We start from the raw sequence: 57671 nt of genomic DNA on the forward strand, positions 1-57671 counted from the left end.
CCGCGCGGCTCCAGGATCGCCATCAGGGAGTCGGCGATCTGCGTGGTGAGGCGCTCCTGGACCTGCGGCCGGCGGGCGTAGACGTCGACCAGCCGTGCCAGCTTGGACAGACCCGTGATCTTGCCGCTCGTCGCCGGGATGTAGCCGACGTGCGCCACCCCGTGGAACGGGACCAGGTGGTGCTCGCAGGTGCTGAACACCTCGATGTCCTTGACCAGCACCATCTCGTCGTGGCCGAGGTCGAACGTCGTCGTCAGGACGTCCTCGGGCTCCTGGTGGAGGCCTGCGAATATCTCCTTGTACGCACGCGCCACCCGGGCCGGGGTCTCGCGCAGCCCCTCACGGTCCGGGTCCTCGCCCACGGCGAGGAGGAGCTCCCGTACGGCCGACTCCGCCCGCTTCTCGTCGAATACGCCGATCGAACCCTGTCCGTCCAGCGTCACCGGGTCGGTCATCTGTGCCTCGTTCCTCTGTGCAGTCACATGCGCGGACCCGCCCGGCCCTCACGGAGAATTCGGCAGGTACGACGCAGGCATACGGAAAAGCCGCGCCCCCACAGGCTAGAACCTGGGGGGCGCGGCATCCATTCCGGGCCTGGTGGAGCCCCCGTGACAGGGGACACACCGGGTCGGGCAGGGGCTAGCTCTCGGGCCGATCCTCGGGGAGCGACTCCGTGGAGCTGCCGGTGTTCTTCGTGATGTCCGTCGGACCGATCTCCGGAGTGCCCGAACCGTTGGCGGTGCCGGTGGTGAGGGCCAGCTCCTTCGGAGAGAGCACGGGCGGACGTGTCGACGGGGTACGCCGGGCGGAACCGGTCCACGCCGGGCGGGCCGGGCGCTTCACGATCGGGGCGAAGATCTCGGCGATCTGCTCCTTGTTGAGCGTCTCCTTCTCGAGGAGCTCAAGGACCAGGGCGTCGAGGATGTCGCGGTTCTCGACGAGGATTTCCCACGCGTCGTTGTGCGCGGTCTCGATGAGCTTCTTGACCTCTTCGTCGACGAGCGCCGCGACCTCTTCCGAGTAGTCGCGCTGATGGCCCATCTCCCGGCCCACGAACGGCTCGGTGTTGTCCCCACCGAACTTGATCGCGCCCAGGCGCTCGGTCATGCCGTACTGCGTGACCATCGCGCGGGCCGTTGCGGTGGCCTTCTCGATGTCGTTCGCAGCACCGGTCGTCGGGTCGTGGAAGACCAGTTCCTCGGCCGCGCGCCCGCCCAGCATGTACGCCAGCTGGTCGAGCATCTCGTTGCGCGTCGTGGAGTACTTGTCCTCCTCCGGGAGCACCATCGTGTAACCGAGGGCACGTCCACGGGAGAGGATCGTGATCTTGTGGACCGGGTCCGACTGGGGTGAGGCCGCCGCGACCAGGGCGTGTCCGCCCTCGTGGTACGCGGTGATCTTCTTTTCCTTCTCGGACATGATCCGGGTCCGCTTCTGCGGACCCGCCACGACGCGGTCGATGGCCTCGTCGAGCATCTGGTTGTCGATCAGCTTCTTGTTGCTGCGCGCCGTGAGGAGCGCCGCTTCGTTCAGCACGTTCGACAGGTCGGCACCGGTGAAGCCGGGCGTACGACGGGCGACCGCGTTGAGGTCGACGTCCTCCGCGACCGGCTTGCCCTTCTGGTGCACCTTGAGGATCTCCAGGCGGCCCTGCATGTCCGGGCGGTCGACGGCGATCTGCCGGTCGAAGCGTCCGGGACGCAGCAGCGCCGGGTCCAGGATGTCCGGCCGGTTCGTGGCGGCGATCAGGATGACGCCGCCCTTCACGTCGAAGCCGTCCATCTCGACGAGCAGCTGGTTGAGCGTCTGCTCGCGCTCGTCGTGACCGCCGCCCATGCCGGCACCGCGGTGCCGTCCGACGGCGTCGATCTCGTCGACGAAGACGATCGCCGGGGCGTTCGCCTTGGCCTGCTCGAAGAGGTCACGCACCCGGGAGGCACCGACACCGACGAACATCTCGACGAAGTCGGAACCGGAGATCGAGTAGAACGGGACGCCCGCTTCGCCGGCGACGGCGCGAGCGAGCAGCGTCTTACCCGTACCGGGCGGCCCGTAGAGCAGGACGCCCTTGGGGATCTTGGCGCCGACGGCCTGGAACTTCGCCGGCTCCTGGAGGAATTCCTTGATCTCGTACAGTTCCTCGACGGCCTCGTCCGACCCCGCCACATCGGCGAACGTCGTCTTCGGCGTGTCCTTGGTGATCAGCTTGGCCTTGGACTTGCCGAACTGCATGACCTTGGAGCCGCCGCCCTGCATCTGATTCATCAGAAACAGGAACACGACCACGATCAGGACGAAGGGCAGCAGGGAGAGAAGGATCGAGACGAACGGGGACTGCTTCGACGGCGAGACGGTGTAACCCTTCTCGATGTCACCGCTCTCGAACTTCTTCTGCAGCGTGTCGGCGAGCTCGACACCCTGGTTGCCGATGTAGCTCGCCTGGAACTTGCTGCCGGACTCGCCCTGGAGCTTTTCCTTGTCCTTCAGCTCGATCTTCAGGATCTGTTCGTCACCGGTGGTCAGCTTGGCCTGCTCCACCTGGTTCTTGCTGATCGCCTGGATCACCTTGCCGGTGTCCACCGTCTTGTAGCCGCCGGACGAGCCGACGACCTGCATCAACACGACCACGGCGAGGACGGCCAGCACGATCCACATGACCGGCCCACGGAAGTATCGCTTCACGTCCATCCATACGGAGCGAAGTCGCCCCGTCCCTCCTGCCCGTAGGTAAATGCTGCTGTGAGAAAAGACTGTTCTTCGGACGGTACCCCAGCATTGTCACCCGTGACCGCAGGGGAGGTCCGGTAAACCCGTCTTCGAAGGCTCCAACGGCCCGATCGCCACGAGGGTTCCCGGGAGTCCGGCCGGGTTCGGCCGTGTTCCCGCGATCCGTGGTCCCGCGGTTCCGCCGGGTCCACCGGGTCCGTCGGGGACGTCGCCTCAGCCGCCGTAGACGTGAGGGGCGAGCGTACCGACGAAGGGGAGGTTGCGGTACTTCTCCGCGTAGTCCAGTCCGTAGCCGACGACGAACTCGTTGGGGATGTCGAAGCCGACCCACTTCACGTCGATCGCGACCTTCGCGGCGTCCGGCTTGCGGAGCAGCGTGCAGACCTCCAGGCTCGCGGGTTCACGCGAGCCGAGGTTGGTCAGCAGCCAGGACAGCGTCAGGCCGGAGTCGATGATGTCCTCGACGATCAGGACGTGCTTGCCCTTGATGTCGGTGTCGAGGTCCTTGAGGATCCGGACGACGCCCGAGGACTGCGTGCCCGCCCCGTACGACGAGACGGCCATCCAGTCCATGGTGACGGGGGTGGACAGCGCGCGGGCCAGGTCCGCCATGACCATCACCGCGCCCTTGAGCACGCCGACGATGAGCAGGTCCTTGCCCGCGTACTCCGCGTCGATCTTCGCTGCCAGCTCGACGAGCTTCGCGTCGATCTCTTCCTTGGTGAGGAGCACCGACTGAAGGTCGGTGCCCATGTCCTTCTCGTTCACCCGCGTCTCTTTCTCTGCCCTGCCGACCGGACTGTTCCCCGGGCCGGACCGGCGTTTCGCCTGCACTTCAGCCGCTTGCGCTTCAGCTCTGCCGAATCACCAGTCTGCCACCCTGCCGCCGTACCTCGACGCGGCCCGGCAGGTTGATGGCGCCCTGGCCCCGCCAGCCGGTGATGAGCCGGTCGACTTCCTCGATGTGGCGGGCGAAGAGCGAACCGGCGGGGGAACCGGCGTCGATCACGGCGCGGCGCAGCACCCGGCGGCGTACGGCGGGCGGCAGGACCGAGAGCTTGACGCACTCCAGGCGTCCGTCGTCGTCGCGGACGGAACCGGCGGCCTCGGCGGCCCAGGTGTCGAGGGCGTCCGCGTCGTCGCGGGAGAGCTGCGCCGTGCGCGCGAGGGCTTCCACGACTCCTTTGCCCAGCGCCTTCTCCAGGGCGGGCAGGCCCTCGTGGCGCAGCCGGGAGCGGGTGTAGGCGGGGTCGATGTTGTGGGGGTCGTCCCAGACGGGGATCGACTGGACCAGACAGGCCTTGCGGGCGGTCTGCCGGTCGAGCTGGAGGAACGGGCGGCGGTAGCGGCCGGCGGGCCCGGAGGCGGCGGCCATCCCGGAGAGCGAGCGGATACCCGATCCGCGGGCGAGGCCCAGCAGGACGGTCTCGGCCTGGTCGTCACGGGTGTGGCCGAGGAGTACGGCGGCGGCGCCGTGGCGCTCGGCTGCGGCGTCCAGTGCGGCGTAGCGGGCGTCCCTGGCGGCGGCCTCGGGTCCGCCGTCCCTGCCGACCCGCACGGCGACGGCCTCGACCGGGTCGAGCCGCATCTCGGCGAGGCGGGCGACCACCTCGTCGGCGCGGAGTCCGGAGCCGGGCTGGAGGTTGTGGTCGACGGTGATGCCGCCCGCGCGGACGGGGAGCTTGCGCGACTCGAAGGCCAGGGCGGAGGCGAGGGCCATGGAGTCGGCGCCCCCGGAGCACGCGACGAGCACCAGCGGGGTGTCCGGCCGTTCGGGAAGGGCGGATCGCCGCCCGCCCGCCCCCGCTTCGGCGAATTCGGCGTGTCCGGCCTGTTCGGTGTGGCGGTGGTGCTCGGTGACGACGTCGTGGAGTACGCGGCGGACCGCCAGGCGTATCGCCGCGACCGCAGGATGGGGACCCATGTCCGGTGCCCTTCGGAGTGAGGTTTCGGGGGGTGCCTCCGAGCGCGCGGGAACGGAGTCCCGTCACTCAGAGTGCGTCGATGGTGACAGAGCCAAGCTGTTCATCGAGCATTGCACGCCTTCCCATGCCCCTATGGTCCCTCGGATGGGTGATTGGGGAGGCAATCTTCTGCCGCCGCACCCCTCAAGATCACGAGTCTGCTTTACGGTGCACCCTCGCCACCCAGTCCGCCGGGGCGGCGATCTCGGCCTTCGTGGGCAGGGTGTTGGGGGAGGTCCACACCCGGTTGAAGCCGTCCATACCGACCTCGTCCACCACGGCCCGGACGAACTTCTCGCCGTCGCGGTACTGCCGCAGCTTGGCGTCGAGGCCCAGGAGCTTGCGCAGGGCCAGGTCCAAGCGGCTCGCGCCGCGCGCCCTGCGCTGCTGGAACTTCTCCCGGATCTCGGCGACGGAGGCCACCACATCGGGGCCCACCCCGTCCATCACGAAGTCCGCGTGGCCTTCGAGCAGGGACATCACCGCGGTGAGGCGGCCCAGGATCTCGCGCTGGGCCGGCGTCTGGACGATCTCGACGAGGCTGTGCCCGCCGTCGTCGTCGCCCCGTTCGCCCTCGGGGCGGCTGCCTCCCGAGAAGGTCTGCGCGGCCTCACGGAGGCGTTCGAGCACGGTCATGGGGTCGACGTCGGTCTCGTCGAGGAACGACTGGATCTCGCCCCGCAGATGGTCGCGGAGCCAGGGAACACCGGTGAACTGGGTGCGGTGCGTCTCCTCGTGGAGGGCGACCCAGAGCCTGAAGTCGTGCGGGTCGACCTCCAGTTCGCGTTCGACGTGGACGATGTTCGGCGCGACCAGCAGCAGCCTGCCGCCTCCCTCGGGCGACGCGGGCAGCTCCCGGGTGGCGGGGGCGAAGGTCTCGTACTGGCCGAGGACCCGGGAGGCCAGGAACGACAGCAGCATGCCCAGTTCGACACCGGTCACCTTGCCGCCGACCGCGCCGATCACGGCGTTCCCGGGGCCGCTGCCACGGCGGTCCTGCATCTTCTCGAGCAGCGGACGCAGCAGCTCACGGAAACCGGCCACGTTGGCCCTGATCCAGCCGGCCCGGTCGACGACCAGGACCGGGGTGTCCTCGGGTTCGTGCCCCTCCGGGATCATCCGGGTGAACGAACGGACGTGCTCCTCCGAGGCCTTGGCATGCCGCCGGAGCTCCGCGACGACGGCGCGGGCCTCCTCACGGCTGATCTCGGGACCCGGCCGCACGAACCGGGTCGCGGTCGCGACCGCGAGATTCCAGTCGACCATCTCGGCACCACCGATGCTCGTCATGCGTCAACCGTACGTGAGGTGGTCGCTCCATGGTGGGGTGTCAGCCGCTCACCGTCTCCCCCGCGTGAGCGCGGTGGCCAGGGTGTCGAGTGATGCCTCCGCATCGGCCGGGGACGTGGTGCCCGAGGCCAGGAAGGCGAAGGCGAGCAGCCGGCCCTCCGCGTCGACCGCGGTCCCGGCGAGGCTGTTCACCCCGGTGAGGGTGCCCGTCTTGGCCCTGATCAGGCCCGTCGCCGGGGACGTCGCGGTGTAGCGGTCGCCGAGCGTGCCGCTGAATCCGGCGACCGGCAGGCCGGTGAGGACGGGGCGCAGCTCCGGGTGATCCGGTCCCGCGGCGAGCGCGAGCAGCCGGGCCAAGAGCCCCGCCGTCACCTTGTCGGCGCGGTCGAGACCGCTGCCGTCGGCGAGCCGGGCACCGGTCATCGGCAGGCCGAGGGCCTTCAGCCGGGCGGTGACGGCGCGGCGGCTCCCGGCGAAGGAGGCCGGCTCCCCGGCCTTCAGCGCCGTCTGCCGGGCCAGCGCCTCGGCGATGTCGTTGTCGCTGTTGGTCAGGGCCCGCTCGACCAGTGCGGAGAGCGGCTTCGACAGGTGCGTCGCCACCGTCCGCGACCCGGCGGGCGCCTTCCCGGACGCGGGGTCGGACCGGACGGCGACACCGGCCTCGTCGAGGAGCTCCGCGAACGTACCCGCCGCGTCGCCCGCCGGGTCGTCCGTACGGGGTGCCGGTCCCCGGTCGCTCGCGTCGAGGCGGCCCTCGCCGGCCATGAGGGCGCTGACGGGCGCGATGTTCTCGTTGGGGCCGATGGGGTGAAGCGCGGGCCCGGAGTAGCGCGAGGTGTCGTACGCCAGCCGTACGGACCCGGTGCCGCTGTCGTGCAGGGAGCGCGCCGTGTCGGCGGCCAGGGCGCGCAGGGCCGCCTCGTCCAGGGTGGGGTCGCCGCCGCCCACGAGGGTGAGCGTCCGGGAGTCCGGGGACAGCGTGACGGTCGTCGGGATCCGGTGGGCGGGGCCGAGCGCGGACAGCGCGGCGGTCACCGTGGCGATCTTCACGGTGGACGCGGGGGTCATGGGGGTCTTCACGCCCCGCGCGTACAGCTGTTCGCCGGTGGCCGCGTCGACGACCACCCCGGTGCGTACGGAGCCGAGGGCGGGCACGTCCAGCAGAGGGGTGAGGACGGCGTCCAGGCGGTTGGCGCCCGCCGGGGCCGTGCCGGACGCGGTGCCGAGGGCGCTCAGGACGGCGGGCGCGCTGGCGGCGGGCTCCGGCGCGCCCGGGACGGTCCCTTCGTGATGTGCGCCACCTGCGCGCTGCTGGACGGCCGCCCGGTCCCGCTCGGCCTTACGCTGACCGGAGTCCCAGGGACCTGCGGCCAGGACGGCACCGGCGGCGACCACCAGGCCGAGCACCGCGGAGCCTGCGGCAAGCCCGAGGCCGTCGGATCCGTTTCCGCGCTTCAGGTACTTCGGGACTTTCCACCCGCCCCACCCGCGCCACTTGTTTTTCAACGGCTCGTCCGTCGGTCTCTCCACCGGCTCGGCCACCGTTGACCAGCCCCTTTCGCGAGCACTCATCTGCGTGAGGGACACTTAACCACCAGTCGTATGTGTTGATCATGGAGGAGCCACCCGTGGAGTTCGACGTCACCATCGAGATCCCGAAGGGTTCGCGGAACAAGTACGAGGTGGACCACGAGACCGGTCGGATCCGCCTGGACCGTCGACTCTTCACCTCGACCAGCTACCCGGCCGACTACGGGTTCGTGGAGAACACCCTCGGCGAGGACGGTGACCCGCTCGACGCGCTGGTCATCCTGGACGAGCCGACCTTCCCCGGATGCCTCATCAAGTGCCGCGCCATCGGCATGTTCCGGATGACCGACGAGGCCGGCGGCGACGACAAGCTGCTGTGCGTCCCGGCGTCCGACCCCCGGGTGGAGCACCTGCGCGACATCCACCACGTGTCGGAGTTCGACCGCCTGGAGATCCAGCACTTCTTCGAGGTCTACAAGGACCTGGAGCCCGGCAAGTCCGTCGAGGGCGCCGACTGGGTCGGCCGCGCCGAGGCCGAGGCCGAGATCGAGGCCTCCTACAAGCGCCTCGAGGCGCAGGGCGGCGCGCACTGACGTAGTCCCGGGCCCCCGCCCACGAGCGGGGGCGCGCGGATCACGGCGCACGGGGCCCGACCGGCCCAGCACCGCGTACGCATGACGGGCGGCGCACCTTCACCGGTGCGCCGCCCGTTGCGTGTGGCGGCCCATGTCCGTGCACATACTGGGCAGAAGCGCTCCCGGAACGGCAACGGGCGTCGAGGAGGAACGAGGTCGAGTGGTGGCGGAACAGGGCGGTCCGGAGGACCAGAAGCCCCAGTCCGACGAGGCACGCAGCGCCTTCGTCCCGCCGGCCGGTGTGGAGCAGCCCACGGCTCCGTCCGAGGACGACCATCCGACGTCGGAATTCGCCCTTCCGGCCGGTCTGCACACCGATCCGTCGGCGTCGCCGGGCGCGGGTTCCGGTCCGGCCGGCGGTGCGGGGTCCGACACGCTCACGTCCGCCTTCGTCCCGCCGAGCGGGTACAGCGCGCAGCACCCGCCGCCCGCCTTCACCCCCGCGCACGGCATCCCGATGGTCCGGCTGACCAAGGAAGCCCCCTGGCAGGACCGGATGCGCACGATGCTGCGCATGCCGGTGACGGAGCGCCCGGCGCCCGAGAGCGTGCAGCAGACCGACGACTCGGGCCCCGCCGTACCGCGCGTGCTCGACCTGACGCTGCGTATCGGGGAGCTGCTCCTCGCGGGCGGTGAGGGCGCCGAGGACGTCGAGGCCGCCATGTTCGCGGTGACGCGCTCGTACGGCCTGGACCGCTCCGAGCCGACGGTCACCTTCACCCTGCTGTCCATCTCGTACCAGCCGTCACTGGTCGACGACCCCATCACGGCGAGCCGTACGGTACGCCGCCGGGGCACCGACTACACCCGGCTGGCGGCCGTGTTCGGGCTGATCGACGACATCACCTCGGCGGAACACGTCGAGGTGTCGCTGGAGGAGGCCTACCGGCGCCTGGCGGAGATCCGGCGTAACCGCCACCCGTATCCGGGCTGGGTGCTGACGGCCGCCGCCGGTCTGCTCGCGGGCTCGGCATCGGTGCTGGTCGGTGGTGGTGTGCTGGTCTTCCTCGTGGCGGCGGCGGGCGCGATGCTCGGCGACCGGCTGGCCTGGCTCTGCGCCGGGCGCGGGCTGCCCGAGTTCTACCAGTTCGCGGCGGCGGCCATGCCCCCCGCCGCGATGGGCATCGCCCTGACCCTCACCCATTCGACGGATGTACGGCCCTCGGCGGTGATCACCGGTGGGCTCTTCGCGCTGCTGCCCGGGCGAGCTCTCGTCGCCGGGGTGCAGGACGGCCTGACCGGCTACTACCTCACCGCGGGAGCCCGGCTCCTGGAGGTCATGTACTTCTTCATCGGCATCGTGGCGGGCGTGCTGCTGATGCTCTATCTGGGGGTCCAGCTCGGCGCCGAACTCAATCCGGAAGCGCGCTTCGAACCCAACGACCGGCCGGTGCTCCAGATCCTGGTCTCGATGACCCTGACGCTGGCCTTCGCCATCCTGCTCCAGCAGGAGCGCTCCACCGTACTCGCGGTGACCCTCAACGGGGGCGTGGCCTGGATCATCTACGGGGCGATGGCGAACACGGGCAAGATCTCGCCGGTCGCGGCGACGGCGGTCGCGGCCGGGCTCGTGGGGCTCTTCGGCCAGTTGTTCTCGCGCTACCGGTACACCTCGTCGCTGCCGTACATCACGGCCGCGATCGGCCCTCTGCTGCCGGGTTCGGCGACCTACTTCGGTCTGCTGGGTGTCGCGCAGAACGAGGTGGACACCGGGCTCACCTCGCTCTTCACCGCTGTCGCCACGGCGCTGGCGATCGCCATCGGGGTGAATCTGGGGAGCGAGATCTCCCGGCTGTTCATGCGGGTGCCGGGCGCGGTCGAGGGCGCCTCCCGCCGGGCGGCCAAGCGGACCCGCGGCTTCTGACACACGACGGCGCCCCGGTCCCTCCCGGGGCCGGGGCGCCGTCGTGCGCGCGCGGGGTCAGCGCCTGTTCTGCCAGCCGTACTGCCCCGGGTCCTCCTCCTGGCCGTCGCCCCGGCCGGCCGCGGGGCGCTCACCGTAGGCGCCACCGTCGGTGTACGGGCCGGGCTGCCCGCCGCCGTACCGGCCGTCGTGTCCGCCGGCGTACGGGGCTGCCTGACCGTTGCCGTAGGGGGCGCCGCCCTGGTCGCCGCCGTACTGGGCGCCGCCGTACTGGCCGGGCTGCTGGGCGCCGTACGGGCCGTTCTGAGCCGCGCCGCCGTACTGGCCGGGCTGGGCGCCGTACTGGCCGGCCTGGGCGCCGCCGTCGTACTGACCGCCGTACTGGCCGCCCTGAGCCGCGCCGTACTGGCCCTGGGCGCCGTACTGGCCTCCGTACTGACCGGGCTGTCCGTTGCCGTACGGGTCGCCGCCCTGCTGGGCGCCGTACCGGGCGTCCTGGCCGCCGTACGGGTCGCCACCCTGCTGGTCGTCCTGCGCGCCGCCGTACCGGCCGGGCTGTCCGGTGCCGTACGGGGCGCTCCGGTCGCCGTACTGACCCGCCCCGCCCGTGGCTCCGCCGTACCGGTTGTCGTAGCCGCCGCCGTACGGCGCGGCCTGGGTCCGGTCCGCGGTGTACCGGTAGGCGGCCGGGCCCTGGTCCTCGCCGTCCGCCCCGCCGTGCGGGCCGCCGTCCGAGGGGCCCTGGTCGTCGCCCTGCCGCGCGGCTTCCTTCTTCGACCTGCTGCGGGCCCGCAGGAACTCGATCGCGATCGGCACCACCGAGATCAGCACGATCAGGATGAGGATCATCTCGATGTTCTCGTGCACGAAGTCGATCTTGCCGAGGGCCGCGCCCAGCAGCGTCACCCCGACGCCCCAGAGCACGCCACCGATGATGTTGAACGTGATGAACGAGCGGTAGTTCATCCGGCTCACACCGGCGATGATCGGCGTGAACGTCCGCACGATGGGCACGAAGCGGGCCAGCACCAGCGACTTCGGGCCGTACTTCTCGAAGAACTCGTGGGCCTTCTCGACGTTCTCCTGCTTGAAGAGGCGGGAGTCCGGGCGCTTGAAGAGCGCGGGTCCCACCTTTCGGCCGAAGAGATAGCCGACCTGGTCACCGATGATCGCCGCCAGGGCCACCAGGACGCAGACCAGCCACAGCGGGTACTTCAGGTCGCCCGTCGTCACCAGCAGACCCGTGGTGAACAGCAGGGAGTCGCCGGGCAGGAAGAAGCCGATCAGCAGCCCGGACTCGGCGAACACGATGAGCAGGAGGCCGGGCAGCCCGAAGGTGTTGAGCAGATAATCCGGGTCCAGCCAGCTCGGGCCGAGCGCAAGCGTATTCAAGGGTCCGGGCTCCAGGGTTGGTCGGTGTGCGCGGCTGCGTGGCCGCCCCAAGCTATCAACGCTGCGGCGGACCCCAGGGTTCCACTGGCGTAAGCAAGGATGCGCGCGGCACGAACCGGGGCAAAGCTTTCCGCAGGAGGTGCCACAACATGGGCATTGAGGACTACGGCGGCGGACAGACCTCACAGGCGGACGTCCTGGTCGTCACCACGAACGACGTACCCGGCCATCAGGTGACGCAGGTCATCGGTGAGGTGTTCGGCCTCACGGTGCGCTCCCGCCACCTCGGCAGCCAGATCGGCGCCGGTCTGAAGTCGATGATCGGCGGCGAGCTCAAGGGGCTGACCAAGACGCTCGTCGAGACCCGCAACCAGGCGATGGAACGGCTCGTCGACCAGGCCCGGGCACGCGGTGCGAACGCGGTCCTGATGATGCGGTTCGACGTGAGCGAGGCGGCGGACGTGGGCACCGAGGTCTGCGCCTACGGCACGGCGGCCGTGATCAGCCCGTCCTGACCGGCTCCCCCGACCCCCCTCTTCCCCGGTCCCCCGGAGGCCCCCTCATGCCCACACCCGTCAACGTCGCCGTCATCTACTACTCCTCCACCGGCACCGTCTCCACGATCGCGAAGGCCATCGCGAAGGACGCGGAGACCGCGGGAGCCCAGGTACGCCTGCGCAAGGTCGCCGAGCTCGCCCCGCGCGCGGCCGTCAACGCCAACCCGGCCTGGGCCGAGCACGCCGAGGCGACCGCCGACATCCCGGAGGCCACGCCCGACGACATGGTCTGGGCCGACGCGGTGATCTTCGGTACGCCCACCCGGTACGGCAACGTCAGCGCCCAGCTCAAGCAGTTCCTCGACACCCTGGGCGGTCTCTGGCAGGCGGGTCAGCTCGCCGACAAGGTCTACAGCGGCTTCACCGCCAGCAGCACCGCCCACGGCGGCCAGGAGTCCACCCTGCTGGCGCTCTACAACACGATCCACCACTTCGGCGGCGTCCTGGTCCCTCCCGGCTACACGGACGCCTCGAAGTTCGTCGACGGCAATCCGTACGGCACCTCCCATGTCTCCGGCCAGGGCGACATCCCCGTCGGCACGCAGACCCTGACCGCCGCGCGCGTCCAGACCGAACGCGTCGTGAAGTTCACCCGGGCCCTCAAGGCCGGACTCGCGGCCGAGAGCGCCGAGAACTGAGGAGTCCCCCATGCCGCTCCACCAGGGTTCGCACGGCAGGGCCGCCCCGTCCGACGAACACCGCAGACTCGCCCTCAACCCGTTCTTCGGAGAGGCCGACCCGACCGCGCCGATGGTCTCGGCGCCGCCCACGCACCGCCTCCCGGACGGACCGCTGCCGCCCTCGACGGCCTACCGGCTCGTCCACGACGAGCTGATGCTCGACGGGAACTCCCGGCTCAACCTCGCGACCTTCGTCACCACTTGGATGGAGCCCCAGGCCGGTGTGCTGATGGGCGAGTGCCGGGACAAGAACATGATCGACAAGGACGAGTACCCGCGCACCGCCGAGCTGGAGCGCCGGTGCGTGGCGATGCTCGCCGAGCTCTGGAACGCCCCCGACCCGGGGTCGGCGGTCGGCTGCTCGACCACGGGGTCCAGCGAGGCCTGCATGCTGGCGGGGATGGCGCTGAAGCGCCGCTGGTCCAACCGGAACGCCGACCGCTATCCCGGGTCCGCCAAGCCCAATCTGGTGATGGGCGTCAATGTGCAGGTCTGCTGGGAGAAGTTCTGCACGTTCTGGGAGGTGGAGCCCCGGCAGGTCCCGATGGAGGGCGAGCGTTTCCATCTGGACCCGCAGGCGGCGGCCGAGCTGTGCGACGAGAACACCATCGGTGTGGTCGGGATCCTCGGCTCCACGTTCGACGGGTCCTACGAGCCGATCGCGGAGCTGTGCGCGGCGCTGGACGACCTCCAGGAGCGCACCGGCCTCGACATCCCCGTGCATGTGGACGGGGCGTCCGGGGGGATGGTCGCCCCGTTCCTCGACCCGGACCTGGTGTGGGACTTCCGGCTCCCCCGGGTCTCCTCGATCAACACCTCCGGGCACAAGTACGGCCTGGTCTACCCGGGAGTGGGCTGGGCGCTGTGGCGCTCACCGTCGGAGCTGCCGGAGGAGCTGGTCTTCCGGGTCAACTACCTGGGCGGCGACATGCCCACCTTCGCGCTGAACTTCTCCCGGCCCGGCGCGCAGGTGGTCGCGCAGTACTACACGTTCCTGCGGCTGGGCCGGGAGGGTTACCGGGCCGTCCAGCAGGCCTCCCGGGACATCGCGGGGCGGCTGGCCACGGGATTCGAGTCCCTGGAGGACTTCCGGCTGCTGACCCGGGGCGACGAGCTCCCGGTGTTCGCGCTGACGACGACGCCCGAGGTGAAGGCGTACGACGTCTTCGACGTGTCGAGGCGGCTGCGGGAGCGCGGCTGGCTGGTGCCCGCCTACACCTTCCCCGCCAACCGCCAGGACCTCTCGGTGCTGCGGGTCGTCTGCCGTAACGGCTTCTCCTCGGACCTCGCGGAGCTGCTGCTGGAGGACCTGCGCGGGCTGCTCCCCGAACTCCGCTCGCAGGCGCACCCGTTGCACCGTGACCGGGCGGTCCAGACGGCCTTCCACCACTGAGGGGCCGCCGGGGCCGGTGGTCAGCGGCTGAGGCGCGCGAACCTCCTTACCGCCAGCGGGAGGAACACCGCGGTCAGCGCCACCGGCCAGAGCACCGCGAGCAGTTCGGCGTGTTCGGCGGCCCAGGTGCCGGTGCTCCCGCCCGGGTTGCCGAACAGCCCGCGTACCGCCGTCGCCGTGGCCGACATCGGGTTCCACTCGACGACCGCGCCCAGCCAGCCCGGCATGGACTCCGGGGAGGCGAACACGTTGGAGAGGAAGCCCACCGGCCAGACCAGGATCTGGACGGCCTGCACCATCTCCGGCCTGCCCGCCACCATCGCGAGCTGGATGCCGGCCCACAGCATCGCGAACCGCAGCAGGAGCAGCAGTCCCAGCGCGGCCAGTGCGGCGGCCGTGCCGTTGTGCCAGCGCCAGCCGAGGGCGTGGCCGACCCCGGTCATCACCGCGAGTGCGGCCACCGACTGGAGCATGTCGGCGGCGTTCCGCCCGGCCAGGACCGCGCCCGAGACCATCGGCAGGGAGCGGAACCGGTCGATGACGCCCTTGTTCAGGTCCTGGGTGACGGCGAGCATCGTGCCCTCCAGGCCGAAGGCCATGGTGAGTGCGAGCATGCCGGGCACCAGGAACTCGGTGTTGTCGCCGTCGATCCCGCTGCCGCCGCCGACCAGGTAGTTGAACATCAGGAGCAGCATCACCGGGAAGACCAGGCCGACGGCCACCTGGACCGGCTGCCGTGCCCAGCGCGCCAGTTCGCGCCGGGTCATCGTCCAGGAGTCGGTCAGCGCCCAGCCGAGGCGCCCCGGCCCCGCCGTCGTCGCACTCATGCCGCCACCTCCGTGTCCAGGGGCGTGCGGGAGCCGCCGCCCGTCCCGGTGAGAGCCAGGAACACCTCGTCCAGCGTGGGGCGGCGCACCGCGATGTCCTCCGCCTCGATGCCCGCGTCCTCCAGCGTCCGCACCGTCCTGGTGAGGGCGCGCATGCGGTCCGGGGCGGGGGTGCCGAGCAGCCGCCGGTCCACGTCCACGGTCACCCCGTCGCCGAGCAGCGCGGCGGCCTCGCCGAGCCGGCCCACGTCACGGACGACCACATCGACGCGGTCACCGCCGACCATCGCCTTCAGTTCGTCGGCCGTCCCCTCCGCGATGACCCGGCCACCGTCGATCACCGAGATCCGGTCGGCCAGTTGGTCGGCCTCCTCCAGGTACTGCGTGGTCAGCAGGATGGTCGTGCCGCCCGACGCCAGGGACCGCACGGCGCTCCACACCTCGGCCCGGCCGCGCGGGTCGAGTCCGGTCGTCGGCTCGTCCAGGAAGAGCACCTCCGGGTCGGTGATGAGCGACGCGGCCAGGTCGAGGCGCCGCCGCATGCCGCCGCTGTACCGCGCGACCGCCTTGCGCCCGGTGTCGGTGAGCCCGAACCGCTCCAGCAGTTCGTCGGCCCGCAGGCCCGCCCGGCGCGCGCCCAGGTGGTGGAGCCGGCCGAACATCTCCAGGTTCTGCCGGCCGCCGAGCTCCTCGTCGACCGCCGCGTGCTGTCCGAGCAGCCCGATCCTGCGCCTGACCTCGGCGGCTTCGGACCGTACGTCGAACCCCGCCACCTCCGCCCGCCCCCCGTCGTGCCGGAGCAGGGTCGTCAGCACGCGTACGGCCGTGGTCTTGCCCGCCCCGTTGGGGCCGAGCACCCCGTGGACCGTTCCGCCTCGCACGGCCAGATCGAGGCCGTCCAGGGCGCGCTTGTCCCCGTACCGCTTGTGCACTCCTTCGACGACGATCGCGTCGCTCACGGTGTCCACCAGCCCATCCCCTCATGTAGTCAAACTTGACTAGCGGGCCAAAGGTAAACCCCTCGATGCCATTAGTCAAACTTGATCAGTCGGTGTCCCCGGGGTCGGCGACCCCGGTGGCGTACGGGTTCTCCTGCCCTTCGGAGAGCACACCGACGAACGGCTCCCCCTCACCCGCGAAGGTGTACGCCCCCGCCTCGATCCGCGCGATCAGGCCGAGGGTCCACTCGGCCCCCGCGTCGGCGGAGTGCACCCACATGTTCATGATCTCGCCGATGTGACCGAGCGACTCGGGGCCGTCCGCCGGGGTGTAGTGCTCGGTGACCGAGGCCCGCCAGCCCTCGATGGCGGCGACACGGTCCCGCAGGAGCGCCACCGCCTCGGCCCGCTCCAGGTCGACGATGAAGCCGAGGGCGGCCGAGAGCACGTCCACGCTCTGGTCGTACGAGGTCAGCGAGGACCGCAGCAGGGTGTAGTACTCCTCGGTGCCGCGACCGGTGATCTCGTACTCGGTGCGGGGCGGGCCGCCCGCCGTGGACGGGGCGACCTCATGGGCGAGGAGCAGTCCCTGCTTCGCCATCTGCTTGAGCGCGTGGTAGATCGACCCCGGCTTGGCGTTCGACCATTCGTCGGCGCCCCAGTACTCCAGGTCGTTGCGCACCTGGTAGCCGTGCGCACGTCCGTGCTGGCGCACGGCGCCGAGGACCAGGAGACGGATCGCCGACATGCCACTCACCCTTTGTAGTCAACTTTGACCAGGGTAGCCCGCGCCGGAATCCGCGCGTCAGCCGGAACCCGCGCGTCAGAAGGGGAAGACCGTCCGCCCGTGCTGCACCGAGATCCACTTGCGGGTGGTGAACGCCTCCACGGCGGCCTCGCCGTTCAGCCGTCCCATCCCGGACCTCTTCTCGCCGCCGAACGCGACCGCCGGATCGTCCTGCACGGTGGCGCCGTTGACGTGGAACATCCCGCCCTTGATGCGCCGGGCGAACCGCACGCCCCGCTCGGCGTCCGCCGTGTGGACGGCGCCACTCAGCCCGTAGGGGCTGTCGTTGACGATGCGTACGGCGTCGTCCTCGCCGTCGAACGGCACCAGCAGGGCGACGGGCCCGAAGATCTCCTGCTCCAGCAGGGGCGAATCCTCCGGCAGCCCCGTCAGCACGGTCGGCTCGACGAGGTTGCCGCGCGTCCGGCCCCGCACGAGCGCGGTGGCGCCGGCCTCGACCGCCCCGTCGACCAGCGCGGTGAGCGCCTCCGCCTGGAAGGCGCTGACGACCGGCCCGATCTGCGTCTCAGGGTCGCGCGGGTCCCCGGACACGAGGGCGGACACCGCGGCGGTGAACCTCGCGGTGAACTCCTCCTCCACGGCCCGGTCCACCAGGATCCGGTTGGCGGCCATGCCGACCTGCCCCTGGAACAGGAAGCGGCTGTAGGCGGCCGCCCGCACCGCGTGGTCCAGGTCGGCGTCCTCCAGCACGACCAGAGCGCTGTTGCCGCTCAGTTCGAGGATGGTCCTCTTGAACAGCCCGGCGGCGACGGCGGCGACATGACGGCCGACCCGGTCGGAGCCGGTGAACGAGATCACCTTGGGCACGGGGTGCTCGATGAAGGAGTCGCCGATCTCGGCGCTGTCGGTGATCAGGACGTTGAGGAGGCCCGCGGGCAGCCCCGCGTCCTCGAAGATCCTGGCGACCAGGCTCCCGCCGGCGATCGGGGCGTTCTGATGGGGCTTCACCACGGCCGCGTTGCCGAGCGCCAGCGCGGGGGCGACGGTCTTCATCGTCACCAGGAAAGGGAAATTGAAGGCGCTGATCACGCCGATGACCCCGACGGGCAGCCGGTAGACCCGGTTCTCCTTGCCCTCCGCGAGCGACGGCAGCAGTTCGGCCGAGAGGCGCACCGTCCGGCCCGCGGCCTCACGGAGGAACTCCTGGGCGGCCCGCACCTCGAATTCGGCCCTCGCCCTGGTGCCCCCGAGTTCATCGATGATCAGCTCGGTGATTTCCCCGGCACGCTCCCCGACGAGCCGCACGGCGTTCTCCAGAACGGCCCGCCGCCGATAAGCACCGGCGGCCGCCCATTCCCGCTGTGCGCGTTCGGCGGCACGGTAGGCCAGATCGACTTCCGCCGCGGTCGCCACGGTGATGGAGCAGAGTTTTTCGCCGTTGTAGGGATTGAAATCAATGATGTCCCACGCACCGTTGCCGGTCAGCCACTCGCCGTCTATGTACTGGCAGGCCAGTTCACTGGGGAAGGACATGCAATCCCTTACTGCAGGCGCAGACTCCTGTCGGTCAGCCATCGTACTGGCGAATCACGTCAGTTGAAGGAGACCCCGGAGAAGATCCCGGCTCTCCTCGGGGCCCGGACTGTCCTCGTGGAGCCGGACCATGGCCCTTTCGTACTGGGCGACTTCTTCCGCCTTGTCCAGATAGAGCGCACTTGTCAGCTGCTCCAGATAGACGATGTCCGACAGATCGGATTCCGGAAAACGCAGCATCGTGAATGCCCCGCTCTCACCGGCATGGCCACCGAAGCTGAAGGGCATCACCTGAAGAGTGATATTCGGCTGCTCCGACATGTCGATCAGGTGCCGCAGTTGCGCACGCATCACCTCGCGCCCGCCGTACGGGCGGCGCAGCGCCGCCTCGTCGAGCACCGCGTGGAAGCGGGGGGCGCGCTCCGAGACGAGGGCCTTCTGCCGTGCGAGGCGCAGCGCGACCCTGCGGTCGACCTCGGCCGCCGGGGCCCCGGGCATACCGCGCGCGACCACCGCATGGGCGTACGCCTCGGTCTGCAACAGCCCGTGGACGAACTGGACTTCGTAGATCCGGATGAGCGAGGCCGCTCCCTCCAGACCGATATACGTCTGGAACCAGCCGGGCAGCACATCGCCGTAACTGTGCCACCAGCCCGCCACATTGGCCTCACGGGCCAGGCCGAGGAGTGAATCCCGCTCCGCCTCGTCCGTGACTCCGTACAGCGTGAGCAGGTCCTCGACGTCCCTGGCCTTGAAGCTCACCCGTCCCAACTCCATGCGGCTGATCTTCGATTCGGAGGCGCGGATGGAGTAGCCGGCCGCCTCACGGGTGATGCCGCGCGACTCGCGCAGACGCCTGAGCTGTGAACCCAGCAGGATGCGCCGCACCACAGAACCACTCGACTCGCCTGCCGACACCGGCTTTCCCAACCCTCCCCATCGCTTCCCGTGCTTCGGGGTCCCCCCGAACCCCGGAGGCGGATTCTGCCACCAAAACGCTTCAGCCCGTACTCATTCGATTACAGAGATGGCAAGACTTTCCGAAAGCTTCAAAACTGTGAAGCGGAAGAAATCGCTCGAACCGTCACGCTACCGGGCAGACCTCGCGCGTGCACGTGCATCTGCCCTTGCATCTGCCCTGCGCATTCGGAACCATGGTCCCCGCGCACCTGCGTGCTCGTTCGTGTTGTGCCGCTGTACCCCCGCAGTGCCCGCTAGAAGCAGTGCCGCTACAGCCGCGAATCCCGGGAGTGCCTCGTATGGGGACGAATGGATCGACGATGCTCGAGCCGTTACGGCAGGGGCTTCCGCCCATCGACCCCTCGGCGGTCGCCGGCACGGCTACCTGCACGCTGCCGGCCCGGTACGAGGCGGTGGGCGGGGCGCGCAGGTTCACCCGTACGACGCTGACCTCCTGGGATCTGGACGGCCGCTTCGACGATGTCGCCCTGGTCGTGTCCGAGCTGGTCACCAACGCGCTGCGGCACGCCCTTCCGGCCGAGCCCGCACGGGAGCGCCAGGACTGTTCCGTACGGCTGCATCTGATGCGCTGGTCCTCGCGGCTGGTGTGCGCCGTGCGCGACCCCAGCCAGAAGGGGCCCGTCGCGGGCGAGGCGCCGGATTCCGCCGAGTCCGGCCGGGGGCTGTTCCTCGTGGAGTCGTTCAGCGACTGCTGGGGCTGGCACCCCTCGCCCGTACCGGCCGGGGACACTCCCCCGGACGGAGGGCTGGGCAAGGTGGTGTGGGCCCTGTTCCGGCTGACGGAGCACCCCGGGCACTCCGCGCCCGAACGCCTGGTGCCCGTCGACGCGTTCCCCGACAGCCTGTGACGGCAGCCGCCGGTTCCCTGCCCCACCGGCGGCGCACATCAGTACGTGACGGCGCGCGCATCGGCGCGCCGGCGTGCGGCCGGGGCGGTGGTGCGCCGCTCAGGCGCCCGCGGCCAGGTGGTCGAACTCCCCGTCCTTGACGCCCAGCAGCAGCGCCTCGATCTCGGCCGGTGTATAGACCAGCGCGGGCCCGTCCGGGTGGCGCGAGTTCCGCATCGCCACATTTCCGCCGGGCAGTTTCGCGAACTCCACGCACGATCCTTGTGAGTTGCTGTGTCTGCTCTTCTGCCAGACGACCCCGAGAAGCTCTGTGGCCGCCATGCCGTTGTACACGTGGTGCACAGGACGCTCCCCGAGTTGCAAGGTGCAAGTGTCAACTAGCTCGGATCATAGCTGTGTTCATATGCCAATGCATGAGCAGATGCACGTGCACGCCGGGTGCGCACGTGATTACAGTTTTGGCGCTGATCCACTCCCCCGCGCCTTCACCCGTCCGCCATCTCTATGAGGAACAGACGCACGGCGCCTCAATATGGCTCCCACTTCCCCGAGTTGTTCTGTTCAGTCCTGGTAGCTTGGCGCCGTCTTCCGGCAGTGAATCCACAAGGGGGAACTCCATATGGACGCGATGGACGGGATGAACAGGCTTCCGCGCACCGGCGTCCTCGCCGCCGCCGGACTCGTCGCCGCGCTCACCCTGACCGCCTGCGGCGGCGACGAAGTCTCCGCGGACAGGACCCCGGACACCGCGACGGCCTCGGCGCCGACCACCCCACCGGTGTCCGGCGCCGAGAGCGGCGCGGCCGGTGGCGCGGACGCGGCGGCGCTGGAAGGCACCTGGACGGGCACGTCCGACGGCCTGCCCGTCGCCCTCTCGGTCACCTCGGGCAAGGTGGCGCTCTCGGCCGGACGGCACATCTGCCAGGGCGAGGTGAAGGACATGGGCGAGGTGATGCTGGCGCTGAAGTGCCACGACGGCGACACCGCCCGCACCATGGGATCCATCGGCTCCAACGACGGCGAGAAGCTCGTCATCTCCTGGGCCGCGGGGGCCGAGGACACCCTGAAGAAGGCCGACGCCTCAGGGCTGCCGACGGATCTGCCGGAGCTCCCCGCCCCCTGACGAGCCCCCCCCTCACGCCCGCCCGCTGCTGATCTCCAGCGCCCGCGAGAAGTCCTCCAGGGCGTGCAGCAGCAGGGTGGCCCCGTTGCGTACGAAGGAGTCGGGCGGCGGCCCCTCGGCGGCGTCCCTGCGGGCCAGCGCCTCCCTGACCGGGCCCCAGTCCGGGATCCGGCGCTCCCGTACCGCCTTGGCGCCCTCCTCGGTGGCCCTGCGCAGCGCGTCGGCCAGCCCGACGGCCTCGGGGACGGGGTTGGCGGAGGCGGCGGGCAGGTGGGCCTCCATGAGCATCGCGACCCGGCCGAACTGGGCGAGCGCGTCCTCGGCGTCCGCGGCGGAGGTCCGGGAGATGCCCCGGTGGCGTACGGGCTCGTGCCGGGCCGTCTCCAGCGCCTCCTGCCAGGTGACGCGGGCCTCCCGGGTGGTGAGCAGCGCGGTGCGCACGTCGTCCAGGCTCCTGGAGGCGGGATCGGCGTACCGGTCGAGGACCGTGGCTGCGTAGCGCCCGTCCGTGACCAGCCACTTGGCCAGCCGGTCCCGCAGCCGTGGGGTCTCCCAGGCCGGGTAGACGGCGTACGCCAGCATCGCGAGCAGTCCGCCCATGAGGGTCAGCACGACCCGCTCGGGCACGGTCTGCGACCAGTCGTCGCCCGCCATCCCGAGCAGGAAGACGACGTAGGCGGAGACACATGCCTGGCTCACCGCGTATCCGGTGCGCATCAGCAGGTACATCAGCGCGGCGCTGACGACCGCGAGCACGGCGGAGAGCTCCGCGTTCGGGTGGGCGGCCTGCACGATGCCGGTGGCGACGGCCACGCCGATCACGGTGCCCAGGAAGCGGGCCACGGACCGCGAGTACGTCTGGGTGAACTCGGGGCGCATCACCATCACCGCGGTCATCGGCGCCCAGTATCCGTGGCCGAACGGCAGCACCGCGCCGATGAGGTAGCCCGAGGCGGCCACCGCGGAGACCCGGATCGCATGGCGCAGGATCGTCGAACCTCGGCGCATCTCACGGCGCATCGAGCCGTAGACGACGGGGACCAGGCGCAGCAGGGTGGGCCTGCGGCGGTGCGGGACGAGCGGCTCGCCGGGCGTCCGGTCGTCCGTGCCGGTCCCCTCGGCGATCTCGATGACGTCGGCGAGCAGGGAGGCGAGCCGGTCCGCGGCCCTGCGGGGCGGGCCGGTGAGGATCACCTCCGTGTCGGGGGACTTCAGTACGGAGAGCGCCGTCTCGTCCAGCTGCACCGGGTCGCCGAGGCGGATGGCCCGGGCCGCCGAGTCGAGCAGTGATCCGGCGGCGCCGAGGATCTCCCAGGTCCAGTAGCGTTCCGGGCCCTCGGGCGGCACCCCCAGGGCCGGATCCGCCAGCGAGGCGAGGACGGGCCGCAGCCGTTCGGCGACCCCGCGCGCGCCGTGCAGGTCGGCGGGGCGGCGCCGGGCCTGGCGCGGGGTGACGGCGGCGGCGTTGCGCGCGGTCATCAGCGGCACGGGGTCGAAGGGCGCCACCGGGTCGTCCCGCAGCCGGCGGGCGTAGTCGGCCACACCGGTCAGGGCGTCGGCGAGCGCGTCGCGCTGGGCGCCCCATCGGCGGATCGGGAACAGCACGATCAGCGCCGCCTGGACGAGTCCCCCGACCGCCATCATCGCGGCGTGGGCGGCGGCGTCGGCGACCGAGGTGGGCAGCGTGATCGTCACCAGCATGATCGCGACGTTGGAGCCCGCGATGATGCCGCCCGTCGGGCCTGCCGCCCAGGCCATCCCCGCGGCGAACGTCCAGAGGATCAGCAGGGCCAGGAACAGCACGGTGTGCGACACGGTGACGTAGCCGACGAACGTCGACACGGCGAGACTCGCCCCGGAGACCAGCGCGAGCACCGGCCTGGGGCGCCAGCTGCGCTGGAAGGTGGCGATGGCCGCCTGGTACGCGCCGAACGCGGAGCCCGCGGCGATCACCGGGCCGAAGAGGAACAGGCTCATGCCGACGACGAGGGCGAGACCGGCCGCGCCGCGCAGCGCGATGAGCGGTTCGAGACGCTGCCGCTCGATCGACAGCCCCGAGCGGGCCGTCTCTCTCAGCGCCCGGAGCCAGCTCATGGGGTGAGCCTAGCGGGACCACCGGACAAACCCGACTTATGCCGCTCTTCCGGTCCGGCCGGGACGTACCGGCCCTCCTAACGGCGGATTTCCGGCCCTCCCCGGCCCACCCTGGCCCGGTCGGCCGCGGCCGTGCCATGGGTCCAGCCCTCGGCGTCCGTCGCCCCGCGCAGCCGGGTCGTGGTGGTCCGGGGGAACATCTGCTCCGCGGTGTCGGTGACGGCGACGTCCCGGGCCGCCAGGACCGGCAGGAGCGCCCCGGTGTCGCCCCGGTCCCCGGCACCGGGCTCCGCGCCGGCCGCGGCGGTGACCCGCTCGGTGTCCGCCGCGAGACGGCTGCCGAGGCGCTGGGCGTACGCCATCAGGAACGACTGCCGGAAGGTTTTGGTCCGCTTGCGCCCTCCGGCGCGCTGCCCGGCCTCCGCCTTGGTCATCGCGGCGGTGCCCTGCACCAGGAGGGAGGTGAAGAGCAGCTCCACGGCCTCCAGGTCCGGCTCAAAACCCACGACCGTGGTGAAGCCGAGCTCGCTGTTCCACACGGCACGGCAGCGGTTCGCGACGGCGACCGAGTCCAGCAGGACGGCCTTCGCGCTCTCGTACGGGGCGTCGACTCCGATGCGTACGGCCCCCGGGGTGTCGGCGCTGTGCGTACGGGCGGCGAGGAGCGCCTCGTCGATGCTGTGCCGGGCCATCAGCTCCTGCGCCTTGGTGGTGAGCGCCTCGGCCTCCTCCGGGAAGCCGGTCGCCTCCGCCTTGGCCAGCAGCGCCCTGATCCTGGTCAGCATCCGGGGCTCGCCGTGGACCGGCGGCCGGTGCGGGGCGTCGGCCGCCGTACCGGGCACCGGGCCCACCGGCTCGATGACGGGGAGCCGCAGCAGCAGCCGGTAGAGCTCCAGGAGTGCGGAGGCGTACGTGAAGCGGTCGGGCCGGTTGCGCGGCGCCGGGGCGGGCAGGGCCGCGAGCTGGTCGGCCCAGCGCGGGGGCAGCGCGCCGTAGCCCGCCGTCTCCCCGGTGATCAGGGCGGAGACCAGTGCGGCCCCGGGCTCGTCCAGCTCGCGCCGGACGGTCCGTACGACGTCGGCGGGCTGCCAGCCGCGTGTCCAGGCCCGCCGGACGAACTCGTGGCCCCGGCGGTGCAGCTCCTCGTCGGCGGAGGGGTCCGCGGCGAGGAGGGAGGCACCGGTGTCCAGGCCCGCGTCGCCGTCCGAGTACAGGGCCGCGGCGCACGCCCGGTCGATCACCGATTCCATCCGTCCAGCGTAGGCGGCGGCCGGGGGGCCAGGTCACCGCTCCCCGGGCGGCACTCGGTGCCCCGGGACGTTCGGTTCCCCCCGGGGCGCTCAGTGCTCCCCGGGGAGCAGGACGAGCTTGCCGCGTACGTGTCCCGCCTCGCTCAGCTCCTGCGCCCGCGCCGCGTCGCCCAGCGCGAACGTCTGCTCGACGGGGATCCGCAGGCCGCCGACCGACGCCGCCTCCGCGTACTCCGCGAGCCGCCTGCCCTCGTCAGGACCGCTCCCGCCGCCCGCCGAGAAGGCCACCCCGTAGTGGGCCGCGTCCGGGTCGGCGATCGTGACGACCCGGTCCGGCGTGCCGCCGCGCAGCTCCACCGAGTCCGCCAGCGCCCCCTTGCCCGCCACGTCGAACACCGCGTCCACACCCTGCGGAGCGGCCTCCCGCACCCGGTGCACCAGCCCCTCCCCGTACGCCACCGGGACGGCGCCGAGCACCCGCAGATAGTCGTGGTTGGCCGGTGAGGCGGTCCCGATGACGGTGGCGCCCCGGGCGGCGGCCAGCTGGACGGCGGCGGAGCCGACCGCCCCGGCCGCCCCGTGCACCAGCAGCGTCTCGCCCGCGGAGACCGCGAGCTCGTCGAGCACCCGGGTGGCGGTGGCGGTGGCCATGGGCAGCGCGGCCGCCTCCGCCCAGCCGAGGCCCTCCGGCTTCGGCGCGACGGCTCCCACGTCGGCGAGGACGTACTCCGCGTACGCACCGGTCGCGCTCCGGCCCAGGACCTCGTCCCCGACCGCGTACTCCGTCACGCCCTCGCCGGTCTCGTCGACGACCCCGGCGAACTCGCTGCCGGGTGTGGCGGGCAGCGGGGTGGGGAACGCGGCCTCCATCCAGCCGTTGCGGATCTTGTGGTCGACCGGGTTCACCCCGGCGGCCCTGACCCGCACCCGGATCTGCCCGGGGCCGGCGTGGACGTCCTCGACCCGGGTCAGGCGCAGGACCTCGGGGCCGCCGAACTCCTCGTACACGATCGCTTCCATCACCGTCTCCTCCGCCGCCTGCCGTGTTCCCGGTACGCGCGGCGCGCACCGCACCTCCGATCCTCGCGGCAGTCGGACGTGCCCGCCCGGTGAGCCGGGGCCCGCTGTCAGTGCCGGGTGCAAGACTCGGCCCATGACCGAACGTTGGGCTCTGGCCACCGCGGAAGGAGGCGGCGCACTCCTCGCGCCGCTGACGCGCGACGGCCTGCCCGCCGGTCCCGTGCTGGCCGAGCCCGACCTCGTGGAGTCCGTTCGCTCCCGCCCCGAGGTGGCCCGCTGGGTCTGGCGCTCGACCGCCGGGATCTACCCCCGGCTGCTCGCCGCTGGCGTGCGGGTCGAGCGCTGCTACGACATCGAGTGCGCCGAGCTGCTGCTGCTCGGCCACGAGGGCCGGCTCGGGGAGCCCCGCTCGGCCGCGGCGGCCTGGGCCCGGCTGCGCAACGCCCCGGTGCCGCCCGACCCGCCGCCGCGCTCGGCGGAGCCCGGCTCCCAGTCCTCCCTCTTCGAGGCGCACTCCGGCACCGACCTGCCGTTCGAAGCGCTGCTCCAGGTCTACGCCGAGCAGCTGCGCCGCCATGACGCGGCGGAGCACCCCGGCAGGATGCGGCTGCTCACCGCCGCCGAGTCCGCGGGCATGCTGGTCGCCGCCGAGATGAACAGATCGGGCCTGCCCTGGCGCGCCGATGTGCACCGCGAGGTGCTCGACGGCCTGCTCGGCGAGCGGTACGCGGGTGGTGGCGAGCCCCGCAGACTGGCCGAGGCGGCGGACGAGGTCTCGGCGGCGTTCGGCAGACGCGTGCGGCCCGATCTGCCCGCCGATGTGGTGAAGGCGTTCGCGCAGGCCGGCATCAAGGTGAAGTCGACCCGGCGGTGGGAGCTGGAGGGGCTCGGGCACCCGGCGGTGGAGCCCCTCATCCGCTACAAGAAGCTGTACCGCGTCTGGACGGCCCACGGCTGGAGCTGGCTCCAGGACTGGGTGCGCGAGGGCCGCTTCCGCCCCGAGTACCAGCCGGGAGGCACGGTCAGCGGGCGCTGGACGACCAACGGCGGCGGGGCTCTGCAGATCCCCAAGGTGATACGCCAGGCGGTCGTCGCCGACGACGGCTGGCGGCTGGTCGTGGCGGACGCCGACCAGATGGAGCCGCGCGTGCTGGCCGCGATCTCCCGCGACCGGGGTCTGATGGAGGTGGCCGGGCACGAGGGCGACCTCTACAAGGCCCTGTCCGACCGGGCGTTCCACGGCGACCGCGACCACGCCAAGATCGCGCTGCTGGGCGCGATCTACGGGCAGACCTCCGGTGACGGCCTGAAGAACCTGGCGGCACTGCGGCGCCGCTTCCCGCTCGCCGTGGCGTACGTCGACGACGCGGCGAAGGCCGGCGAGGAGGGCCGTCTCGTCCGCACCTGGCTGGGGCGCACGAGCCCGCCGGCGGCCGGGGCGGGCGAGGACGGCGAGGCGGGCATCCCGCAGGAGAGCGAGGAACCGACGGCCGGGGAGGACACCGGCACCTACGGCTTCACCCCGGGTTACGCCTCGTCGAACGCCCGGGCGCGGGGCCGCTTCACCCGTAACTTCGTGGTCCAGGGCAGTGCGGCGGACTGGGCGCTGCTGCTCCTGGCGGCGCTGCGTCGCACGCTCGCCTCCGGAGGGATGCGCGCGGAGCTGGTGTTCTTCCAGCACGACGAGGTGATCGTGCACTGCCCCGCCGAGGAGGCGCCCGCGGTCGTGGCGGCCATCCGCGAGGCGGGGGACCTCGCCGGACGGATCGCGTTCGGGGAGACGCCGGTGCGGTTCCCGTTCAGTACGGCGGTCGTGGAGCGCTACTCGGACGCCAAGTAGCCCTGGCCGACGGGCAGTGCGCGCCCGGGCCGGGACGGGGCCAGGACCGGGCGCGCGCTGCCGCCTCCGACTACGGAGGACCGTCAGATCCGCTGCCAGAGGGCGGGCACGTTCGGCGGCTGCCAGCCGGGCTGGGCCTGGTGCCCCTGGAGGCAGCGGTAGCTCGCCCCGCCGTACGTCACCACCGCGCCCGCGGCGTACGTCGTGCCCGCGGCCCAGGTGCCGCCCGGCTCGGTCGGCGGGTCGGTCGGGTCGGTGGGCGGGTCGGTCGGCGTACCGCTGGTGACGAGGGTCAGGCCGTAGGCGGCCAGCGCGGGGTTGACCGGCTGGTAGTACGTCGTACCGCCCTGGGAGCAGTTCCCGGAGCCGCCGGAGGTGACGCCCTGCGCCTGGCTGCCCGAGATGAACGAGCCTCCGGAATCGCCGGGTTCGGCGCAGACGCTGGTGCGGGTCACCCCGGAGATGGTGCCTTCCGGGTAGGTGACGCTGCTGTTGTGCTGCTGGATCGTGCCGCAGTGCCAGCCCGTCGTGGAACCGGAGCGGCAGACCGAGGAGCCCACCACCGCCTGGGTGGACCCGGTGACCGTCACATCGCCGTTGCCGTATCCGTTGACCAGGGCGCGGGGCGTCCAGTTGGCGTTGGTCGCGACCCAGGCGTAGTCACGGCCGGGGAAGGTGGATCCCTGGAAGGAGCCCTGCGCCTGCTGGTTGGCGCCGGTGGTGGTGACGCCCGGCGTTCCGCAGTGCCCGGCGGTGACGAAGCCGTTCTGGGTGCCGCGCCTGACGGGGAAGCCGATGGAACAGCGGCCCGTACCGTTCATGTAGTACGCGTCGCCACCGCGCAGGTCCGCGTAGGCCCGGGGCTGTTCCGAGGAGAGGCCGACCCGCACCAGGCCGCGGGGTATCCCGGCTTCGGCGATGAAGCCGTCCGCCGCCGCCGTACGGGCCGCGTTGACGACCAGGCGGTTGGCGCGCACGTCGACGTACCACGAGGGCACGTCCTTCGGTGCCTTCACCGACGCCATCGCGTCCAGCGCCGCTTTGGCGGCGTCGAGGCGGTCCAGGCTGTGGCGGACGACCTCGGCGCGGGCTCCCGCGGCCGTGATCCGGGCGATGTCGGCCCGGTCGGTGGTGGCGACGGTGAGGACGGCGGAGCCGTCGCCCAGCCGGGCCCCGGCGAAGTCCGCGCCGAGGGACTTCTCCAGGGCGGCCGCGACGGCCGCCGCGCGGTTCTCTTCCGCGATCCGGGCCCTGGCCTCACCGGCGTCGAGGCCGAGGTCACGGCTCATGGCGTCGAGCAGTCCCGGCGACAGCTCTGCGGCGGCGGGTACGGCGCTGCCGGCCTGGCCTGCCGAGGCGATGCCGGTCCCGCCGGCCAGGGCGAGCGTGCCCACCGCCACGGCGGCGGCTCCTGCGGCGAACACGCGTCTGCGGAGCAAGGTCGTCTCCACGTCGGTCTCCTTGGGTTCGGGGGGCCGGGCTCCGGGGGAGCGGAACCCGGGGCGGACTGCCGGAAACGTAGCCGCGCGCGGACCCTCCGCAGGAGATCCCGTCCACCCCCTCCCACCGCGTTATGGGGCACGCCCCGAGCCGTGCCCGGGCGGGGCAGCGTGCCGCCTATAGGCTCCGGTCATGGCGACGCACGAGCACGAGATCACCGAGCCCGTCGACCTCTGTCTGCCCGACGGCAGTCTCGATCCGGCGGCGATCGGCTGGTCGCGGAAGCCGCTGCACCGGGCCAATCTGCGGGGCTGGGGCCGGACGAAGCGGTGGGAGTACTGGTGCGTGACCACGCCCACCCATCTGGTGGCCCTCACCGTGAGCGACCTCGACTTCCTGGCGCTGAACGCGGTGTACGTCCTCGAATTCGGCCCGGGCGGCCGCGAGTTCGAGCGCTCCTCGATCGTCCCCGTCGGCCGTGGAGTGCACCTCCCCGACACCATCGCCGGGGCGCCGGGCTCGGAGGACGTCGTCGTCGGCCCCGCCCGCCCGACCGGGGGCAAGGTGCGCATCGAGATCCGCGACGAGAACGCCGGCACGAGGCTGCGCGCCCGCTGTCTGACCCCGGAGCGACTGCCCCTGGAGGTCGACATCCTGGTGCAACGGCCCGAGGGGCACGAGTCGCTCTCGGTGGTCGTCCCGTGGAGCGAACAGCGCTTCCAGTACACGTCCAAGCACACCGCGCTCCCCGCCACCGGCCGGGTGCGCATCGGGCGGGAGATCCTCACGTTCGGCAAGGAGCCCGACCAGACCTGGGCCGTCCTGGACCACGGCCGTGGCCGCTGGCCCCGTACGGTCGACTGGAACTGGGGCGCGGCGTCCGGGCGTACGGACGGGCACACGGTCGGCCTCCAGTTCGGCGGGCGCTGGACCGAGGGCACCGGCTCCACCGAGAACGCCCTCTGTGTGGACGGCCGGCTCACCAAGATCGGTGAGGAGCTGGACTGGCGGTGGTCGGTCTCCGACGCGCTGGCGCCCTGGACCCTCCGTACGCCCTCGACCGGGCAGGTGGACCTGACGTTCACCCCGTTCCACAACCGGGCCGTGCACACGGACGTCGGTCTGATCGCCAACCGCACCGACCAGCGCTTCGGCCACTACGACGGCCGGATCCGCACCGACGACGGCGAGGAGATCGCCGTGGAACACCTGCTGGGCTGGGCCGAGGACGTCCACATGCGCTGGTGAACTCCCCAGGGCGGGACGGCGCGGGTAGGTTGCCCCCATGCATATAGGCCCGCTCATGGGCTCGGGACGCACCGCCGACGTGTACGCACTCGACGGCCCCTGGGTCCTGCGCCGCTACCGCGACGGCATCGACGCCGCCGGTGAACTGGCCGTGATGTCGTACCTCGCGGCCTCGGGCTTCCCCGTCCCGCGCATCGGGCCCCCGGCCGAGGACGCGCGGCCCACGGACCTGGTGATGCGCCGGCTGACCGGCCCGACGCTGGCCGAGGCGCTGGTGGCCGGCACGACCACCGAGGCGGAGGGGGCGGAGCTCCTGGCGCGGCTCCTGCGGGAGCTGCACGCGATCCCTCCGAGGCTCTCCCAGGACCCCGAGGACCGGATCCTCCACCTGGACCTGCACCCGGAGAACGTGATCCTGGCCCCCGGGGGCGCCGTGGTGATCGACTGGCTGACGGCCTCCGAGGGGCCGCCCGCGCTGGACCGGGCCATGAGCGCGCTCATCCTGGCCCAGGCGGCCCTCGACCCGTCGTTCCCCGCCCGCGCCGAGGCCAGGGGCCTGCTGGCGGCCCTGCGCCCGGCGTTCGCGGACGACGGCGGGGTGCCCGCCGAGGCGCTCGCCCGTGCCACCGCCCTGCGCGCCGACGACCCTCGGCTCACCGCGGACGAGAAGGCGGTGCTGGACGAGGCGGCGGAGCTGGTCGCCTCACTGACGGGCTGACGGGCCGCGTCCAGTCCGGCGGGGCGCTCCCGGGGGCGCGGGCACGCCCGGGGGCTTGGGCACGCCCGGGGGGGCACCCCCCGCAGCCCGGCTCACTTCCTCAGATAGGCGAGTACGGCCAGGACCCGGCGGTTCGTCGCGTCGGTCAGGGAGAGGTCGAGCTTGGTGAGGATCGAGCCGAAGTGCTTGCTGACCGTTCCCTCACTGACCGTCAGCGCCTCGGCGACCGACGCGTTCGAGCGCCCCTCGGCCATCAGGGCCAGCACCTCCCGCTCGCGCGCGGTCAGCCGCGACAGCGGGTCGCGGCGGTGCCTCAGGAGCTGGCGTACGACTTCCGGGTCGACGACCGTGCCTCCCTCGGCGACCCGCTGGAGCGCGTCGACGAACTCCTCGACCTTCCCGACACGTTCCTTGAGGAGGTACCCCACTCCCTCTCCGTCGCCGGAGTCGAGCAACTCCTCGGCGTACGCCCGCTGGACGTACTGGCTGAGGACCAGCACCGGCAGCCGGGGCCGGGTCTCGCGCAGGGCCACCACGGCCCTGAGCCCCTCGTCGGAGAAGCCGGGCGGCATCCGTACATCCGTCAGCACGATGTCCGGGGCGTGTGCGTCGACGGCGGCGGTCAGTTCGCCGGCCGTACCGACGGCGGCCACCACCCGGTGGCCGAACCTCTCCAGCAGGCCGACGAGGCCCTCCCTCAGGAGCACACTGTCCTCGGCCAGCACGACGCGCAGCATCCAACCCTCATTCGACCAGGTGAGCGGGGACCCGGGGGACGTCCAGCCGGAGCACGGTCGGCCCCCCGGGCGGGCTGGACAGTAGCAGCCGGCCGTCCAGCACGGAGAGCCGGTCGGCCACCCCCTGGAGCCCGGTGCCCCCTGTCGTCGCCGCGCCGCCCGCCCCGTCGTCCCGCACCTCGACGGTCAGCCGCTCCCCGTCGTCCCGGCCCGTCACCCACGCCCGGCTCGCCCCGCTGTGCCTCGCCACATTGGCCAGCGCCTCGCAGAGGGCGAAGTACACGGCGGTCTCCACCGGCTGCGGCAGCCGGTCCGGCAGGTCGAGGTCCACCTCGACGGGTACGACGGAGCGGTCGGCGACGTCCTCGACCGCCGCGGCCAGGCCCCGGTCCGTGAGGACCCGGGGGTGGATGCCCCGGATGAGCTCCCTGATCTCCACCAGCGCCTCGCCCGCCTCCTCGTGCGCCTTGGCCAGCAGCCCGCCGAGCGGCTCGGCAGGGCTCTCCAGCCTGGCCAGGCCGAGCGTCATCGAGAGGGCGACGAGCCGCTGCTGCGCCCCGTCGTGCAGATCGCGCTCGATCCGGCGGCGCTCCGCCTCGAAGGCGTCCACCAGCCGCACCCGGGAGCGGCCCAGCTCCTCGATGCGGGCGTCGCGTCCGTCGGGCGCCGACGGGAGCAGCGCCCGGGTGAGGGCCGCGCGCGCCACCGCGGCCCAGCCGAGCGGATAGGCGAACAGCGGCAGCAGCACAACACCCAGCAGCGCCGCGGCGAAGGCCTGCGGGTACGAGTCGGCGAGGTACAGCTTCAGCACCCGCACCTCCTCGCCGCCGGTGACGGCCGCCATGACCACCGGGGTCGCCGACAGTCCGCCGCATACCGCCAGTACACCTCCGACGAGCAGGGCCTCCAGGGGCCACAGCACCCCGGCGCACAGCAGCGCGTACCCGAACTCCCGCCAGGTCGCCTGCTCCTGGAGCCGCGTACGCAGCCAGGCCCCGAGTCCGGCGCGCTCCGGGGCCCGGTGCGGGTCCCCGAGGGGCACCGGGTCGACCATCCGCAGCCTGCGCCGCTCGACGGCCGCCACCGGGATGCCCACGAGGGCGAGCACCAGCAGGAGCGGCAGGCCGACGAGCACCACGGCCAGCGCACCGCCCACCACGGCGAGCAGCAGGACGGCGACGAGGATCGCCGCCCCCGTCAGGACTCCGCTCAGCAGATACAGCGCCGCACGCCACGGCCAGACGCCGAGGAGATAACGGCGCCGTACGAGGGCCTGCCGGAGGGTGAGTGGGCTCATGGGCCGCACGCTATGCAGCGCGGACCGGTCGCCACCACCCTGGGGGCGGGGGTGCGGAGGGTGGAGCTGGCTCCACCCCAGGACTCCCCCTCGCTGCGATGTGGCCGCCGCGCGGCGGCGGTTGGGTGGAGACCATGAATCCACGACCCGCAGCCGTACGGCTCGACACCGTCACCCGGTCCTTCGGAAAGCACGCCGACGCGGTCACCGCGCTGGACGGAGTGAGCCTCACCATCCCCCGGGGCTCCTTCACCGCGGTCATGGGACCGTCCGGTTCGGGCAAGTCGACGCTCCTCCAGTGCACGGCAGGCCTCGACCGCCCCACGTCCGGCCGGGTGTTCCTCGGGGACACGGAGATGACCGGGCTGAGCGAGCGGAGGCTCACCCTGCTGCGCCGCGAACGGATCGGGTTCGTCTTCCAGGCCTTCAACCTGCTGCCCGCCCTCACCGCCGAGCAGAACGTGGCGCTCCCCCTGCGCCTCGCGGGCCGCAGACCCCGGCGTACGGAGGTACGCGAGGTGCTGGAGCGGGTCGGCCTGGGCTCGCGGGCCCGCCACCGGCCGACCGAGCTCTCCGGCGGCCAGCAGCAACGCGTGGCTCTGGCGCGGGCGTTGGTCACCCGCCCCGAGGTGCTGTTCGGCGACGAGCCGACCGGGGCGCTCGATTCCCGTACCGGCCGGGAGGTCCTGGAGCTGCTGCGGTCGATGGCGGACGCCGGCCAGACCGTGATCATGGTGACGCACGACCCGGTCGCCGCCTCCTACGCGGACCGGGTGCTGTTCCTGGCCGACGGATCGGTACGGGACGAGCTGCACGACCCGGCCGCCGGAGAGATCGCCGCGCGCATGACCGCCCTGGCGGTGGTCCCGTGCTGACCTCGGCACTGCGCTCGATGCGGACCCGCTGGGTCACCTTCGTCGGCTCGTTCGTCGCGCTCACCCTGGGCGCCGGGCTGATCGCCATGACGGGCCTGGCGCTCGCGGCCACCTTCGACGCGCCCGGGCGCGCCCCGGAGCGCTTCGCCGCGGCACCGGTCGTGGTGGCACCGTCGGACACCCTCCGGGTCGCCACCCCCGCCGGGGAGCGTACGGCCCGGCTCACCGATCCCCGCCCGGTGCCGCGGGACCTGGCCGACGGGCTCTCCGCGCTGGGGCCGGCGGCCGAGGACCGTACGTTCCCCTTGCGTGCGGCCGGGTCCGACGCCGTGGGACATCCCTGGTCCATCGCCGCCGCCACCCCGTACCGCCTGCTGTCCGGCCGCCCCCCGGCCGGGGCCGGCGAGGTCGTCGTGACGGCGGACGCGGGCCCGGGGCGTGGCCTGCGGGCGGGCGACCGGCTCCGGATCACCGTCCCCGGCGTCCCGTCCGCGACGGGCCCGCGAACGGTCGTCGGGACGGTGGCCGCCACGGATTTCGAGACGGCGGTGTTCTTCGACGACGCCGAGGCCGCCCGTGTCCACCCGGCCGTCGACGCGGTGGCCGTGCGCGCCGACGCGGCGGCGGTACGGCGGCTGACCCGGGCGTTCCCCGGCATCAGCGTCCTGACCGGGGACGACCGGCGCCGGGCCGACCCCGATCCCGACCGGGACGCCGAGGCCCTGACCGCCGTCAACGCGCTGCTCGGCACCGCGGCCGGCATCACCGGGTTCGTCTCGGTCTTCGTCGTCGCGTCGACGTTCTCCTTCGCCGTGGCCCAGCGCAGGCGGGAGTTCGGGCTGCTGCGCACGGCGGGCGCCACGCCCGGGCAGGTGCGGCGCACGGTCGTCGTGGAGGCTCTCGTGATCGGCGCCCTGGCATCGGCCGCCGGCTGTCTGCTGGGCGCGGCAGCCGCACCCGTGCTGGCCCGGCGGCTGGTCCACGAGGGCCTCGCCCCGGCCTGGTTCGCCATCGGCGACGCGAACTGGCCGCTGCACACCGCCTTCTGGACCGGCCTGGCCGTGGCGCTCGCCGGGGCCGCCGTCTCCGCCCACCGCGCGGGCCGGATCCGCCCCGTGGAGGCGCTGCGGGACGCGGCCGTGGACGACGGGACGATGCCGGCGAGCCGGATCCTGCTGGGCGCGGCCGTCCTGCTGACCGGTCTCGGGCTGCTGGGCTGGTCCCTGCTCACCGACCCCGGGGACGTACTCAAGCGGAAGGCGTACATCCTGCAACCGATGTGGGTCATCGTCGGCTGCGCGCTGCTCGCGCCCCTCCTCGTGGGCCCGCTGACCCGACTGCTCACCTGGCTCCCCGCCCGGCTGCCGGGCGCCACCGGTCTGCTGGCCCGGCAGAACGCCTCCACCTCGGTGCGCCGCACCGCCGCGGTCGCCGCGCCCGTGCTGATCACCGTGGCTCTGGCGGGCTCGCTGCCGGGCACCGTGGCCACCCTCGACGAGGCCAGGGCCACCGAGGCTGCCGCCGTCTCCGGTGCCGACTTCGTGGCCGGCGGGGACGGTCCGCTGGACCCCCGCTTCGTCCAGCGCGTACGGAGCGTCCCGGGAGCCGTGGCCGGGGCCTCCCGCACCACCGGGGTCACCGTGCTCGAAGAGGGCACCGCGCTCATCTCGTCGGAGGCACGGGCAGCCGATCCGGCCACCCTGGCCGCGACGGCACGGCTGCCCCTGGTCGCCGGCCGGCTCACGGACCTGGACGACGGCTCCATCGTCGTCAACGAGGAGTGGGAGACACGGACGGTGGGCGAGCGCGTGCGCGTCTGGCTGGGCGACGGCCGCGCGGTGTCGCTCCGCGTCGCGGCCGTGATGCGGACCGGCACGGGGAGCAACGGGGTGTACGTGACCCCGGCGAACGCGGCCGGGGCCGCCGTCGACCGTATCGACGTCAAGGTCCTCGACGGGGCGGACCGTTCGGCCGTCCGCGCCCTCCTGGAGCGGGCCGGGCGCGACACGGGCACCCCGGTCATGACGCGTGACGCCTGGATGGCCGCTCACCATCCGCGCACCGGCGGCAGCACCCGGACGGGCCTGCTGCTCATCCTGGGCATCGCCCTGCTGTACACCGGGATCGCCCTGGCGAACACCCTGGTCATGGCCACATCGGACCGGGTGCGCGATCTGGCGGTGCTCCGCCTCACCGGGGCCACCGCACCCCAGGTGCTCCGGCTGGTGACGGTCGAGGCGCTGATGGTGGTGGCCGTGGGAGCGGTCCTGGGCGGAACGGTGGCCGCGCTGAACCTGCTGGGGGTGAGGAGCGCCCTGGCACTGCTCTCGGTGAGCTCCCCGGTGGTCGTCCCGTGGGCGCCCGTCGGCGCCGTACTGGCCGCGTGTGCCGTGGCGGCCTCGGTCTCCGCCGTACTGCCCGCGCTGGCAGCCCTGCGCACGCGGCCGGTGGAGGTGGCAGGCGCCCGCGAATGACCGGGGCCGCTCAGCCGTTGAGGGCGTACGCCAGGGTGATCACCGGGAACGGCCACACCACGACGCCGAGCAGGGCCAGCCGGTTCATCGGGACCATGCGGCGCAGCGGAGGGGAGTGGTAGAGCCCGGTCAGCACGGCGGCGCCGACCGCGACCACCCCGGCAGCGCCCAGCAGGAACGAGGCGGGGGACTCCCCGGAGGCCGCGCTCCACATCGCCACCATCAGCACCAGGAACCCGAGGAAGCTCAGCGCGGCGAGCGGCACGCACCAGATCAGGGCGACCAGGAAGACCTGGCTCGTCGTGGCGGGGCGGGGGCGGGGCGCGGGCGCCGTGGAGGCGGGGGCGGGGAGTGCGGGAAACATGCGCGGCTGCCTTTCAGCACTGCGGAGTACGTGCCTTCCAGCCTGCGGGAGGCACGTACTCCGCGGCATGCGCCCGGGTACTCAGGCCGCACGGTCCACGGCACTCATTCCCCGACCGGCTCGTTCTGGGCACCCGTGCGCAGAACGAGGCGGGGGGGGCGGCCCTAAGGGCCTGTCACGACGGGGAGTTCGGACGGAAGGCCCCATTCGCTCCACGAACCGTCGTACACCGACACCCCGGTGTATCCGGCGAGTTCGGCACCCAGCGCCAGGACGCAGGCGGTGACGCCGGATCCGCAGCTGACGACGAGGCGTTCCCGCTCGCCCAGCAACGCGCCGAACGCCGCGCGCAGTTCCGGGGCCGGGAGCATGCGGCCGTCACGCTGGATCTCCCCGAACGGCAGGTTCAGCGCCCCGGGCATGTGACCCCGCCGCAGCCCCGGACGCGGCTCGGCCACCGTGCCGGCGAAGCGTTCCCTGGAGCGCGCGTCCAGGACGGCGGCCCCCGGGTCGGCCAGGGCGGCCGCCACCGCGTCGCTGCCGACCAGCATCCCTTCGCGGGGCCGGGCGGTGAAGTCACCCGCGCGCCCGGCGCCTCCGGGGGCGGCCCTCTCCTCCGCCTCCTCCACCGGGAGCCCGGCCTCGGTCCACGCGGGCAGCCCGCCGTCGAGCACCGCGACCCGGTCGAAGCCCATGGCGCGCAGCATCCACCAGGCGCGGGCACTGGAGTAGACACCGGCGGCGTCATAGACCACGACGGTGTCCGTGCCGCCGACGCCCAGGGCACGCATCTCCTCGGTGAAACGGTGTGCGCCGGGCATCGTGTGCGGCAGCGGCACGGAGTCGTCGGACATCACCCCGTCGATGTCGAAGCGCCGCGCCCCGGGAATGCGGTACGGCGCCGCGCGGTGCGCACCCACCGAGGCGTCGAGAACCACAGTCCCTCCTGCCGCGAGCCTCGCCGCGAGCCAGGCGGGGCCGACGAGCGGCCCCGGCGGCCCCCCGGAGTCATCGGCCGTCACCGCACCGTCGGTCGTGCCGGTCGCGTGGTGGTCGGGAAGGCCGCGCGGGAGGTCGGCCGGGAAGCTGTCGTGAGGGTTCATCCGCGGCAGGGTAACGGTCCTCCGGTCTTAAGCCCGCACTAAAAGCGCCTTAAGGGATCCGGGCCGTACGGCCGCTCCGCCAAGTAACCGCAGGTCAGGGCGATTTCACCGCCGCAACGGCAGTTGGCCCGGCCGTTGCGTCTGCGTAGCATCGGGCTCCGTCGGCGGCGGACACCGCAGGACGAGAGCGCTCTCAGAACGCGCCTCCGCATGCTCTCCCGCGCGCCCCCGGCACCGCGTCCCGTCCCTTCCCCACGACCTGTTCTCCCCCACAGAAAAGGTACGTAGCCCATGGCCTCCCACCGCGCACGCAGATGGTCACCAGTCGGGCTGGTCCTCCTGGTCTCCGCCGCGCTCACCGCCGCGTTCCTGATGACCACGACCGGGCCCGCCACCCCCCGGGCCGACGCCGCCCCCGCCGCGGCGCAGACCTGGGCCGACGAGTTCGACGGAGCCGCCGGCAGCGCCCCGGATCCCTCGAAATGGACGCTGGAGAAAGGGGGTTCGGGCAACGGCAACAACGAGCTGCAGTACTACACGGACAGCACCGACAACGCGTCCCTGGACGGCAACGGGAATCTGGTCATCACCGCCCGCAAGAACAGCGACGCCGGCCTGCGGTGCTGGTACGGAACCTGCCAGTACACCTCCGCCCGGCTGAACACCGCGAAGACCTTCACGCAGGCGTACGGCCGCTACGAGGCCCGGATCAAGATCCCGCGCGGCCAGGGCATCTGGCCGGCCTTCTGGATGCTCGGCGACGACCTCGGCAGCGCGGGATGGCCGAACAGCGGCGAGATCGACATCATGGAGAACGTCGGCAAGGAGCCCGGGGCCGTGCACGGCACCATCCACGGCCCCGGCTACTCCGGTGGCGGCGGCATCGGTGCCTCCTACAGCCTGCCCGACGGCAAGGCCTTCGCCGACGACTTCCACACCTTCGCGGTCGACTGGAGCCCCGGCTCCGTGGTCTGGTCGGTCGACGGCCGGACCTACCAGACGCGCACCCCCGCCGATCTGAACGGCAGCAAGTGGGTCTTCGACCACCCCTTCTTCGTCATCCTGAACCTGGCCGTCGGCGGTGACTGGCCGGGCAGCCCGGACGGTTCCACCACCCTCCCGCAGACGATGACCGTCGACTACGTACGGGTCTCCGCCTCCTCCGAAGGACCCGGCGGCTCGGGCGGCTCAGGCGACTCAGGCACGAGCGGCCCGATCAAGGGCATCGGCGGTATGTGCGTCGACGTCGCGGGCGCGTCGGACGCCGACGGCACCCCGGTCCAGCTGCACGACTGCAACGGCGTCGCAGCCCAGAAGTGGACGGTGGCCGGTGACGGAACCGTGCGCGCCCTCGGCAAGTGCCTGGACGTGCAGGGCGGTTCCACCGCCGACGGTGCCCCCGTCCAGCTCTACACCTGCAACGGCACCGCGGCCCAGAGATGGGTCCACACCCAGGCCGGCGACCTGACCAACACCGGGGCGGACAAGTGCCTCGACGCCACGGGCGGTTCCTCGGCCGACGGCACCCGCCTCCGGATCTGGACGTGCACCGGCCGGGCCCATCAGAAGTGGACCGTCGCCTGACCGTCAGGCCCTGGACCCTCTGCCCCACCACCCCACCCACGCGTACGAAGGAAGTGCCCCCACATGACCCCTCGTCACCAGCGCGACCTCTCCCGCCGCAAGCTGCTCACCGCTCTCGCCGGAGCCGCCGTGGCCGTCCCCGCCGTCGCCGTGATCGCCCCGCACGCCCTCGCCGGGGCCGACCCGGACGACGGCGGTACGAAGGCCTCGGCCGCCGGCGCGCTCCCGCTGACGATCGTGAACAACTCCGGCTCGTTCGCCAACTCCTCGGTGTACGTCTACATCGTGGGCAACCAGGACGGTAAGCAGGTCCGGGTCACCCCTGAGGGCACCGTGGCCCCCATCGCCCTCTCCGACAACGGCGCGGACGGCTACACCGACTACGCCATCGCCCTGTCCGGCAGCGGTGAGACGAAGCTGTCGCTGCCGTACATGTCCGGACGGATCTACGTCGCCCTGGGCGACAAGCTGAAGTTCAAGGCGGTGGCGGACGGCGACGGCAACGCCGCCCTCCAGTACCCCGCGGGCTGGGTGACCTCCGACCCCAACTACGCGGTGCTGCACGACTGCGCGGAGTTCACGTACAACTCCTCGGGGATGTACTGCAACACCACCATGGTCGACATGTTCAGCGTTCCCCTGAGCATCGGGCTGACGGGATCCCAGGACCAGACCGTCGGCACCCTGCGCGACGGCGGACGCGCCCAGGCCTTCGCGGCGCTCCGCGAGATACCCGAGTTCGCGCCCCTCGTGGTGGAGGACCGGCGCATCATCGCCCCCGGCCACGGCCTGGACGCGGGGATCTTCGACAAGGACTACTTCGCCCCGTACATCGACGAGGTGTGGAGCACCTACACCGGCAAGGACCTCACCGTCACCACCAACGCGGGCACCTTCACCGGCCGGATCCGCGGCGAGAAGTTCGTGTTCGACGGCCCCGCCCCGGTCTCCTTCTCCAAGCCGACCACCCGCGACGTGCTCTTCTGCGACGGCAACCTGGCCGCCCCCAACGACGGCACGACCGGCCCCGTCGCCGCGGTCCTCGGCGCGGGCTTCAACCGCTCCACGCTGATCAGCGCCCCGGCCCAGCCGACCACCGACCCGGCGGCCTTCTACACGGCGTCGCCGCTGACCAACCACTACTCGGCGGCCGTCCACGCGGCGACAAAGGACGGCAAGGCGTACGGCTTCGCCTTCGACGACGTGGCCGACTTCGCCTCGTACATCCAGGACACCGCGCCCACCGAGGCGCGGCTGACGCTGACGCCGTTCTAGACGGCGGCCGGTGTCCGCGCCCAGCCGGCGCACGGAGAGCCCCAGGTCACAGGGGGACCTGGGGCTCTCCGCATGCGCGCCGCCCCCGTCAGCCGTCCCCGTCAGCCGCCCTCGACCGCCGCCGGGGCCGCCGCCGCGAGCCGCCTCCCTTGGACCGCTCCGCTTCCTGGGCCACTTCGAGGAGGACCCGGCTGGTGTACCGGAACTCCTCCAGGAGCCGCGTCGCCTCGGTGACGAGGATCCCGTACGGCATCGAGGGGTCGGCCAGGGACAAGGACCGCCGCCGGGTCTCCTCGACCACGTCGTCCCGGCGCGCCCCGGCGTCGTCGGTGAGCCGCTCCAGCCGTTTCGCCTGCGGCAGCAGGGTCGTCTCGTCCAGCGTCGTCAGCACCTCGGCGACCTCGGCGGCCGCCTCCAGGAACGCCGCGTACCGCTGGAGGAACGGCCCGCGGGCCTCGTCCTCCTCCTCCTCGCGGGACCGGTCGAGACCGCGGGTGAGGGCGGCCACCTGGTAGAGCGTGCGTTCCAGGGCGCCCAGCACGGACTCGTAGCCCTGGAAGCCGGGGTGCCCGCGATAACGCCGCGGCAGGCGCCGGGGGTTGAGGTGCAGGCTCTCCTTGGCGGTCTCCAGGCCCCACCATGCCTGCCCGATCATCCCGCCGGTGCGCGCCGCCCTGGACCGCCACCCTCCGGTGGTGTCCTGGTCGGGCACCCCCTCGGCCAGCACGGGGTACATGTCGGCGAGCAGGTCCCTCAGGGTGTGGGCGAGGCTGCGGATGCCGTACTCGGCACCGCGGTAGCGCAGCGGCGGAGCCACGAGGACGTTGACGGCGATGCCGATCGCGCAGCCGATGAGGACCAGCAGCACGATCTCCCCCAGGGCGCGCAGCCGCTGCGCGTCCCCCGTCGTCGAGGTGTACGTCGAGAAGGCGAAGAAGGCGGCGGTGGCGACCTGCGGACCCTGGACGCCCAGGATGTGCCAGCGGCCGATCGCGAGGGCGATGATCGCGACGAGCACGAACGTCACCAGGTCAGGGCCGACGAGCAGCCCGAGGGCGGCCTGCACCACGACCCCCGCGACGACGGCCCCGACGTAGCGCAGCGACTGCACGACCGAGCGGTAGACCGTCACCTGCATGATCAGCACCGCCGAGAACGGGGCGAAGGCGGGCGAGCGGGCGTCGAGCGCGACGTAGGAGACCAGCCAGGACAGGGTGGCGGCGAGGGTGGACTTCCCGATGACCCGCAGGGTGTCGCGCTCGTCCCCGTCGTAGGCGAGAGCCCGCCGCCACCACCGCTCCACGCGGGCGAGCCACCCTTCGGCCGCCTGCTCGGTCCTCGCCGTACGACCGGTCATGGAAACCCACCCCCTCCCGCTCCGGTCACGCTGTCCTGGCACGAACTTCCGCCTCCGGCCCCCGTGTCCCGGCCGGATCGCGGTACGGGTTCCGCGAGCCGGCCCAGATGATCGCCGTACCCGCCGCGCGCACGTGCCGTCAGCCGCGCGGAGGTGAGCACCGGGAAGCGCCGGGTGCGCAGGACACGGTGGCCGCCCGTCCGCAGGGCGGCGACCAGGGCGTGGTCCTCACCGGTCTCCAGCGCCGGGTAGCCCCCGCAGCCCAGGTAGGCGTCCGCCCGTACGCCGAGGTTGGCGCCGTGGACATGCGGATGGAGGTCCGGCAGGCCTGGGTGCCGGCCGGCCGCCTCGTACTCCCGCAGGTGACGGCTGATCACGTCACCGAGCGCGGGCGGCCATCCATGGGGCCGGACGGTGCCCACCACCGCGTCCCAGCCCTGCCCGGCGCAGGCCAGCTGGTGGGCGAGCCAGCGGCGCGGGACCTCGCTGTCGGCGTCGGTGGAGGCGATCCACACGGTGCCCGGGTCCAGGCCGAGGGTACGCAGGGCGAGCGCCGCGCCGGCCGCTCTCGCCCGTCCCGGGCTGCGGGCGTCGAGCGGGGCGACCAGGGCGCCCGCCCCGTGCGCGACCGAGCGCGTCGCGTCCGTACAGGCGTCGGCGGCGACCACGACGACCAGCCGGGTGGACGCGAGGGCGGGGTGCCGGGCGGCGCGGGACACGGCCGCGAGGGCGGCGGGCAGCAGCGCCTGCTCGTTGTGCGCCGGTATCACCACGGCCATGGCCGCGATCCCCGTCATACGAGCCCCTCGAAGGCGGCGGGCGAGAGGGGCGCGGCCCCACCGGGCGTGACCCGGCTGAAGGTCTGGAGGACGAAGTCCTCCTCCCGGTGATCGGTCCGCAGCAGCAGGCCGGGTTCACGGGCGAGCCTGTCGGCCAGCTGCGCACCGGTGAAGAGGTGCTCGGGCACCGGGTGGTTCCAGTGCACGGTGACCAGGGTGCCGCCCGGTTCGAGCGAGCCGGTGGCCCGTGCCAGCAGTGCGTCCAGGCGCCTCTCGTCGAAGTAGTAGAGGAGCTCGGACAGCACGACGAGGTCGAAGCGCCCCTCGGGCCACTCCTCGGGCACCGTGAGCTGGTCAACCTCCACGTTCCCGAGGTCCTCGGTGCGCCGCCGGGTGGTGTCCACGGCCGAGGCGACCCGGTCGGCGGCGAGCAGCCGCTCGCACCGAGGGGCCAGCAGCCGCGTCAGCTGCCCGACGGAACAGGCGGGTTCGAAGGCGTTACGGAAGCGGGGTCTGGGCAGCGAGGCCAGGGTCAGCGCGTACTTGCGCTGCTCGTACCAGCGCTCCCGGAGGTGCCAGGGGTCGTCCTCACCCCGGTACATCTCCTCGAAGTATCCGGCCGGGGTGCTCACAGGAACACCACCTCGCGGGGGCGCAGATGATGGGCGAGCTCCTCCGGAGGGAGCACCGCCGCGTCCTCGGGCCCCGGCCCCAGCGGCCGGATCTGCGAGGTGAAGGCATCGACGGCGTGCCGCTTACGGGCCTGGATCCCGGCGGGCAGGGTGAGCCGCGCCGCCCGGCCCCACGGCACCCGGGGGTCATCAGGGCGCGCCCAGTGCCACATCCAGACGGGGTACTCGGCGAACCGCACACCCGCCTCGCGCGCCGCTTCCCGCCCCGCGCGGCCGGCCGCCTCGTGGTCGCTGTGCACATCGCCGGTCCACGGCGCCGCGACCAGGTCCGCCCCCGCGCACAGCGGGACGAGGGCCCGGCGCACCTCCTCCTCGTGCCGGTGCACCCCGGAGTCGGGAACGTGCAGCCGTACGATCCCGGCGTCCCCCGCACCGAGCCGTCCGAGGGCGGTCCGGGTCTCCTCGGCGCGGACCCGGACGAGCTCGGCGGGGCTCAGCACCCTGCTGTGCGGGTGCGATCCCTCCCCGTCGGTCACGGACACCACGGTGAGGCGGTGCCCGGCGTCGGCGAGCCGGGCGAGCGTGCCGCCGAGCCCCAGCACCTCGTCGTCCGGATGGGCGGCGACCACGACGATCCGGCCAGGCGGCGGCAGCGGGAACTCGGGCATGCCTTCCCAGCCGGCCCACGCCTCCCACACGCTCTCGTCGGTGCCGGGGGCCTGGATGGCGTCGGCGTACGGCGCCGTGCCGTCGGTGTGCGTGGTCACGCGTCCTCCCGGCCGCTGACCAGGGCACCGAGCTCGGCGAGGCTGCGCTCGGCGTGGTGCTGCCGGATGTAGACGGTCAGGTCGGCGACATCACGTGCGTGGCGCCGGTCGTGGCACAGCGGCCCGGCGCCGGTGGCCCGGCCCACGTGTCCCAGCGTGCGGTCGCAGACGGCCTCGACGAAGCCCCGCACCCGCAGGCTGCGCAGCCTCGCCTCACCTTTGGCGTCCAGCGGGTCGGCGTCGATGTCGGCCGCCGCGGCCTCCAGGAGCAGACCGGCCGCCCGCAGGTCGATGTCGACGGCGCCGAGGTGGGCGTCCAGGTGCTGACCGCCCCCGCGGTGGGCGGCGGCGCGCAGCACGCGGGCCACGGCGTGCGCCCCACCGAGCCAGCAGGCCGCCACCCCGATGCCTCCGTGCTGGAAGCCGGGCCGCTCCACGTACCCCTCGACGCCCCCGACCGGTTCGGCCGCCGCCGAGCGGAAGCGCACGTCCGGGGTGTCGGAACCGGCCATGCCGAGCGCCTGCCAGCTGCCCTCCACCGGCTCGCACGCGCCCTCCGCCAACGGCACGGCGAAGAGCCGCCGGCCGTCCTCGGCGCGGGCGGTGACCAGTGCGTGCGTGCAGCTGTGGGCCCCGGAGCAGTACTGCTTGAGCCCGCTGACGCTCCACCGCCCGTCGTCACCCCGGACGGCGGAGAGCCCCTCGCCCGGTGGCTCGGCCGCCCACACCCCCCAGCGCTCGCCGGGTGCCGGAGCGGGACCGTCGAGCTCGGCGAGGATCGCCGTGGCGTCGACATGGCCCTCCACCAGCCGGGCGAGGCACAGATCGTCCTCGGCCACGGCCCGCAGGGAGGCGAAGCGCTGGGCGGTGGCGCCACTGCCGGGCAGCGGGAAGCTCAGCTCCCCCGCGTCGATCGCGCCGACCGCCGCCCCGAAGCGCGCGGCGGTCTCCTCGCGCAGGGCACGGGCGTCGAAGTCATCCGCTCCACCGGAACGGGACGGGACCTCGGGCACCACGGGCCGTCGTACTGCGTTCTCTCTCATGCGCGCGTCCTTCGTCCTCCCGGCCGACCCGGGACGTCTGCCGCTCGACTGCTCCCGCACCAGTGCCCGGTGACACGCGATCGAAGCGGGACCCGTGAGAAACGCCGACGCTCAGGCCCTCGCTCACATCGCCGCGCGCCGCACGCGTGCCGACCATGACTCCACGATCGCGCCTCCGTACCCCGGGGGCATGCGGGGGCATCCAGATGGAGCGCGGGACACATCAGGCGGAGGTCTGTGCCGGGGGCGGAAGGACTACCGGCGAACGCCCCGAAGGACATCCCGGGCACGTGCCGAAGAGGCCGCCGCGCCATCCACGCAAAGCAAAAGCCCCAGGTCACGGCGAGTGAGTCCTGGGGCTTCCACAGAGCCGCCTTCGGGATTCGAACCCGAGACCTACGCATTACGAGTGCGTTGCTCTGGCCAACTGAGCTAAGGCGGCACGCTCTGTCGCACCATGGTGCGGTCAGCAGCGACGCCAAGTCTACACAGTTTCCGGGGGTGCTCCGTACCGCCCGCCCCCGTCGCCGTATCCGCAGGTCAGGTGCACTTCTTACCGTTCTTCGGCGGCGTGCCGTCCAGCAGGTAGGTGTTGATCGCCGTGTCGATGCAGTCGCTGCCCCGCCCGTACGCCGTGTGGCCGTCGCCCTCGTAGGTGAGCAAAGTGCCGGAGGAGAGCTGGTCCGCGAGGGACTCGGCCCACTTGTAGGGAGTGGCCGGGTCGCGGGTGGTGCCGACCACGACGATCGGGGCGGCGCCCTCCGCCTCGGTGCGGTGCGGGGTGCCGGTGGGCTCCACGGGCCAGGCGGCGCAGTTCAGCGCGGCCCAGGCGAAGCCCCTGCCGAAGACCGGGGAGGCCTTCTCGAATTCCGGGACCGCCTTCTCCACCTCGGCGGGGCCGTCGAAGGCGGGTTCCAGGTCGAGGCAGTTCACCGCGGCGTTGGCGAACATCAGATTGGCGTACTTCCCGCTCGGCTCGCGATCGTAATAGCTGTCGGCCAGCGAGAGGAGACCGGAGCCGTCCTTGCGCTGCGCGCCCGCGATGCCCTCGCGGAGCTGGGGCCAGGCGCCCTCGTCGTACATCGCGGCGATCACGCCCGTGGTCGCCAGGGATTCCGTCAGCTGCCGGGTCTCCCCCGTCGGCACCGGCTCGGCGTCCAGATCGGTGAAGAGCTTCTTCAGCGCGGTCGCCGCGTCCGTGGTGGAGGTGGTGCCGAGCGGGCAGCTGGTCTGCTTCACGCAGTCCGCGGCGAACGACTGGAAGGCGGCCTCGAAGCCGGCGGTCTGATCGCGGTTGATGTCGACCGCGGGGAGCGAGGGATCCATCGCCCCGTCCAGGACGAGACGCCCCACCCGGGCGGGGAACAGATCGGCGTAGGTCGCGCCGAGGAACGTCCCGTACGAGGCGCCGACGTAGTGCAGCTTCTCGTCGCCGAGCAGCGCGCGCAGGATGTCCATGTCCCGGGCCGTCTCGACCGTGGACACATGCGGGAGGATCGTGCCGGAGCGCTTCCGGCAGCCGTCGGCGAACTTCTGGAAGGACCTGTCCAGCGCGGTGATCTCGCCCTGGTCGTCCGGGGTCTGGTCCACCTGCGTGTAGGTGTCCATCTCCTTGCCGGTGAGGCACTCGACGGGCTCGCTTCGGGCCACCCCGCGCGGGTCGATGGCCACCATGTCGTAGCGCGCCCGGACCTGGGCGGGATAGCCGATGGCCGCGTACCCCTGGAGGTAGCCGACGGCCGAACCGCCGGGGCCGCCCGGGTTCACCAGGAGCGAGCCGATCCGCTTGCCCGGGCCGGTGGCCTTCTTACGGGAGACGGCCAGCTTCACGTCCCCGCCGTCGGGCTTCGCGTAGTCCAGCGGGGCCTTCATCGTGGCGCATTGGAAGCCCTCCACTCCGCAGTCCCGCCAGCGCAGCTTCTGCCCGTAGTACGGCTCGAGCTCCTCGGTGGCGGCCGAACCCGTCGCCGACGCGCTCGGCGCCGACCCTCCGCTGCTGCAGCCGGAGACGAGAAGGCCGGCAGTGCCGAGCGCGGTGGCGAAGAAACGGAGCAGGCGCCTGGTGTCCATCCCCGGAGCGTAGCCGCCGTGTGACGACTCGCCCGATTCCCTGCTCATACGGGTGAATTCACCCGCCCCCGCGCCCCCCTCGCGTGACCACGCCCCACGCACCCTGCCCGGGCCTCAGCCCGCCCGGAGCGCCACCGCCATCGCCTCCACGGCGAGCAGCGGCGCGACGTTGCGGTCGAGGGCGCGACGGCAGGCGATCACGGCCTCGATGCGGCGCAGGGTGCGCTCGGGCGTGGACGACTCGGCGATCCGGTCCAGGGCGTCCCGTACGTCGGTGTTGGCGAGGGCGATCCGCGAACCGAGCTGAAGCGCCAGCACATCGCGGTAGAAACCGGTGAGTTCACTGAGCGCGAGGTCGAGGCTGTCGCGCTGCGTACGCGTCCTGCGGCGCTTCTGCCGGTCCTCCAGCTCCTTCATCGCACCCGCCGTGCCACGCGGCATCCGGCCGCCCGCCACGCCGCCGAGCGCCGCCTTCAGGTCGTCCGTCTCCTTGACGTCGACCTCCTCGGCGACCTGCTTGGCGTCGTCCGTCGCCGTGTCGATGAGCTCCTGGGCCGCCTTCAGGCAGCCGCCGATGTCCTGGACGCGCAGCGGGAGCTTCAGCACGGCGGCCCGGCGGGCACGCGCCCGCTCGTCCGTGGCCAGGCGGCGCGCCCGGCCGATGTGCCCCTGAGTGGCACGGGCGGCGGACGCGGCCCGCTCGGGGTCGATGCCGTCGCGCCGGATCAGCACATCGGCCACGGCGTCCACCGGGGGCGTACGCAAGGTGAGGTGGCGGCAGCGGGAGCGGATCGTGGGCAGCACGTCCTCCAGGGAGGGGGCGCAGAGCAGCCACACCGTGCGGGGCGCGGGCTCCTCCACGGCCTTCAGCAGGACGTTGCCCGCGCCCTCGGTGAGGCGGTCGGCGTCCTCCATGACGATGACCTGCCAGCGGCCCACGGCAGGCGAGAGCTGGGCGCGGCGGACGAGCTCGCGGGTCTCCTTCACACCGATCGAGAGCAGATCCGTGCGGATCACCTCGACATCGGCGTGGGTCCCGATCAGCGCGGTGTGGCAGCCGTCGCAGAAGCCGCAGCCGGGGGCTCCGCCCAGCGCGCGGTCGGGGCTGGTGCACTGGAGCGCCGCGGCGAAGGCGCGGGCGGCGGTGGACCGGCCGGATCCCGGCGGTCCGGTGAACAGCCAGGCATGGGTCATCTTCGAGCCGGGGGGCACCGGCTCGCCCGCGGAGCTGGCGGTGACCAGCACATCGGCGTCCCGGGCGGCGGCACCGAGCTGCTCCTGCACCCGGTCCTGTCCGACCAGGTCGTCCCATACGGTCATGGTCACCGCCCTTCCGGTGGTGTGGTGCTGGAACGCCGGAATCCCAGCGCCTCCCTATTGTGCGGGAAGGGTCTGACAATCCCGGCGTTCCGTACCCGTACCCGTGCCCGTACGACCGGCCTGGCGGCCGTCAGCGGCGCGGCCGGCGCCCGCCCCGGCCGGAGCCGCCCTGGTCGTCGTCCTGGCCGCCGAGCAGTTCGTCGGCCAGGGACGGCAGATCGTCGAGGGGCGTCTCCTCGGCCCAGTCGGAACGCGGCCGCTTCTGGCGGGGAGCGTCCTCGGCCGCGCGCCCTGCCCGAGGGTCGTCACTGACCTGCGGCAGCTCCCGCGTGCGCTCGTTCTCGCTCTCGGGAGCGGAGGGCCGGCGCCTGTCGCGGCCGGACGGGTCCTCGTCCCGTACGGGCGGCAGGACGGCCGTCTCGTCCGCGTCGCGCACGGGCGGCAGGACCGTCGTCTCGTCCGCCTCCGGCGCCGGACGGTCCGGCCGGGCGACCGGCACGGGCTGGGTGATCTCGTTCGGGTTCACGACCGGGGTCGGAACGGTGAGCTCGTTGTCCGGAACGGACCGCCCCGTGGACCCGGAGCCGGGCCGTCCGGACTCCTGGGCCCGCTGTGCGGCAGCGGCCTCCTCCGCCCGGGCGGCCGCGTCGGCCTCGGCACGGCGGCGGGCCTCCTCGGACCTCACCAGCGCTTCCTCCGCCTTGCGCTGCTTCTCCAGGCGAAGTTCCTCGGCCTCCTTGCGGAGCCGCGCCTCCTCCTGGGCCTGCAGACGCAGCCGCTCCTGCTCGGCCTCGCGCACCCGCTCCTCGGCCTCCAGGCGGGCCCGCTCCTCCTCGGCGCGACGGCGGGCGTCCTCGGCACGCTGCCGGGCCTCCTCCGCCTGCCGCTCGGCCTCGCGCTGCCGGGCCTCTTCCTCCTCGCGGCGCCTGCGCTCCTCCTCCTCGGCGCGGAGCTTGGCGAGCTGGGCCTGCCGCTCACGCTCCAGCCGCTCCTCCTCGGCCTTGCGTGCGGCCTCCTCCTCGGCCTTGCGCCTGGCCTCCTCCTCGGCGGCCTTGCGCGCCTCCTCCTGGGCCTTGATCTCGGCCTCGGAGAGCGGGAGCAGCCGGTCGAGCCGGTGGCGTACGACGGTGGTGATCGCCTCCGGTTCCTGCCCGGCGTCCACCACCAGGTAGCGGGCCGGGTCGGCCGCCGCGAGGGTGAGGAAGCCGGACCGCACCCGGGTGTGGAATTCGGCCGGCTCGGACTCCAGCCGGTCGGGCGCCTCGGTGAAGCGTTCCCGTGCGGTCTCCGGGTCGACGTCCAGGAGCACCGTCAGATGCGGTACGAGCCCGCTCGTCGCCCAGCGCGAGATCCGGGCGATCTCGGTCGGGGCGAGGTCACGGCCGGCGCCCTGGTAGGCGACGGACGAGTCGATGTAGCGGTCGGAGATGACGATCGCGCCGCGTTCCAGCGCGGGCCGGACGACCGAGTCCACGTGCTCGGCGCGGTCGGCGGCGTACAGCAGTGCCTCGGCCCGGTTCGACAGGCCGGCCGAGGAGACGTCCAGCAGGATCGAGCGCAGCCGCTTGCCGATCGGGGTGGCCCCCGGCTCGCGGGTCACCACGACCTCGTGGCCCTTGGCGCGGATCCATTCGGCGAGCGCCTCGACCTGGGTGGTCTTGCCGGCTCCGTCGCCGCCCTCCAGGACGAGGAAGAAACCGTTCGCCGCGGGTGCGACGGCCGGGTCGCCGCCGCGCAGCGCCTCCCTCAGGTCACGGCGGAGCGGCACGCCGGAGCGGTCGTCGGTCTTCGCGAGGACGATCACCGCGACGGGCAGCAGCAGGGCGCCGATGAGCATCAGCGCGAACGCCGCCCCACCGTGCGCGAAGACGAAGTCGCCGGAACCCAGGCGGTGCCGTCCGATGGCGGCGGCGAGCAGCGGCCCGCCCACCGCGCCGAGCGCGACCAGCACCCGGACGACGGCCTGGAGGTGTTCGGTGGCCCTGGCCTGCCGGAAGGCCTCCGTCTCCTGGTCGATGACCGCGTGCCCGATGTGGGCGGCGACCCCCGCCGCGTAACCGGCGAGCAGGGCGATCAGCAGACCGGTGGCGGTGTCGGGCACCAGGCCGAGGGCGAGCAGTGCCACGCCCGTGACGGCGACCGCCAGGGCCAGCAGCCTGCGCCGCGACAGGGCGGGCAGCACCTTGCGCGCGGTACGGATGCCGAGCGCGGTGCCCCCGGTCAGGGCCAGGATCAGCAGGGCGAAGGTGGCGGGCCCGCCACCGAGGTCGGCGGCGTGCAGCACGGAGACGCCCGCGGCTGCGGCGATGGCCCCGGCGACCGCGGAGCACGCGGCGACGACCAGCGGGATGCTGCCGGTGCGGCCCTTGTCGGACCCCGTCCCGGCGGCCGGCCGGCGCAGGCCCTCCAGGGGCGAGCGCGGGCGGGGCGTCTGCGTGGCCGGGAGTTCGAGGAAGTACAGGGTCGACACGGAGGCGGAGAAGAGCCCCGCCGCGATGTAGGACCCGAGGGCGGCCTGGTGGAAGGAGAACCAGTCGAAGCCGGTGCCCAGCAGCTCACCGATCAGCGCGGCGACCACCAGCACGGCCGCGGCCGCGGGGACGGACAGGAAGTTCGTCCGCAGGGAGAGCCTGCGGAGTGCGTCGAGGTGGTCCGGCAGCGGGCGCACGGCGGCACCCTCCGGCGGCGGTGCGGGGAGCAGCGCCGGAGCCGCGCTCTCCTTGGCGACCGCCCACAGGCGTTCGCCGACACCCGCCAGGAACACGGTGATCAGGATCATCATGAGTGCCTTGTCCGGCATCCAGTCGATCCACAGCGGCGCGACGACCAGCAGGGCGAGCCGCAGCGCGTCCGCCCCGATCATCAGCCAGCGCCTGTCGACGGGGCCACCGGGCGCGGTGAGCGCCGTCAGAGGCCCCAGGAGTACGGCTCCGAAAAGCACGGTGGAAAGGATCCGGGCACCGAACACGGCGGCGACGGCGAAGGCCGCCCCGCGGTATCCGGCCCCGAAGGAGCCCTCGAGGACCGCCGCTTGCAGCGACAACAGCACAAGCACGAGTAGGGCGAGTGAATCGCCGATACTGCCGACGACCTGGGCGCTCCACAACCGCCGGAGCGGGGGAACACGCAACAGGGCTCGTACGGCGCGCTCGCGTGAGTCTGCGGCAAGTGTGTCGGAGGTGGGGCTCACGACCGGTGGCTGCTCGGCTCGCGTCATCCGCCCAGCCTATCGGGAGCGGTGCGGTGCCCGGGTGCCGCGTCCGAACATATGCCCAACGGGAACGCGGGATGCGCTCCCCGCGAACGCCGGAAGGGCCGGGTCACCCCGGCCCTTCCGATGCTCACGTACGACGTCCAAGGCGGTCGAAGCGCTGCGGTCAGCTCTCCTCGGAGGAAGCCGGAGCCGTCCGCTTCGCCGCGGTGGTCGTCTTCTTCGCCGGCGCCTTCTTGGCGGTCGTCTTCTTCGCGGCCGTCGTCTTCGTGGCGGCCGTCTTCTTGGCGGTCGTCGTCTTCTTCGCCGCCGTGGCCTTCTTGGCGGTCGTCTTCTTGGCCGGGGCCTTCTTCGCCGTCTTCTTCTTCGCCGGCCCCTTGGCCCGCTTCTCGGCGAGCAGCTCGTAGCCGCGCTCCGGCGTGATCTCCTCGACGCTGTCGCCGGTCCGCAGTGTCGCGTTGGTCTCGCCGTCGGTGACGTACGCACCGAAGCGGCCGTCCTTCACGACCACCGGAGCACCGCTCACCGGGTCCGTGCCCAGCTCCTTGAGCGGCGGCTTGGCGGCGGCCCGCCCGCGCTGCTTGGGCTGCGCGTAGATCGCGAGGGCCTCTTCGAGCGTGATGTCGAAGAGCTGGTCCTCGGACGTCAGGGAACGCGAGTCCGTGCCCTTCTTCAGGTACGGGCCGTAGCGGCCGTTCTGCGCGGTGATCTCGACGCCCTCGGCGTCCTCACCGACGACACGGGGCAGCGACATCAGCTTGAGCGCGTCCGCCAGCGTCACCGTGTCGAGCGACATGGACTTGAAGAGCGAGGCCGTCCGCGGCTTCACCGCGTTCTTGCCCGTCTTCGGCGTGCCCTCGGGCAGCACCTCGGTGACGTACGGGCCGTAGCGGCCGTCCTTCGCGATGATCTGGTTGCCGCTGACCGGGTCGGCGCCGAGCTCGAAGTCACCGCTCGGCTTGGCCAGCAGCTCCTCCGCGAGTTCCACGGACAGCTCGTCGGGCGCCAGGTCCTCCGGCACGTCCGCGCGCTGGTGGCCCTCGGAGTCCTTCTCGCCCCGCTCGATGTACGGGCCGTAGCGGCCGACGCGGAGCTTGATGTCGTTGCCGACGGGGAACGAGGAGATCTCGCGGGCGTCGATCGCGCCCAGGTCGGTCACGAGCTCCTTCAGACCGCCGAGGTGGTCCCCGTCGCCGTTGCCCGCCGCCGAGGCCGCGCCCGCGCCCGTCGAGTCGTCGCCGGTGCCGAAGTAGAAGTGGCGCAGCCACGGCACGGACTGGGCCTCGCCCCGCGCGATGCGGTCGAGGTCGTCCTCCATACGGGCGGTGAAGTCGTAGTCGACGAGCCGGCCGAAGTGCTTCTCCAGCAGGTTGACCACGGCGAACGAGAGGAACGACGGCACCAGGGCCGTGCCCTTCTTGAACACGTAGCCGCGGTCGAGGATGGTCCCGATGATCGAGGCGTACGTCGAGGGGCGGCCGATCTCGCGCTCTTCGAGCTCCTTGACCAGCGAGGCCTCGGTGTAACGGGCCGGCGGCTTGGTGGCGTGGCCGTCGACCGTGACCTCGTCGGCGGTCAGCGCGTCGCCCTCGGCGACCTGCGGCAGCCGGCGCTCACGGTCGTCCAGCTCGGCGTTCGGGTCGTCCGCGCCTTCGACGTACGCCTTCATGAAGCCGTGGAAGGTGATCGTCTTGCCGGACGCGGAGAACTCGGCGTCGCGGCCGTCGCTCGCCCGGCCGCCGATCTTCACGGTGACGGAGTTACCGGTCGCGTCCTTCATCTGGGAGGCGACGGTCCGCTTCCAGATCAGCTCGTAGAGCCGGAACTGGTCGCCGGTGAGGCCCGTCTCCGCCGGGGTGCGGAAGCGGTCGCCGGAGGGGCGGATCGCCTCGTGCGCCTCCTGCGCGTTCTTGACCTTGCCGGCGTACGTCCGCGGCTTGTCGGGCAGGTAGTTCGCCCCGTACAGCTGCGTGACCTGCGCCCGGGCCGCGGAGACCGCGGTGTCCGAGAGCGTCGTGGAGTCCGTACGCATATAGGTGATGAAGCCGTTCTCGTACAGCTTCTGCGCCACCTGCATCGTGGCCTTGGCCCCGAAGCCGAGCTTCCGGCTCGCCTCCTGCTGGAGGGTCGTCGTGCGGAAGGGGGCGTACGGCGAGCGGCGGTACGGCTTGGACTCGACCGAGCGCACCGCGAACGCGGAGTCGGCGAGCGCCGCCGCCAGGGCGCGGGCGTTCGCCTCGTCCAGGTGCAGCGTCTGTGCGGAGCCCTGCTTGAGCTGCCCGTCGGGACCGAAGTCACGGCCCTGGGCGATGCGGCGCCCGTCCACCGCGCTGAGGCGGGCGGTGAGCGTCGACGGGTCGGAGGCGTCACCGGTGCGCCCGGTGGCGAACGTGCCGGTCAGGTCCCAGTACTCGGCGGAGCGGAAGGCGATGCGCTCGCGCTCCCGCTCGACGACGAGCCTGGTGGCGACGGACTGGACGCGGCCGGCGGAGAGCCGCGGCATGACCTTCTTCCACAGGACCGGCGAGACCTCGTAGCCGTAGAGGCGGTCGAGGATACGGCGGGTCTCCTGGGCGTCGACCATGCGCTGGTTGAGCTCGCGCGGGTTGGCGACGGCGGCCCGGATCGCGTCCTTGGTGATCTCGTGGAAGACCATCCGGTGGACCGGGACCTTGGGCCTGAGGACTTCCTGCAGGTGCCACGCGATGGCTTCGCCCTCGCGGTCCTCATCGGTGGCGAGGAAGAGTTCGTCGGATTCGGCGAGGAGCTGCTTGAGCTTCCTGACCTGGGACTTCTTGTCCGCGTTGACGACATAGATCGGCTGGAAGTCGTTCTCGACGTCCACGCCGAGGCGGCGTACCTCACCGGTGTACTCGTCCGGCACCTCGGCGGCGCCGTTCGGCAGGTCGCGGATGTGCCCGACGCTCGCCTCGACGACGTATCCGGGGCCGAGATAGCCCTTGATCGTCTTCGCCTTGGCAGGCGACTCGACAATGACGAGTCGGCGGCCTGCGGTCTCGCTGGTCGGGGACAACTTCGCTCTTCTCTCCGGTCGGCACTCGTGGGCATCCGGGCAGCGCTCTGACGCTGCCCGCGGTGCTGTCGCTGCGGAGTGTGACGGTACAACCCGCCCCCGTGTCAAACGGCAAAAGCCCGCAACGGCCACTCGAACGGTAACCCGACTTCCGCCATTCCTGCCGCCCGGACCGCCCGGTCCGCTCCGCGCACCGCTGTCGCCTGCGGGTTTCGCCGTCCCGCCGGGGAACCCGCGGGACTACCGCCGGACGGCCGCCGCCCCTGCCGGAGAAGTGGATCAGAACGGGGTCCGGATGCGGGTTCAGATGCGCATGAAGCACCACACGCCGAGGACGAGGAAGAGTACGCCGAAGAGCGTGGCGAGGGCGGTGGAGGCGACGGGGCTCACACCGAGCGCGACCGGCGCGCGCTGGATGGTGCGCGCCCCCGTCCAGACGAGGAGGGCGGCGCCGAACAGCGCGAAGGCCGCACCGGCGAAGACCGCGGTGACACTCTCCATGTCGTACCCCTCACGCTCGTCCCGGCGGCTGCGGCCCGGGCGCTCGTACGCCGCCGCGCGCCACCCGTGGCTCCCCGTGCCGCCGCACTGAGCGGACGGCTCGGCAGAGGGGAGGCTGCCACGCCGGGGCGGCGCCGGCGCGAACCCCGGATGAACAGCGCGCGGCCGCCCGGGGAACGGCCGCGAGCGGAACCCGCGCACCGGTCTCGCGGTCATGGTCGACCGGGCGGGACGGCGCTGGTCAGAGGGGTGTTGAGCGCGGGCTCACCCGGCGCGGGCGCCCGGGAGCGGAGGGCGTCGGGGTGGCGGGAAACCCAGGACGCGGGGTCCTGGGGCCCGGGCACGTGGAGGACCCGCAGACCCCGGGGAACCGCAGACCCGGGGGGAACCGGGGACTCAGGGGAGCCGCAGACCCGGGGGAGCCGGGGACGCGGCGCGCGGGTCATCTCACGGGGTCCAGGAAACCTTCCTCCACCAGCAGCCGGATGGCCTGCGGGGTGCGGTCGCGCAGCAGAACCGGGTCCTCCGCCATCAACTGGGCGATGGCGTCCAGAATCCGGCCCGCGGACAGCGACCCGTCGCACACCCCCGCGAAGCCGGCCCCGACGGCGTCGACCTTCGTCGCCCGTCGCATCCCCCGGTGCTGACGCAGCACCACATGCTCGGGGTCCTCCGCACCGGGCAGCCCGACCTGCTCCTGCACGACCTCCTCGGCCAGGGTGAAGTGCGCGGCGAGCAGCGCGGCGTCGTCGTGTTCCCGCAGATAGTCCTGCCGCGCGAAGTGGGCCTCGACGGCGGATCCGAGAGGCTGCTCCACGGCGTGCGGCCACTCCTCGGCCACGATCGACGGGGACCCGGCGGCGGCCACGGCGGACTTGCGGAGCGTGATCCAGCCGAAGCCGACGGCCTTGGTGCTCCGGGCCTCGAACTCGTCCAGCCAGGCCTCGTACCGCTGGGTGTACACAGCGGGGTCGGTGCGGTGGTCGCCGCTGTCGCGCAGCCACAGCTCGGCGTACTGCGTGATGTCCTGCACCTCGCGCTGCACGATCCAGGCGTCACACCCCGCGGGCACCCAGGAGCGCACCCGGTCCTGCCATTCCTCACCCTCCACGTGCTGCCAGTTGGCGAGGAACTGCGCGTACCCGCCCTCGTTGAGCCGGTCCCCGGCCTGCTGCACGAGGGTCCGGCACAGATCGTCGCCGCCCATGCCGCCGTCGCGGTACGTCAGCCGGGCTCCGGGCGAGATGACGAAGGGCGGGTTGGACACGATCAGGTCGTACGTCTCCGTACCGACGGGTTCGAAGAGGGAACCCTCCCGCAGATCGGCGGGGGCCGCGCCGGAGAGGGCGAGGGTGAGGCGGGTGAATTCCAGGGCGCGCGGGTTGACGTCCGTGGCCGTGACCCGGGTGGCGTGCTGGGCGGCGTGCAGGGCCTGGATACCGGAGCCCGTGCCGAGGTCGAGGGCGGAGGCCACGGGCTTGCGTACGGTGATCCCGGCGAGCGTGGTGGACGCCCCGCCGACACCCAGGACGACGCCCTCCTGGTGCGAGCCGATGCCGCCGGCCCCGCCGACCGCGCACCCCAGGTCGGAGACGATGAACCAGTCCTGGCCCTCGGGCCCGCCGTAGGGCCGTACGTCGACGGTGGCCCTGACCCGGTCGTCCTCGCGGACCACCCAGCCGTCCCGGACGCACTCCTCCAGCGGAAGGGCCGCTGCGGCCGCGGCGGCGGGGACAGGGCGCTGCAGGAGGAAGAGCCGGACCAGTGTGTCGAGCGGCGAATCCCCGCGGGTGGCCCGGAGCGCCGGCACGGTCTCGCTGCGGGCCAGTGCGGCGTACGCGGGCGCGCCGAGGCGTTCGAGGAGGCCGTCGGCGGTGAAGGCGGCGGCGATCAGGGCTTCGCGGAGCCGGGGGGCACGGTCTGATGCGGGAAGGCTGGACGTACTCACCCGACCATTGTGTCCGGTCCCGCCGACAACGGCAGCGGCCCGGCGCCCACGAGGGGCGGCCGGGCTGCTGGGGGCGGTTCTTTCTCCGCTCTTCTCCGCTGCGGAGCCTTCTCCGCTACGGGCTGACGGGCTGCGCGCCGTACGCCGTACGCCGTCGGGTGTTCACGCCGTCACGCCGTCACGCCGTCACGCCGTCACGCCGTCACGCCGTCATGCCGTCACGCCTTCTCGCTCGCCGAGGCCGAAGGCGACGCGGACTTCGAGGGCGACCCGGACTCCGCGGCCGGGGCGTCCGGGGCGGAGGCCGGCGGGGCCGAGGCCGTCGGCTTCTGGCAACCCTTCTGCTTGGCCATCGCGGAGCCGACCTCACCGGACTGGAGCTTCTTCAGCGCCTGGTCACCATTGGTGCTGATCTTGTTCAGCTCGTCGGCGACGCCCTTGAGACCGTCGGCGAACTTCGCCTGGTCCTTCGTGTCGAGCGCGTCGACCTTCGTCTTCAGGTTCGCGTAGGCCACGGAGGAGGCGTTGAGCTCCTTCACGGCCTCCTTCTGCGTCGTCTCCCCGCCGTCCACGGGCGGCGCGCCTGCGGACTGCACGGCCGAGCCCAGCGCCTTGTACGCCTGCGAGATCTGCTGGAAGGCGGCCGAGTCGGTCTTCTGG

General features: G+C 72.6%; 47 protein-coding genes and 1 tRNA gene (2 of these 48 running past the window's edge). 14 read left to right on the forward strand and 34 right to left on the reverse strand.

The features are described 5' to 3' along the window. From folE to dacB, 6 genes are all read right to left on the reverse strand, one after another. Positions 1 to 455, reverse strand: the 5' portion of a protein-coding gene (folE, locus tag ACZ607_RS24590) for a GTP cyclohydrolase I FolE (RefSeq protein WP_469737848.1). The gene continues 151 nt to the left of window position 1, outside the view; only the first 455 of its 606 coding nucleotides appear in the window; its start codon is at positions 453 to 455; the stop codon falls past the left edge of the window. 184 nt (positions 456 to 639) lie between these two features. Beyond that, positions 640 to 2688, reverse strand: coding sequence for an ATP-dependent zinc metalloprotease FtsH (ftsH, locus tag ACZ607_RS24595; protein WP_469737850.1), 2049 nt, complete (start codon positions 2686 to 2688; stop codon positions 640 to 642). Positions 2689 to 2940: 252 nt separating this feature from the next. Further along, complete coding sequence (hpt, locus tag ACZ607_RS24600; RefSeq protein WP_014155504.1) at positions 2941 to 3480, reverse strand: hypoxanthine phosphoribosyltransferase; 540 nt, start codon at positions 3478 to 3480, stop codon at positions 2941 to 2943. A 97-nt stretch (positions 3481 to 3577) separates the two neighbouring features. Further along, on the reverse strand, positions 3578 to 4651 hold the full coding sequence (gene tilS, locus ACZ607_RS24605; protein WP_469737852.1) for a tRNA lysidine(34) synthetase TilS: 1074 nt from the start codon (positions 4649 to 4651) through the stop codon (positions 3578 to 3580). 190 nt (positions 4652 to 4841) lie between these two features. Beyond that, entirely contained in the window at positions 4842 to 5981 is a 1140-nt protein-coding gene (locus tag ACZ607_RS24610) for a zinc-dependent metalloprotease (RefSeq protein ID WP_469737854.1), read from the reverse strand. Positions 5982 to 6029: 48 nt separating this feature from the next. Next, positions 6030 to 7553, reverse strand: a complete 1524-nt coding sequence (gene dacB, locus ACZ607_RS24615; RefSeq protein ID WP_469737856.1) for a D-alanyl-D-alanine carboxypeptidase/D-alanyl-D-alanine endopeptidase — start codon at positions 7551 to 7553, stop codon at positions 6030 to 6032. 56 nt (positions 7554 to 7609) lie between these two features. Here dacB and ACZ607_RS24620 point away from each other — a divergent pair, with 56 nt between their 5' ends. After that, entirely contained in the window at positions 7610 to 8104 is a 495-nt protein-coding gene (locus ACZ607_RS24620) for an inorganic diphosphatase (RefSeq protein ID WP_003968257.1), read from the forward strand. Positions 8105 to 8306: 202 nt separating this feature from the next. Continuing rightward, on the forward strand, positions 8307 to 10010 hold the full coding sequence (locus ACZ607_RS24625; RefSeq protein WP_469737858.1) for a threonine/serine exporter family protein: 1704 nt from the start codon (positions 8307 to 8309) through the stop codon (positions 10008 to 10010). A gap of 57 nt (positions 10011 to 10067) precedes the next feature. Here ACZ607_RS24625 and ACZ607_RS24630 read toward each other — a convergent pair whose 3' ends face one another. After that, positions 10068 to 11402 (reverse strand): DedA family protein, encoded by a 1335-nt coding sequence (locus ACZ607_RS24630; RefSeq protein WP_469737860.1) that lies wholly within the window; start codon positions 11400 to 11402, stop codon positions 10068 to 10070. Between the two features lie 149 nt (positions 11403 to 11551). Here ACZ607_RS24630 and ACZ607_RS24635 point away from each other — a divergent pair, with 149 nt between their 5' ends. The 3 genes from ACZ607_RS24635 to ACZ607_RS24645 are packed head-to-tail and all read left to right on the forward strand — an operon-like array spanning position 11552 to position 14032. Next, entirely contained in the window at positions 11552 to 11917 is a 366-nt protein-coding gene (locus ACZ607_RS24635; RefSeq protein WP_124277608.1) for a YbjQ family protein, read from the forward strand. A 47-nt stretch (positions 11918 to 11964) separates the two neighbouring features. Continuing rightward, positions 11965 to 12597, forward strand: coding sequence for an NAD(P)H:quinone oxidoreductase (gene wrbA / locus ACZ607_RS24640; RefSeq protein ID WP_469737862.1), 633 nt, complete (start codon positions 11965 to 11967; stop codon positions 12595 to 12597). Positions 12598 to 12607: 10 nt separating this feature from the next. Then, the gene (locus ACZ607_RS24645; RefSeq protein WP_469737864.1) at positions 12608 to 14032 is read left to right on the forward strand and encodes a glutamate decarboxylase; all 1425 of its coding nucleotides are present in this window, start codon (positions 12608 to 12610) and stop codon (positions 14030 to 14032) included. A gap of 20 nt (positions 14033 to 14052) precedes the next feature. On the opposite strand, the gene ACZ607_RS24650 is transcribed toward ACZ607_RS24645, so the two are convergent. The 5 genes from ACZ607_RS24650 to ACZ607_RS24670 form a co-directional block, all read right to left on the reverse strand. Next, positions 14053 to 14859, reverse strand: a complete 807-nt coding sequence (locus ACZ607_RS24650) for an ABC transporter permease (RefSeq protein WP_469737866.1) — start codon at positions 14857 to 14859, stop codon at positions 14053 to 14055. Continuing rightward, on the reverse strand, positions 14856 to 15818 hold the full coding sequence (locus ACZ607_RS24655; protein ID WP_469738536.1) for an ATP-binding cassette domain-containing protein: 963 nt from the start codon (positions 15816 to 15818) through the stop codon (positions 14856 to 14858). Before ACZ607_RS24655 ends, ACZ607_RS24650 begins: the two co-directional genes overlap by 4 nt. Positions 15819 to 15903: 85 nt before the next feature. Further along, positions 15904 to 16545 (reverse strand): PadR family transcriptional regulator, encoded by a 642-nt coding sequence (locus tag ACZ607_RS24660; RefSeq protein ID WP_469737868.1) that lies wholly within the window; start codon positions 16543 to 16545, stop codon positions 15904 to 15906. Between the two features lie 75 nt (positions 16546 to 16620). Next, complete coding sequence (locus tag ACZ607_RS24665; RefSeq protein ID WP_469737870.1) at positions 16621 to 18078, reverse strand: aldehyde dehydrogenase family protein; 1458 nt, start codon at positions 18076 to 18078, stop codon at positions 16621 to 16623. Between the two features lie 54 nt (positions 18079 to 18132). Further along, a complete protein-coding gene (locus ACZ607_RS24670) occupies positions 18133 to 18996 on the reverse strand; it encodes a helix-turn-helix domain-containing protein (protein ID WP_469737872.1) in 864 nt (287 codons plus the stop codon). A gap of 362 nt (positions 18997 to 19358) precedes the next feature. Here ACZ607_RS24670 and ACZ607_RS24675 point away from each other — a divergent pair, with 362 nt between their 5' ends. After that, positions 19359 to 19907 carry an ATP-binding protein gene (locus tag ACZ607_RS24675; protein WP_469737874.1) on the forward strand — a complete coding sequence of 183 codons (549 nt, stop codon included), beginning with the start codon at positions 19359 to 19361 and terminating at the stop codon, positions 19905 to 19907. A 99-nt stretch (positions 19908 to 20006) separates the two neighbouring features. Here ACZ607_RS24675 and ACZ607_RS24680 read toward each other — a convergent pair whose 3' ends face one another. Continuing rightward, positions 20007 to 20249 (reverse strand): DUF397 domain-containing protein, encoded by a 243-nt coding sequence (locus ACZ607_RS24680; RefSeq protein ID WP_382987068.1) that lies wholly within the window; start codon positions 20247 to 20249, stop codon positions 20007 to 20009. Positions 20250 to 20526: 277 nt separating this feature from the next. On the opposite strand from ACZ607_RS24680, the gene ACZ607_RS24685 reads away from it, so the two are divergent. Further along, complete coding sequence (locus tag ACZ607_RS24685; protein WP_469737876.1) at positions 20527 to 21030, forward strand: hypothetical protein; 504 nt, start codon at positions 20527 to 20529, stop codon at positions 21028 to 21030. 12 nt (positions 21031 to 21042) lie between these two features. On the opposite strand, the gene ACZ607_RS24690 is transcribed toward ACZ607_RS24685, so the two are convergent. The 3 genes from ACZ607_RS24690 to ACZ607_RS24700 form a co-directional block, all read right to left on the reverse strand. Beyond that, entirely contained in the window at positions 21043 to 23124 is a 2082-nt protein-coding gene (locus tag ACZ607_RS24690) for an FUSC family protein (RefSeq protein WP_469737878.1), read from the reverse strand. Between the two features lie 77 nt (positions 23125 to 23201). Continuing rightward, positions 23202 to 24374 (reverse strand): DUF2786 domain-containing protein, encoded by a 1173-nt coding sequence (locus tag ACZ607_RS24695; RefSeq protein ID WP_469737880.1) that lies wholly within the window; start codon positions 24372 to 24374, stop codon positions 23202 to 23204. 90 nt (positions 24375 to 24464) lie between these two features. Further along, positions 24465 to 25394: an NADP-dependent oxidoreductase gene (locus ACZ607_RS24700; protein ID WP_469737882.1), complete on the reverse strand. Its 930-nt coding sequence runs from the start codon at positions 25392 to 25394 to the stop codon at positions 24465 to 24467. A gap of 133 nt (positions 25395 to 25527) precedes the next feature. Here ACZ607_RS24700 and ACZ607_RS24705 point away from each other — a divergent pair, with 133 nt between their 5' ends. Further along, positions 25528 to 27234, forward strand: coding sequence for a bifunctional 3'-5' exonuclease/DNA polymerase (locus ACZ607_RS24705; protein ID WP_469737884.1), 1707 nt, complete (start codon positions 25528 to 25530; stop codon positions 27232 to 27234). An 83-nt stretch (positions 27235 to 27317) separates the two neighbouring features. Here ACZ607_RS24705 and ACZ607_RS24710 read toward each other — a convergent pair whose 3' ends face one another. Continuing rightward, a complete protein-coding gene (locus ACZ607_RS24710; protein ID WP_469737886.1) occupies positions 27318 to 28685 on the reverse strand; it encodes an alpha-lytic protease prodomain-containing protein in 1368 nt (455 codons plus the stop codon). Positions 28686 to 28866: 181 nt separating this feature from the next. Between ACZ607_RS24710 and ACZ607_RS24715 the strand changes: the two genes are divergently transcribed. Together ACZ607_RS24715 and ACZ607_RS24720 are read left to right on the forward strand one after the other, a co-directional pair. Continuing rightward, positions 28867 to 29922 (forward strand): DUF2804 domain-containing protein, encoded by a 1056-nt coding sequence (locus tag ACZ607_RS24715; RefSeq protein WP_469737888.1) that lies wholly within the window; start codon positions 28867 to 28869, stop codon positions 29920 to 29922. 37 nt (positions 29923 to 29959) lie between these two features. Then, entirely contained in the window at positions 29960 to 30640 is a 681-nt protein-coding gene (locus tag ACZ607_RS24720) for a phosphotransferase (RefSeq protein ID WP_469737889.1), read from the forward strand. A gap of 92 nt (positions 30641 to 30732) precedes the next feature. Here ACZ607_RS24720 and ACZ607_RS24725 read toward each other — a convergent pair whose 3' ends face one another. Next, positions 30733 to 31377 carry a response regulator gene (locus ACZ607_RS24725; RefSeq protein ID WP_469737891.1) on the reverse strand — a complete coding sequence of 215 codons (645 nt, stop codon included), beginning with the start codon at positions 31375 to 31377 and terminating at the stop codon, positions 30733 to 30735. A gap of 7 nt (positions 31378 to 31384) precedes the next feature. Continuing rightward, complete coding sequence (locus ACZ607_RS24730) at positions 31385 to 32674, reverse strand: sensor histidine kinase (RefSeq protein ID WP_469737892.1); 1290 nt, start codon at positions 32672 to 32674, stop codon at positions 31385 to 31387. Between the two features lie 134 nt (positions 32675 to 32808). On the opposite strand from ACZ607_RS24730, the gene ACZ607_RS24735 reads away from it, so the two are divergent. Both ACZ607_RS24735 and ACZ607_RS24740 read left to right on the forward strand, forming a co-directional pair. After that, positions 32809 to 33549 carry an ABC transporter ATP-binding protein gene (locus ACZ607_RS24735; RefSeq protein ID WP_469737894.1) on the forward strand — a complete coding sequence of 247 codons (741 nt, stop codon included), beginning with the start codon at positions 32809 to 32811 and terminating at the stop codon, positions 33547 to 33549. Next, the gene (locus ACZ607_RS24740; RefSeq protein WP_469737896.1) at positions 33543 to 36023 is read left to right on the forward strand and encodes an ABC transporter permease; all 2481 of its coding nucleotides are present in this window, start codon (positions 33543 to 33545) and stop codon (positions 36021 to 36023) included. Before ACZ607_RS24735 ends, ACZ607_RS24740 begins: the two co-directional genes overlap by 7 nt. A 10-nt stretch (positions 36024 to 36033) precedes the next feature. Here ACZ607_RS24740 and ACZ607_RS24745 read toward each other — a convergent pair whose 3' ends face one another. Continuing rightward, a complete protein-coding gene (locus ACZ607_RS24745) occupies positions 36034 to 36387 on the reverse strand; it encodes a hypothetical protein (protein WP_469737898.1) in 354 nt (117 codons plus the stop codon). 164 nt (positions 36388 to 36551) lie between these two features. Then, positions 36552 to 37490 carry a sulfurtransferase gene (locus ACZ607_RS24750; RefSeq protein WP_469737900.1) on the reverse strand — a complete coding sequence of 313 codons (939 nt, stop codon included), beginning with the start codon at positions 37488 to 37490 and terminating at the stop codon, positions 36552 to 36554. 291 nt (positions 37491 to 37781) lie between these two features. Here ACZ607_RS24750 and ACZ607_RS24755 point away from each other — a divergent pair, with 291 nt between their 5' ends. Together ACZ607_RS24755 and ACZ607_RS24760 are read left to right on the forward strand one after the other, a co-directional pair. Further along, entirely contained in the window at positions 37782 to 39074 is a 1293-nt protein-coding gene (locus tag ACZ607_RS24755; RefSeq protein ID WP_469737902.1) for a ricin-type beta-trefoil lectin domain protein, read from the forward strand. 63 nt (positions 39075 to 39137) lie between these two features. Then, positions 39138 to 40349 carry a beta-1,3-glucanase family protein gene (locus tag ACZ607_RS24760; protein ID WP_469737904.1) on the forward strand — a complete coding sequence of 404 codons (1212 nt, stop codon included), beginning with the start codon at positions 39138 to 39140 and terminating at the stop codon, positions 40347 to 40349. A gap of 88 nt (positions 40350 to 40437) precedes the next feature. Here ACZ607_RS24760 and ACZ607_RS24765 read toward each other — a convergent pair whose 3' ends face one another. The 13 genes from ACZ607_RS24765 to ACZ607_RS24825 all read right to left on the reverse strand — a co-directional run. After that, a complete protein-coding gene (locus ACZ607_RS24765; RefSeq protein WP_469737906.1) occupies positions 40438 to 41706 on the reverse strand; it encodes an FUSC family protein in 1269 nt (422 codons plus the stop codon). Continuing rightward, the gene (locus tag ACZ607_RS24770; RefSeq protein ID WP_469737908.1) at positions 41703 to 42503 is read right to left on the reverse strand and encodes a glycosyltransferase family 2 protein; all 801 of its coding nucleotides are present in this window, start codon (positions 42501 to 42503) and stop codon (positions 41703 to 41705) included. Before ACZ607_RS24770 ends, ACZ607_RS24765 begins: the two co-directional genes overlap by 4 nt. After that, positions 42500 to 43117 (reverse strand): SAM-dependent methyltransferase, encoded by a 618-nt coding sequence (locus ACZ607_RS24775; RefSeq protein WP_469737910.1) that lies wholly within the window; start codon positions 43115 to 43117, stop codon positions 42500 to 42502. The genes ACZ607_RS24770 and ACZ607_RS24775 overlap by 4 nt, the downstream gene beginning before the upstream one ends. Further along, positions 43114 to 43884, reverse strand: a complete 771-nt coding sequence (locus tag ACZ607_RS24780) for a PIG-L deacetylase family protein (RefSeq protein WP_469737912.1) — start codon at positions 43882 to 43884, stop codon at positions 43114 to 43116. Before ACZ607_RS24780 ends, ACZ607_RS24775 begins: the two co-directional genes overlap by 4 nt. Further along, the gene (locus tag ACZ607_RS24785) at positions 43881 to 44927 is read right to left on the reverse strand and encodes an acyl-CoA dehydrogenase (RefSeq protein WP_469737914.1); all 1047 of its coding nucleotides are present in this window, start codon (positions 44925 to 44927) and stop codon (positions 43881 to 43883) included. The genes ACZ607_RS24780 and ACZ607_RS24785 overlap by 4 nt, the downstream gene beginning before the upstream one ends. A 368-nt stretch (positions 44928 to 45295) precedes the next feature. Continuing rightward, positions 45296 to 45369 (reverse strand) — tRNA-Thr (locus ACZ607_RS24790). 98 nt (positions 45370 to 45467) lie between these two features. Next, on the reverse strand, positions 45468 to 46997 hold the full coding sequence (locus ACZ607_RS24795; RefSeq protein ID WP_469737916.1) for an alpha/beta hydrolase: 1530 nt from the start codon (positions 46995 to 46997) through the stop codon (positions 45468 to 45470). Between the two features lie 114 nt (positions 46998 to 47111). Further along, on the reverse strand, positions 47112 to 48317 hold the full coding sequence (locus ACZ607_RS24800) for a DNA polymerase III subunit delta' (RefSeq protein WP_469737918.1): 1206 nt from the start codon (positions 48315 to 48317) through the stop codon (positions 47112 to 47114). A 130-nt stretch (positions 48318 to 48447) separates the two neighbouring features. Further along, positions 48448 to 51534, reverse strand: coding sequence for a dTMP kinase (gene tmk, locus ACZ607_RS24805; RefSeq protein ID WP_469737920.1), 3087 nt, complete (start codon positions 51532 to 51534; stop codon positions 48448 to 48450). Between the two features lie 160 nt (positions 51535 to 51694). Beyond that, positions 51695 to 54562: a type I DNA topoisomerase gene (gene topA / locus ACZ607_RS24810; RefSeq protein ID WP_469737921.1), complete on the reverse strand. Its 2868-nt coding sequence runs from the start codon at positions 54560 to 54562 to the stop codon at positions 51695 to 51697. A 303-nt stretch (positions 54563 to 54865) separates the two neighbouring features. Next, positions 54866 to 55063, reverse strand: a complete 198-nt coding sequence (locus ACZ607_RS24815; RefSeq protein WP_469737923.1) for a hypothetical protein — start codon at positions 55061 to 55063, stop codon at positions 54866 to 54868. A 442-nt stretch (positions 55064 to 55505) separates the two neighbouring features. Continuing rightward, entirely contained in the window at positions 55506 to 57011 is a 1506-nt protein-coding gene (locus ACZ607_RS24820) for a DUF7059 domain-containing protein (protein WP_469737925.1), read from the reverse strand. A gap of 218 nt (positions 57012 to 57229) precedes the next feature. After that, positions 57230 to 57671: the 3' portion of a small secreted protein gene (locus tag ACZ607_RS24825; protein ID WP_469737927.1), read on the reverse strand. 203 nt of this gene lie beyond the right edge of the window; 442 of the gene's 645 nt are visible here — the last part of the coding sequence; the start codon falls outside the window, past its right edge — the gene reads right to left on this strand; its stop codon occupies positions 57230 to 57232.

The sequence above is a fragment of the Streptomyces sp. NPDC104381 genome (assembly GCF_055583745.1).

Bases quoted from the DNA above. Each gene is read 5' to 3' on its own strand.
- ACZ607_RS24610 (WP_469737854.1), bottom strand. From the start codon at position 5,981: ATGACGAGCATCGGTGGTGCCGAGATGGTCGACTGGAATCTCGCGGTC.
- ACZ607_RS24685 (WP_469737876.1), top strand. From the start codon at position 20,527: ATGGACGCGATGGACGGGATGAACAGGCTTCCGCGCACCGGCGTCCTC.
- ACZ607_RS24725 (WP_469737891.1), bottom strand. From the start codon at position 31,377: ATGCTGCGCGTCGTGCTGGCCGAGGACAGTGTGCTCCTGAGGGAGGGC.
- ACZ607_RS24650 (WP_469737866.1), bottom strand. From the start codon at position 14,859: ATGAGTGCGACGACGGCGGGGCCGGGGCGCCTCGGCTGGGCGCTGACC.
- ACZ607_RS24755 (WP_469737902.1), top strand. From the start codon at position 37,782: ATGGCCTCCCACCGCGCACGCAGATGGTCACCAGTCGGGCTGGTCCTC.
- ACZ607_RS24815 (WP_469737923.1), bottom strand. From the start codon at position 55,063: ATGGAGAGTGTCACCGCGGTCTTCGCCGGTGCGGCCTTCGCGCTGTTC.
- ACZ607_RS24705 (WP_469737884.1), top strand. From the start codon at position 25,528: ATGACCGAACGTTGGGCTCTGGCCACCGCGGAAGGAGGCGGCGCACTC.
- ACZ607_RS24720 (WP_469737889.1), top strand. From the start codon at position 29,960: ATGCATATAGGCCCGCTCATGGGCTCGGGACGCACCGCCGACGTGTAC.
- ACZ607_RS24695 (WP_469737880.1), bottom strand. From the start codon at position 24,374: ATGGAATCGGTGATCGACCGGGCGTGCGCCGCGGCCCTGTACTCGGAC.
- ACZ607_RS24770 (WP_469737908.1), bottom strand. From the start codon at position 42,503: ATGACGGGGATCGCGGCCATGGCCGTGGTGATACCGGCGCACAACGAG.
- tmk (WP_469737920.1), bottom strand. From the start codon at position 51,534: ATGACGCGAGCCGAGCAGCCACCGGTCGTGAGCCCCACCTCCGACACA.
- ACZ607_RS24795 (WP_469737916.1), bottom strand. From the start codon at position 46,997: ATGGACACCAGGCGCCTGCTCCGTTTCTTCGCCACCGCGCTCGGCACT.
- ACZ607_RS24700 (WP_469737882.1), bottom strand. From the start codon at position 25,394: ATGGAAGCGATCGTGTACGAGGAGTTCGGCGGCCCCGAGGTCCTGCGC.
- ACZ607_RS24690 (WP_469737878.1), bottom strand. From the start codon at position 23,124: ATGAGCTGGCTCCGGGCGCTGAGAGAGACGGCCCGCTCGGGGCTGTCG.
- ACZ607_RS24660 (WP_469737868.1), bottom strand. From the start codon at position 16,545: ATGTCGGCGATCCGTCTCCTGGTCCTCGGCGCCGTGCGCCAGCACGGA.
- ACZ607_RS24800 (WP_469737918.1), bottom strand. From the start codon at position 48,317: ATGACCGTATGGGACGACCTGGTCGGACAGGACCGGGTGCAGGAGCAG.
- ACZ607_RS24785 (WP_469737914.1), bottom strand. From the start codon at position 44,927: ATGAGAGAGAACGCAGTACGACGGCCCGTGGTGCCCGAGGTCCCGTCC.
- hpt (WP_014155504.1), bottom strand. From the start codon at position 3,480: ATGGGCACCGACCTTCAGTCGGTGCTCCTCACCAAGGAAGAGATCGAC.
- ftsH (WP_469737850.1), bottom strand. From the start codon at position 2,688: ATGGACGTGAAGCGATACTTCCGTGGGCCGGTCATGTGGATCGTGCTG.
- wrbA (WP_469737862.1), top strand. From the start codon at position 11,965: ATGCCCACACCCGTCAACGTCGCCGTCATCTACTACTCCTCCACCGGC.
- ACZ607_RS24715 (WP_469737888.1), top strand. From the start codon at position 28,867: ATGGCGACGCACGAGCACGAGATCACCGAGCCCGTCGACCTCTGTCTG.
- ACZ607_RS24730 (WP_469737892.1), bottom strand. From the start codon at position 32,674: ATGAGCCCACTCACCCTCCGGCAGGCCCTCGTACGGCGCCGTTATCTC.
- ACZ607_RS24735 (WP_469737894.1), top strand. From the start codon at position 32,809: ATGAATCCACGACCCGCAGCCGTACGGCTCGACACCGTCACCCGGTCC.
- ACZ607_RS24745 (WP_469737898.1), bottom strand. From the start codon at position 36,387: ATGTTTCCCGCACTCCCCGCCCCCGCCTCCACGGCGCCCGCGCCCCGC.
- ACZ607_RS24750 (WP_469737900.1), bottom strand. From the start codon at position 37,490: ATGAACCCTCACGACAGCTTCCCGGCCGACCTCCCGCGCGGCCTTCCC.
- ACZ607_RS24760 (WP_469737904.1), top strand. From the start codon at position 39,138: ATGACCCCTCGTCACCAGCGCGACCTCTCCCGCCGCAAGCTGCTCACC.
- ACZ607_RS24635 (WP_124277608.1), top strand. From the start codon at position 11,552: ATGGGCATTGAGGACTACGGCGGCGGACAGACCTCACAGGCGGACGTC.
- ACZ607_RS24665 (WP_469737870.1), bottom strand. From the start codon at position 18,078: ATGTCCTTCCCCAGTGAACTGGCCTGCCAGTACATAGACGGCGAGTGG.
- tilS (WP_469737852.1), bottom strand. From the start codon at position 4,651: ATGGGTCCCCATCCTGCGGTCGCGGCGATACGCCTGGCGGTCCGCCGC.
- ACZ607_RS24675 (WP_469737874.1), top strand. From the start codon at position 19,359: ATGCTCGAGCCGTTACGGCAGGGGCTTCCGCCCATCGACCCCTCGGCG.
- dacB (WP_469737856.1), bottom strand. From the start codon at position 7,553: ATGAGTGCTCGCGAAAGGGGCTGGTCAACGGTGGCCGAGCCGGTGGAG.
- ACZ607_RS24765 (WP_469737906.1), bottom strand. From the start codon at position 41,706: ATGACCGGTCGTACGGCGAGGACCGAGCAGGCGGCCGAAGGGTGGCTC.
- ACZ607_RS24645 (WP_469737864.1), top strand. From the start codon at position 12,608: ATGCCGCTCCACCAGGGTTCGCACGGCAGGGCCGCCCCGTCCGACGAA.